The sequence below is a fragment of the Shewanella sp. 5S214 genome (assembly GCF_041439795.1).
Classification (GTDB): Bacteria; Pseudomonadota; Gammaproteobacteria; order Enterobacterales; family Shewanellaceae; genus Shewanella; species Shewanella vesiculosa.
In genome coordinates, this window is the sequence record NZ_JBGOOV010000002.1 from 101,519 (window position 1) to 159,189 (window position 57,671).

Genomic DNA, 57,671 nt, shown 5'->3' on the forward strand with positions numbered 1-57,671 from the left:
TAATGTCCATCAAAATAATATCCGGCTGATGGGTATGTGCCATTTCAATACCTTGAATCGCATCGGCAGCACTGAGAAAACGCAGATTAGGTCGACGAGAAATAATGTTCTCAACAAGCATCAAATTAGCAGGATTATCTTCAACATACAGTAAGGTTTGCAAATGCTCAGGGTCTTTATATTGTAGCGCTTTGGTGACCATTATTGCGCTGTCAGCAAGCTTAGATACCGGTTCGTCGGTTCGCTGTAGTTCAAACCAGAAGACACTCCCAACGCCAACGGTACTTTGCACGCCAATGCTCCCCCCCATCGATTCAACCAGACGCTTACTCACCACCAGGCCTATTCCTGTACCTTGTTGATTATTGGCTTCTTGACCGAGGCGGTTAAAAGGTTGAAAAAGTTGCCCGAGTTGCTCAGCTGATAATCCTTCACCTGTATCTCGAACACTGAACCGCACCATATCATCGCTGCTTTGACTGTGCTCCAATATCACGCTTCCACCCTTTCGGTTGTATTTAATTGCATTGGAAAGCAGATTAATAATCACCTGCTTTAGCCGGGTCCTATCGACGTGAAGAAAATCTTTGGTCGTAGATCGGTTAAAGATGACGTTGATGTCATGAATTTTAGCTTGTGGCTCACTCATCAACACACACTCTTGCATGACTTCGGACAGCGAAACCACTTCCACTGACATAGGCAGCTTGCCTGATTCGATTAGCGCTAGATCCAGAATTTCATTGATAAGCTCCAACAAATACCATCCGGCTTTGAGGATCTGAGTAATGCTGCGTTTCTGAGCGGGCAGTGGCGCGGGAGTACTTGATTCCATAAGCTGTGCAAAACCTAGAATAGCCCCCAGTGGGGTACGAAGTTCATGGCTCATACTGGAAAGAAAATCCGATTTGGCAAGATTGGCTTTCTCAGCCACAGCTTTAGCATTTTCCAGTTCGATGTTCTTTTCCAGCAGTTTTTGATTTAGGCGATTACGCTCAGTGACATCGCGGGCGCCATAAAAAATCCCCTGTAATTTATTGTCTCGGTGATAAAAGGTGGCCGCATTAATGGACACTACGGTTTCTTTGCCGCTCTTGTTGCGGGCGGTCAATTCATAATCTGAGATTATCTTTTCACTCAACACCCTTTTTATACCAGCCGCGGCAAACTCAGGATCGGTGAAGTAATCTTTGAATGGGGTGCCGATAAGGGAATCACGCTGGTTACCTGTAAGCTCTTCCATTTGTTTATTGACATCGGTAATGATGCCGGACGGATCAGTGGTCGTCAGCGCATCAATGTTGGATTCAATCAGGTTACGAGTATAGAAATGTTGATCTTGCAGGCGCCGACTAAGTTCTTTCTGTTCTTCTTCGATACGCTTACGCGCGGTATTATCGGTTCCTATTAACAAATAGCCTATGATAGCCTGGCGCTCATCACGCAATGCCGTGACGGACACTACTGCTGGGAAGCGGCTGCCATCTTTACGTATGTAAGTCAGCTCGTAGATATCCTCAATACCGCGCCGAGCCTTAAATACTAGCGCATCGAAACCAGGTGTAATTGCTGTGTCCAGTTCAATACTGAGCTCTTGCGCGCGCTCGATGACTTCTTTGGGGTCGGAAATATCTGCTGGGGTGATCTTGTTCATCACCTCGTCAGCGGTATAACCCAGCATTCGCTCGGCACCCACATTAAATATCTGAATAACACCATGAGCATCGGTAGCAATACTGGAAAAATTAGCACTGTTAAAAATGGCTTTCTGCAGTGCACCAGCTTTGAGCAAAGCTTCTTCTGCCTGCTTGCCAACACTGTTATCTGTGCCAATCAAAAGATAACCTATGATGATACCTTGGTCGTCGCGAAGTGCTGTAACCGATACAACAGCTGGAAAGCGACTACCATCCTTACGGATATAAGTTAATTGGTAAATGTCTTCAATACCGCGTGACGCCTTAAACACCAGCGCGTCGAAACCAGGTTCTATTGGCGTGCAGAGTTCTATAGAAAGCGCCTTGGCGCGGGCGATGATTTCCTGGGGATCGGATATCTCGGCAGGGGTAATGTTGTCCACTACTTCGATGGCTGAATAACCTAGCATCCGCTCGGCGCCAACATTAAAAATTTGGATAACCCCTTTAGCATCAGTAGCAATACAAGAGAAGTTAGCGCTATTAAAAATAGCTCGCTGCAAGGCACCCGCATTTAGCAATGCCTCTTCAGCATGTCTGCGTTCGCTGCTCTCTTCAATCACGGCTTCGAACAGATTGATACCCTCCCCTTTAATAAAGCTTGATAAGCTTGTAATCTCGTCAGCCTGGGCACGTTTTGTATCATCACCTTTCATTACTAACCTCTATAACCATCCAATGGTTTTGACGGGGTCGACATGTTGGCCCAGAGACAAAATCTGCCGCGTAGGTATCGTTATCTGGTATTTAAGACGGGAATATCGCTGCCGCCCTACTTGAGTATCGGTAGCGCTTGTCTTACAACCGCCACATATACCGCACCATAATACCGCCTATAACAGAAATACCCTCAACATATTACATTTCTTTCATATATTGAGGCCGTAGCAATATTGATAATTAAAAAAAATAAAATTAACTCATTGTTAATAATATACTAAATTAATTTTTTAACAAAAAAACACTTTCGGTACGATATTTGCAATTTAGGTTATTAGTGTTCTCGAAATCTTACTCGGACCAGTACTCAGATTTTTCAATTCGTGGATATCGCATAACAAGAAAATCTCACTGAGTTATCAGCACTCATGGCTAACAAGAATCGCAGCCGTTTTTTGCTGATGTAGAAAAGGTAAATTAACGCAATTTAATAAAATCATTAGGAAGAAGAGAATGAATAGTTCCCTAAAAAAGACTTATCTCGTATTCACCATGCTATTAGGACTTATCCTTTTAGCTGGGTGTAATGGCGATAGCAGCAACGATAACAACAATAATGGGGTGTTACTTACAGCCATTGCTGTTACCCCTGCAGACTCAAGCATGCCATTGGGCTTGAAGCAACAGTTTACAGCCATAGGCACCTATTCAGATGGCACGTCGTCTGATATCACCAACTCGGTAACGTGGTCATCTGATGACTCAGCAGTTGCCACTATTAATACCAGTGGTATAGCCATGGGAGTTATCCCTGGTTCCTCTACTATCACAGCATCCATTATCGACTCATTATCAAACGAGCAATCCGCAACGGCCACGCTAACCATCACGGATGCGACCTTAACGGCTTTGGCTATCACACCAACTAACCCCAGCGTAGCTAAGGGGTTGAGCAAACAATTTGCTGTTACGGGTACTTATTCGGATGGTACTTCGCCAGATGTGACCACTTCAGTAACGTGGGCCTCGGCGAATACGCTAGTTGCTACCATAAATGCTAGTGGCCTTGCTAGTGGCGTTGCTATTGGTTCTGCAGTTATTAGCGCATCTTTAGGATCTGATGAAATAACGACTGAGCTCAACATCACAGATGCTATTTTGAGCTCAATAGCGTTAACGCCCGTTGAACCAAGTATTGCCAAAGGCATGACCCAACAGTTTACTGCTATCGGTACTTATTCTGATGGTACATCAGTGGATATAAGTGCTTCAGCAAGCTGGTCATCTGCGGACACACTGGTTGCCACAATGAATACCGGTGGGGCTGCTAAAGGAGTGAGTATAGGTTCATCTGTTATTACGGCAGATTTTCAAGCTCAATCAGCAACCTCATTGCTGACAGTTACCGACGCCACTTTAACGTCAATCATGTTAACACCAGCCAACCCACATATACCTAAAGGTAATACCCTGCAGTTGACTGCTACTGGTATTTACTCAGATGGTATCTCGGTTGATATGACCAGCTCAGCTATTTGGTCATCTTCAGACACCCTAATTGCCACTGTGAATGCCGGTGGTATTGTCAGTGGTATTGCTTCGGGTCCTACAATTATTACCGCGACATCGGCTGCGCTGTCAGCCACCACTAACGTAACAATCACAGATACAAGTTTGACGTCAATTGCAGTAACACCAGGTAATCCCACTATAGCTAAAGATTCGAATAAACAGCTCACCGCTACCGGCACTTATTCTGATGGGTCGCTAGCAAATATTACGAACGCTGTAACTTGGTCATCAGCAGATACCTTAGTGGCTACAGTAAATAATACCGGTCTTGCAAATGGAATTAGCACTGGCTCATCACTTATCAACGCAAGCGCTGGAGGGATCTCCGGTAGTACAAACATGACCATTACTAGCGCCGTATTAAGTTCAATTGTGGTATCGCCAACCAATCCAAGCCTTGTTAAAGGTATGAACAAGCAGTTTGCGGCAACTGGAACTTATTCTGATGGATCTGTAGCAGATATTTCTACCTCGGTTACTTGGTCATCTACAGATACCTTGGTTGCTACAATTGATGTCAATGGTCTTGCCAATGGCAAGGTGGCTGGCTCATCACTTATTACCGCAACTTCAGGAGCACAATCAGACAGTACTAATTTAACCGTTACCGATGCCACCTTGAATTCAATTGATATAACACCTGTTAATCCAAGTATTGTTAAGAACTCAAGCCAAAACTTTGTTGCTATTGGTCATTATTCAGACGGTAGTACAACAGATATCACATCGACGGTAATGTGGTCTTCAGCAGATACACAGGTTGCTACATTAAATCCCAATGAACAGCTAAATAGTGGGCGTGCGACAGCTATTGAAGTAGGCTCATCAGTGATTCAAGCAACACTAATTGGCGTCTTTGCGGATACAACACTTAATGTTACTGCAGCTCTGCCCAATAACCCATTAGCACCTGAATTGGGTGAAGTGGCACGTTTTGTCATGCTTGCCTCACAAGCTATTACGACGACAAGTGGTTCTGCCATTGTCGATGGTGATTTAGGTATTCTTGACCAGGCACGTTCTTATTACGCAGGATTTACCGCAGGCGTTAATGCTGGCGAATTTGACGAATTAACCAATGGCTTGTCTTATGCTGGCGACGATAGCACACCACCTTATGTTGTACCGGTGCCTTATGCCTCTATGGTTGCATTTATTAACCAGTCCAGAACAGATCTTGGTATTGCCTATAATTTCCTCGCGGCAGATCCAAACCCAAATGCGGCAACCCAGATTTGCCCTATTGAATTGGGCAATCTGACTCTGACTCGTGGTGTGTATAAAACCGCAGCCGATGTGACCCTGCAAACAGGTACTCTCACTCTTGATGGCGAAGGAGACCCTGACTCTGTGTTCATCTTCACCATAGGCGGAAACCTAACTTCTGGTGCTCCAGGTGGCGATATTGTGCTTATTAATGGCGCACAAGCAAAGAACGTCTATTGGAGAACCGCTGGAAAGACAGTTATCGGCACTAATACCAAATTCTCTGGCAATGTTTTCGCTTGGTCAGAAGTGAATGTATTGACTGGAGCAAGCGTTACAGGTCGATTGTTTGCGGTCACTGATCAGGTAACGCTAGACGCAAATGCCATAAGCAAAGCACCATAGTGCCACTCTCTACTGACATTCACATTAACACTTAGGACCAAAAGAGGGAGACAGACAGCTTGTTTCCCTATGACCTAAAAAACACCTCACTATTGTGTTTTTTAGGTACTTATTAGTGAAAGGTTTTCGCTTATAAGCCATTTTACCGTTCACATGTTTGCTAACAATGCCCATCAATGTGTGGGCCAAACATAGCCCCTCCAAGCAGCAAAGACAAATCCATTTATCGGTTTAATAACCGACAATATGACGCAACATTCTTTGTAATGTGATCTTAAGTTTTTCAAGGATATAACAATGCATATACGAAAAAATAATTTTACCCCGCCAATATGGGCTGGCAGCATATTGTTGCTTACCTTAATCGCTGGTTGTAATAGTGACAATAATACTGACTCGGCCATTGTGCCGACTATTAATGCCAGTAACCCAAGTGATCTTGCTATCGATGTGGCGATCAATCAACAAATCACCGCAACCTTCGGCGAAGCGATGAACGAGCAGACGATTAACGATGTCAGCTTTACCTTAATGGCTCCGAATCAAGCCGCCGTGTTAGGCACAGTTTCTTATGATGAAACAAGTCATACCGCCGTATTTGCTCCAAACAGTGATTTTACCCATAACACTCTGTATCAAGCATCTATCACCACTGAAGTCACAAATACGGCAGGCATAGCGCTTGCCAGTGGTTTTAGTTGGTCATTTACGACCTCTGCATTACCCGATGTTATTGCCCCACAGGTAGTATCAAACTCCCCAGCAGATCTCGCACAGAGCTTTGCCTTAAATAGAAATGTGACTGCTGAGTTTAGTGAAGCACTTGCTCCTAATACGCTAAACGGTACTAGCTTTACCCTAAGTGACGGGACAAATCTTGTCGCTGGTGTTATTAGTGTTCAAGGCACAAGCGCAACGTTTAATCCAGACGATAATTTAGCGGCCAATACACTTTATACCGCAACTCTGACCACGGCTATTAGCGATTTAGCGATGCCGGCAAATTTATTGGCAGCTAATTTCAGCTGGAGCTTTACCACCAGTGATGTTGCCGCTATGGGGCCTGAACCAGTGAAGTTAAACACTTCGGGTGATTTTGCTATTCTGACTAAGACTGGAATCACCAATATTCCAGCGTCTGCTATTACAGGCAATATAGGTTCAAGCCCAATAACAGCTGCAGCGATGGATAACGTGTTTTGTGATGAAATCAGCGGGACTATTTATGGTGCTGATGCTGCTTATACGGGCAGCGGTGCAATTACTTGTTTTGCTGGCGCAGCAGAAGATAACACCCTAGTGGCCAACGCAGTACTTGATATGGGCACAGCCTATAACGATGCAGCTGGCAGAACCTTACCTGACTATACCGAACTAGGCGCTGGTGATATCAGTGGCATGACACTAGAGCCAGGTTTATATAAGTGGAGTTCAGGTGTGTTGATTTCGACTGACATTGCTGTTTCTGGCAGTGCCAACGACGTGTGGATTTTCCAAATAGCAGGTGACCTTACTCAAGCAGCAGCCAGTCGTATTAATTTACAAGGTGGCGCTCAAGCAAAAAATATCTTCTGGCAGGTTGGCGGAAGTGCGGGAGTCTCACTTGACACCACAGCGCATTTTGAAGGAGTTATTTTAGCTGAAAAAGGCATCAGCATAAACACAGATGCAACGATTAACGGCAGATTAATGTCACAAACAGCGGTCACTTTAGACCACAATATCGTGACTCAACCTACTGAATAACTGTCGTAATAGTCGAACACTAGCAATAGCCTAGCGCTCGCAATCCATGACGTCATGCGTCATAACATTAAAATCCGCTAAACCTGGTTTAGCGGATTTTTTATGTCATAAAGAGCTAAAAAGCATATAGGTGATGTGCGCAAGACTAATAGGATACAAGCTAGCGGGAACGGTTTATAGCACTGACTACCACGATAGAGAACTATACGCATGCTGCACTTATCCACGCCAGCTTGTAGGTTAATTCGCGCCATTAAGCGCATTACTTTAAACTAACGCCTATAGCGCGATAAGATCGATCACTGATTGAATCTACTGTACTCTACTCTACTCACGGTTAAATGATAACGTCAGGATTTGCGCTTGTATCTCATCTTGATTCGCTAATATTGAGCATCTAATCTTATGTTCCTAGCATCGGCAAAACGGCGCAAAATACGCCGTTTTTCATGGTCAAACAAGCAAAACTATTCACTGGGTCTTAACATGTGGAGCATTTTTGCCAGTTGCTCGATGCCGATCTGAGCGGGTTTGGGTAAGTTATCTAATTCAATAGATAACAATAGATTTTTAACTTGTAACCCTAACTCAGTATCCCCTTCTATACGTAATTTACGTTGAAAAAATAAGGTATCAGGATCTTCTATCCCCGCGGCCACTAATATCAATTCCGGCACATTGGCACTTAAAGTCACATCAGGCTGAGTAAACGATCGTACTTGTAATTGTTGAGCAATCCCCACCTCAAAACGTAAACCAATATCATCAACACAAATCCCCACCCACTTGTGTTTGAGAAAATCGAGTTCATCTGACTGCAATTGTTCAGCTAACACTCGATTAAGCAGTGTATTGATCGCGGCTATTTTTAATGTTTCTGGCATGACACTGAGCGAGCGGCGACTAACCTGAGGTGCGAAATGCAATACCTTTTGCGCTAAGTGTTGCGATAATTGTTGTGATAATGCCTGAGTCATCGAGAGTACCTACTTGCAAATAGAGCCAATAATCAAGTGAGTTTACTGGTAATTTATCTAACGAAACCTGTTTTAAATCAAATCATGTTAACTCAATCACATTTACACTCCTGTTCTTTGAAAAAATGAGAACACCAATATGGAACTCTTATGCCCCGCCGGTAATTTAGCGTCACTCAAAGCCGCGCTCAATGCAGGTGCTGATGCGGTTTACCTTGGACTAAAAGATGACACCAATGCGCGTTCGTTTGCAGGATTAAACTTTTCTGCCCCACAGCTAGCTCAAGCGACTCACTTAGCCCATAACCAAGGCCGAAAGGTGTTTTTAACCCTAAACACCTTCCCTAAACCCGGTGAGGAACATCGCTGGTATCAAGCAGTTGATTTAGCCGCACAATTAGAAATGGATGCGCTTATCGTTGCCGATTTATCATTACTCGATTATGCCCACCAGCATTATCCACACCTTCCGTTGCATTTATCGGTGCAAGCCAGTGCGACCAACGTCGGAGCGCTGTCATTTTACCAACAAGCTTTTAATATTGAACGGGCTGTATTACCACGAGTGCTGTCAATAAAGCAGGTTCGCGATTTAGCGAAAGTCAGCTCTGTTGATCTGGAAGTCTTTGCATTTGGCAGTTTGTGCATCATGGCGGAAGGACGTTGTCATTTATCATCATATGTTACAGGTCAATCCCCGAATACCGGTGGCTCATGCTCTCCCGCGAATCATGTTCGCTGGCAAGACAGTGGCAGTGATAAATTAACCAGACTGAATAATGTGTTAATCGATAAAGCCGATGCGAGTCAACAACTGGGCTATCCAGTGGTCTGTAAGGGTCGATATGTTGCTGAATACGATCAAGATGCAAAATATTTACTCGAATCACCCACCAGCTTAAGCACCTTAAGCTTATTACCTGAACTCGCTAAAGCGGGCATCAAATCACTCAAAATTGAAGGACGTCAGCGCAGCCCTGCTTATGTAAGTCAAGTGACCCACGTTTGGCGCAGTGCTATCGACACTTATTTGGCCAATCCCGATTCTTTTTGCGAACAACCACAATGGACGCAAGCATTGGCTAAAGTATCCGAAGGACAAATCACCACATTGGGCGCTTATCAGCGTCAATGGCAATAAGGTTACAGAATGAAAATATCTCTTGCTCCAATTAGCTACTGCTGGTCAAAACCTGACGTTGAGCTTTTCTATCAACAAGTGGCATTAAGTCATATCGATACTGTTTACTTAGGTGAAACCGTGTGCAGTCGTCGCCGCGAACTCAAGTTTAACGACTATCTTGATCTGGCGAATATGCTTAAGTCTCATGGTAAACATGTGGTGTTATCGACCATGGCACTAATAGAAGCACAATCAGAGCTCAATGAATTAAAAAAAGCGATTGAGAATGGTGACTTTAGTATTGAAGCTAATGATATGGCGGCAGTACATTATGCACAGCAAGCCAAAGTTCCTTTTGTGTGCGGACCAATGATTAATAATTACAATCGGGCCAGTCTGGATTTACTGCATAAAAAAGGCATGTTCCGCTTTGTTATGCCATGTGAGTTATCTCAACAGTGGTTAAGTCGTATCATCAATCAAGGCGATAAACCCAAGTTTGAAATTGAAGTGCTCGGCCACGGCTATATGCCGCTAGCTCTTTCAGCGCGCTGCTTTACCGCTAAGCATTACCAATTACCAAAAGATAAATGCCAAACGATTTGCCAACGCCACAGCAAAGGTTTATTGGCTCAAACTCAAGAGTCGCAGCCCTTATTACGCTTAAATGGCATTCAAACTCAATCAGCGGCGCAAATAAATCTGATTAACCAAATTCCCCAGATGATCACCATGGGAGTGGACTATTGGCGGATTTCACCCAACAAATTAACCGATATTGACTTGGGTTCTGAGCTTGCCAGCGCACTACAACAGGTAACAAACGACCCATTTAATACTGAAGAACTATTCAATCAACAATTTAATCACAAGCAGCATACTGCAATCATTCATCATCATTGCAATGGTTACTGGTTCGGATTGCCGGGCATGGACTATCGCCAAGAGAACCAAGAAACTGTGTTTCCGTCATAAAAACTCAGCCGATTGCCATTAATGCAACCACTCATAACAATGATAATATTCATGTTCATTAATGGCATACAAGCGACTTAAAAACTCATACACTCAAAGCTGAAACACTCCAGAAACAAATCATTAACCAAATGATTATATTAGTTATTTATCATGTACAACATCATTCCCGCAAAGTAAATATCTACTCATATTTAACTAATATCTATTCGATTAAGTTATCATTTTACATACAGCAAAGAAGGGGGTAACCTTGCCTACCCAAAAAACACAACTGAATGGACATTCAATCTCAGTCCATAAGAAACAGTTGGATAGCCAAGCTGGCCAACTTACAGCAAATACGTAAGGTGTATTTAACGTGACACACAAAAAACATAACATTAAAACAATTCTTACCTTTATCATTCCGTCACTGATTGGTTTGTTACTGTTTATGACGCCTATCACTGTCAATGGTTCGATTACCATCCCAATTGCAATCATTTCAAAAGCATTGCAAAACCAAATGGGCAGTTCGATTCAGCTTATTGTGACCTGCATCGTTGTATTTATGGCAATAGCCTCATTGCTCACCCAGCTTACTAATCCTAAATTTGTGCGTAAAAATATTTTTTTACGCACCTTATTAAAAGTAAATTTATTTTGGTTAGCCGTGCGGATATTAGGTGCGGTCTTTATTGTCATGGTTTATTTGCAGATGGGACCTGATGCGATTACTTCATCGGCAACGGGTGGTTTAGTCTTAAATGATTTAGTGCCAGTACTATTTTCAGTGTTTATTTTTGCAGGCATGTTATTGCCGCTATTGCTCAATTTTGGTTTATTGGAGTTTTTTGGCACGTTATTAACCAAAGTGATGCGTCCAATATTCAATTTACCCGGACGCAGTGCGATTGACTGTATGGCATCCTGGTTAGGTGACGGCAGTGTGGGCATTTTAATGACCACCAAACAATACGAAACCCGTTTCTACACGGCACGAGAAGCAGCCGTTATTGGTACCACTTTTTCAGCGGTATCGATAACTTTCAGTCTAGTGGTTATATCGCAAGTAAAACTTGAGCACTTGTTTGTACCATTTTATCTCACTGTGTGTTTGGCAGGATTTGTCGCCGCTATCATAGTGCCGAAATTACCGCCGTTATCATGGAAAAAAGATCTGTATATCGACGACACCCCACGCCATGAAGATGATGAAACAATTCCTGCTAGTCACGGTGTCTTTTCATGGGGATTTGAACAAGCAATGCAGCGAGCATCCTCTGCTGGTGGCATTAAACATGTCCTAACAGAAGGGATTAAAAACGTTGTTGATATGATTTTTGGGGTAATTCCAGTCGTTATGGCTATTGGTACCGTTGCGTTAGTGCTCGCTGAACATACACCAATTTTTAACTACTTAGGTATGCCATTTATTCCACTGTTAGAGCTACTGCATATTCCTGAAGCCACTGAAGCCTCAAAAACAATTGTGGTGGGATTTGCCGATATGTTTATTCCATCTATATTGGCCAGCTCTATTGAGTCTGACTTAACCCGTTTTGTCATTGCGGCATTATCTGTCACTCAGCTTATTTATATGAGTGAAGTGGGTGCTCTTTTGATTGGTAGTAAAATTCCGGTGAACTTTTTTGAGTTGTTCGTTATCTTTATCCTACGGACATTAGTAACGCTTCCTATTATTGCATTAATGGGCCATTTACTGATTTAGTAGGCGCAACTAAACATAACATCTTAATATCAACTCAGGAGCGCATTGCGCTCCTTTTTTATACAAAATATTCTCTGCGTAACCGAGATAAATCGAGTATGCTTAACAAATAAGCATTGGCTATGTACCATAGCCATATTGATGACTAAGGGTGAACCATGGACAACAGACGTAAATTTTCTCGTATTTTATTTGCAGCCAGTGCGCATCTTGCGCAAACAGAACAAACTTGGCGCACTAAAATTTTAGATTTAAGTCTCAATGGCGCTCTAGTAGAACTGCCAGCAGGTTATACTGGTCAGCTACATACCATTTTAACCTTAGCGTTTGTGTTAGCCGATTCTGATATTGAACTGCACATGGAGGCGGAAATTGTTCATAAGACCCCAGAACATCTTGGCTTAAAATGCACTCATATTGATGTTGACAGCATTACTCATCTGCGCCGTATTATCGAACTCAATATGGGCGATGCAGAATTATTAGATCGTGAGCTTACCTCGTTAATCACACCAGTTCCTTAAGCTTGCAGATAAACCATGAGATGTAAAAAAGGTAAGCCAATGACTTACCTTTTTTATACCAATAGCCCGCTGTATTACTCGAAAATTAATTAATCAGCTCAAGTAACTCGTGGATAGTTTTAACTGGGATGATTTTTGCGCCGAGCCCTTCCATGGTTTTATGATAATTACGAAATGGAATAAAAATCTCCGTAAAACCATGCTGCGCAGCTTCTCTCACTCTGGGCACTCCGCTATCAATTGGGCGCACATCACCATTCAAGCTCAACTCACCCATAATACAAGTGGTTCTTGGCACCACAAAGTCATTTAAACTGCTCAATAATGCTGTCACAAGCGCTAAATCGATACAGGTTTCTGACTCATCAATTTTTAACCCACCAACGATATTAAAAAATGTGTCGTGGAATATTTTGGTTTTAGTATGTTTACGCAAAATACCGGTTAACATTTTAATCCGATTCATGTTTAACCCCACACATACACGCTGGGGAAATTCTGATTCAGTTTCAGTTGTTAAACATTGGATTTCTAATAGTAAATTACGGTTACCTTTACGAATACAGGTAATAGTCGAGCCAGGTGACTCTGTAGTAGAACCCGATAAGAATATCTCACTGGGATTATCTACGCTCACCATACCGCGTTCGCTCATACGGAATATGCCCACGGTATCAACATCACCAAAACGGTTTTTATTGGCGCGCAAAGTGCGAATTTGACCATCATTAGTGTCGATATGTAACAGTGAATCCACGATATGCACTAAGGTTTGCGGTCCAGCAATTTCGTTATTTTTATTCACATGAGCAATAATGAACATGGTGACATTATTTTTTTTACAATATTGCGTAAATGCCTGCGCCGCCGTTTTAACTTGTGAAGGCGATCCAGGGCTGCCATTGGCGGCATCAGTGACGACCGCTTGAATAGAGTCAATCACCGCAAACTTGATTTGCTTGGCTTCTAATTCCTCAATAATAGCTTCTACACTGGTTTCAGACAGCAAAAACAAGTTATCTTCGTTGTAATGAAGCTTTAAACGATTAACTCGGTTTTTAAACTGCGATAATGACTCTTCTGCAGTACAGTATAATGATGCCATCGACTGTGACATTCGGGCCACTAGATCAGATAACAAGGTCGTTTTACCTGCGCCAGGATCACCGGAAATAATATTCACCGAGCCCGTGGTTAAACCACCGCTAAGCACTCGGTCTAATTCACCGATCTCAGTAAGTCTTTTTTCAGCATCCTGTGACTCAACTTCACTGAGTTTTTTTGAACCACCACCAGCAGCACCGGCGTATCCCAATACCGAAGTACGAGAAGTAGTGTTTTTTGTGGCAGATAATTTCATTTCCACTAAAGAGTTCCACGCACCACAACGACACTGTCCCTGCCAACGAGGATAATCTAGGCCGCAATCGTCACAAACAAATGCCATTTTTGGAGCTTTTGCCATGTTAATTCCCATGTTGCAAATCAATTAATACAATAAGATTGATACTATTAGGTCTGAGGACCAATCGATAATCACTGTGAACATATCATTCTCTATTAGTCATACCAGCTGCTCATCAATACAACTATAACGGCTTAAACCACTCATAAGACAATAATAACAATCAGCTTTACAGAGTTCTTTACGATTAACACCTTGCCCACACGCCATGTACACAAACGCTAAGCCATTATGAATAAGCTTCAAGAACACCACGATACCGTTAAGACACTATGTTCATCTGAACGGTAAAATAATTAGCCCTAAAATCATTTCAGCATAACTCTCGAACAAGGTTCAAATCTATATTACTATAAAGATCAGCACTTTCTTGCCGATAAAATTATTAGCCAGACTCACAATAAACAATTAAAACGACAAAATAATGAGTTTAGATAACCACAGTGCATTAATCGAACAACTAAAACCTCTGTTCATGGAACCTGATTTTCAAGACGTTTTTGAGCAGTTAACTGCTGACGAATCAAATTCCACCCGTTTTCTTCTGAAAATGGAGCTCAACCGTATCTCATCATTGTGTAACAGAATTATAGATTTACGAGATAAAACAGAACTCCCTTGCAAAGAAGTCGTTATCGCTAATCAAAAGCACTTCCTTGACCAACCCGCTAAAGAGGCTTTAGAGCAAGCACTGCCTTTATACCGCAATCAATATACTCTAGGGGTATACGAACAGGTTATTAAAGCCCATAAGCTGCGACGCATAAAATTAAGAGAAAATATTCCTGCTGAGGCTATTGGCGAAGACAATCCATTTTTAATCCCTGGGGTCGTACTCGGAAGTTACTTTAATCGCTGCGAAGAACGAATGAATTATAGCATTCGAATTCTGGTTTCTCAGCAAGGAATACCCGAAGTTAATGGTATGACACTAGATTTATCTGTCGGCGGTGCGCGGATTAAGTTGCCATTAAAACACCAACTGGATCAAGACAAACCAGTTAAAATTAAACTGCTTGAAGTCAGTGATGAGTTTTATGTAGAAGAGCTACAGCATGGCATTGAATATCAAATAGTTGATGTTCAAAATAAAGACAATACAGCGATTTTTAGACTGAAAAGACTTGGTGGTGGAGAAGCATTAGATAACTTGCTATCACAGCTGATCCGCAGCTATAAATTCCGCTATAAAGTGGATGTCAACGATGTCATTGTTACGGCTACGGGTTTAGGTTATGAGCGTCATTACTTACCATTACTAACCCATTTACCATTATATATCTCCATTGTTGACGGAAAACCACTGATAGCATATGAATTGCTCGGCAGAGGTAATCAACCGATCCAACATTATTTTCTAGATGAAAATCAAATTAGCCAGCTACCGAGTTTCATTAATACTCGCCGCTTGACCCAATTAATTAAACATCCAGACAATAATGAACATTGTTACTTATTCAGTTTTACTCATAGCGCCCATGGGAAAGTGCATTTTTACTCTGCTACATTAGCAGAGCTCAGAGCAACTAAAAATCTTAATCTATTTTTAGGTTTTGCCTCTACCAAAGCGAGCTGGCGAGTGTTTAGAATTGTCATGCAGCCTATCGATCATAGTAAGAATTATAAAAACTCTACATTACCGGGTGATGATGCTCGATATGGCGCACTTACCGAACAACAATTAGCTCAATTTAGCCATACGTTACAATTAATTGACTTAACAAATAAAGAAGCAAATGAAGACTATCAAAGTTGGTTTGATAAATCCGATGTAAATGGTTTAAAGATATTTTCGCAAGCAAAAACAAAACAACACAGCATTAAAAAAGTATCAATGCCATTTAGTGAACGACGGCATGAAGCTCGGTTCGCCTTTAAAACCTCAATCACAATTCAGCAAGGCGATAAAAAAGCCACCGGTATTACTCACGATATTTCGAGTCGAGGTTTACAACTCACATTTGAAACTTCGACGGATTTTAATGAACCTGGTGCGGTAACATTATCGTTTCCACGTCTACAAGCGGCAGCAGGCAAAGCCAATTTAACCCATTTACCTTATCAGTTAATCCGCAGCAGAATGGGTGGAAAGACTTTGCATTTAAGCGCTTTAATAGGCCATACACCCCATGATGGCGTGGAGTTTTTAAGTAAATTAATTGCCCACAACAAACAGAAGTTTGAGCAACTATCCGATCATGAAGGTCAGCAAAAAGAGCTGGCTGATGGCATGAAAAACCTGTTCATGCGCCAGTTACCCGGTGTACCATATTTTATCGAAAAAACAGTAAAATCAGCACAAATGGCTTACATAGGTATTGGTACAACGACGGATGAAATTAGCCACTTATTTGCCCAAGATAGTGACAAAGTACTGCAGTACAATTTAATGCCGCTGCTGGAAAATAACCTACTGAAACAAAAGATTATTGACCCTATCAAATTAATGAAACCGAATCAGGATATGGTTTTCTTTGAAGTGTTTATGCAACTGACTCGCCACGCTAGAGGAACAGTACAGATCCAATGTAAACTTAAATCTGAAATCGGTGATCGTGAGCAGCAAATTCATTTTATCACCCAAAGTAAAAAAGCTGGGCGCTTTGTGGCATTAAGAGTGTACTTAGGGGCAACAGATAAGCCTGATATGAGCTATATTCGACGCGAGCTAGAGTTTATCCACATTCATGCTAACCACAGAGCAAAGCACCTAGAAGAGCAATTATGGAGAGTGATTGGTTCAGGTGAACTATTAGATATTACTGCTGAAGTTGAACTCCGTTTTCCTAGCTTAATGCCTGCAGCCTAGGTAATACTCAAGCAAGGATAAAATAACCGCTAGCGTTACAGTGTCAAATACCACTGCTTAATTTGCACAAAGTGATCTTGCTCTGCATGTCGATCCGTCAACATTCCTGCATGATCATAATCCAATAAATTACCCTTTTCTTTGGCGAGCAAGGTGTACTTTATCTGGCTAAAACCACATTCATCAATCATATCTCGTACATCTGACGGATTGCCTAATACACGATCATTTTTCCCCGCAATAAACCACGCTGGTGGCCAAACGGCTTTTTCAGCAGCTTGAGCATAATGAAAACTATCATCATGATCAATCCACTCTCCCCTAACCCAATCGATGGTTTGTAATAAGGACGCACTGCTCTCGTTATCCATACCAACGCGGAGTCGACTGGCATTAAAATATCCCTGCTTAGCTATGCATAATGGCGCAAAGCGATTCCAAAAAAAATCGACCATCAACCATTTCTTAAGTGATTTCACCTTGATGGTCCGTTTAGACCCAAAGGTTAGTAACGAAGCTACACTTGATTGCAAATGAGTATACCGAGCCAAACTGCTGGCCATTAATACTCCCCCCCATGAATGAGCACACCAATGAACTTTATTAACTAAAGGATGACGTTGCAGAATAAATTGTTGCACTAAAGGTAATTGCTCACGGATAACCTCACCTTGGCCCAAGGTGAAATCACGATTAATTCTAGGCTCACTCAAGCCTCGACCCGCGGTATCCATTACATAAACATCAAAGCCAGCAGCTGCCAAAAAACAGCCTAACCCACGACCTTTTTCACTGTAAAATACTTTCCCGTTAGACATAGCCCCATGCAACATCAAGATAGGGATACCTAATGCCGTCGGCGACGGAGGGCGAATATGACGCAAATGCAATTGGCCATCACGATATGGAATGAATAATGAGTCTTGGAGGATATCTATTGTCAAAATAAGCAGTTATGTTAGTAATATTGATTATAAAACTAACATTACTGCAGTGAAACACAACTAGAATAGAGTAATAATTCTATATTTAGTCGGTAAGCGCCAATCGTTAAAGCTGTAAACAAAAAACCAATGCTCGTAAGTCGATATTTTGTATTGATGCATCTGCGGCTTCAATTAACTTAGGCTTTGCATGAAATGCTATCCCCAAGTCTGCCGCCTGAATCATTGGGATATCATTAGCACCATCACCAATAGCCACTCGCTGGCCTGATGCGATAGCCCATTGTTGTGCACATTGACTCACCACTTTAGCTTTATATTGCGCATCAACAACATCACCAGTGACTTCACCGGTTAGCTTACCATTAACAATAACCAGCTCATTGGCAAAGGCAGCATCAAGATTAAGTAACTGCTTTAAGTGGCCAACAAAAGGTGTAAAACCACCGGAAGCAACCACCAGTTTCCATTGATGCGCTTTTAACTCGGCTAGCATGGTTTCAAGACCGGGCATTAAAGGCAAGGTATCACATAACTGCTGAATAATCGCCGCATCAGCCCCGGCAAGCTTGCTCACTCGCAGCCTTAAAGACTGCTCAAAATCTAACTCTCCACGCATTGCACTTGCGGTTACTTTTGCCACTTCGTCGCCAACACCAGCCATGGCAGCCAGCTCGTCAATACACTCAATTTCAATGGCTGTGGAGTCCATATCCATGACGAGCAATCCAGGTTGATTTAGACGTGCTAGCGGTTGTTGAATAAGCACAATTTCAGCTGGAATGTTATGTGGAAATGATGCTATCCATTGCTCATCTACGGTCTGAGTTGCTAGTTCAAAGCCAAATAAATCATTCTGTCTCACAAGCTTAGCGACATGAGCATCGGTTGATATTGAAGAGAGCCATGACTCAATCTCACTTGAGCATTCGCCATTAAAAATAACTCGGCAACGGTAAGGTAAATGAGCTTGCAAGCTCAATAAATATTCTGACTCTTGATAGCGATATAACACACTGCCTAGATGTTGGTATGTATCACAAGTATCTGAAAATAAAAAGTTTAATAAAGCATTATCACATTTTTCCAGCATCAATACGGCCTCTTAGAATGTTACGACTATCTACTGACAAATTTTTCGATTAGTATAGCTTTTTGATAATTCTCTGTAATTGGATTGGTACTGAGTGCTTGTTAGACAAATAATGCATCCAAAACAGCCCCCAATTAAATAGAAAAAACCCTGAGGATTAAAGTGATTTTTGTTAAAGGTCTTAAGAAAAGACAAAAAATCAGCAGGATTGTGCAAATTATCGTGGCAATAGTGCTGATCTTCGGCCTAATCTATTTGTGGCAATCGAGTTTACGTAATGGTCAAAAATTACTAAATTCGCAGACAAAAGTAATGGCAAGACTATTAGCACAACAAGCTGCTAATGGTGCAGCTCCTGCAATGTATTTGCAAAATGATGAGCAGCTTCAATGGCTTGCCTCTGCGCTAGCTGCTGACCCTAAAGTTATGTCGGTCAATATCTATAATTCTCAAGGCGTCAGATTGGCTTTCGCCCAGAGCGTCTCTTATGAAAAACTAGAAGCTGATTCAGAAATATTAAAAGGCTTATTAAAACCATATCCTCCGTTAATTGAAAATGTCATCCAGGATGAAAACAATTTAGGCTATGTTGAAGTACGTTTGAATCTTGATATCTTTTTTGACGAAATCAAAATATTGCATGAGCAAAACATGCAATTACAACAGATGATGTTGATTGTTGCTGGTTTTATTGGTTTGCTATTATCGCGAGCATTATCATTTAAGCGTGCCGATTTTGATCGACGTAAGACCCAAGCTAAGTTGCGTAAAAAGCCTAAGAAGATCGCCTTGGTAAACGCTGACGAGCCTAAAAGTGGCCCACAAGAACCTAAAACGTAGAGAATAAAATTACAGACATAAAAAATGGGCACTCTAATAAGTGCCCATTTTCATTTATAACCTTTGATTATAGCGTTAATGCTGCATCTAAGGTCATAATAATCATGTCGCTGAATGTGGTTTGACGTTCATCAGATGTGGTTTTTTCACCAGTACGGATGTGGTCAGATACAGTAACAACACACAAGGCTTTAGCACCTAATTCATGTGCAACACCATATAAACCAGCGGCTTCCATTTCGACACCTAGAATGCCCATTTTTTCCATAACATCAAACATTTGAGGATCTGGAGTATAAAATAGGTCGGCAGAGAAAACGTTACCAACACGGATTTTAGTGCCGTGCGCTTTAGCTGAATCAACAACTGCACTGAGTAAGCTGTAATCTGCAATGGCAGCAAAATCGTTATCTTTGAAACGTAAACGGTTCACTTTAGAATCAGTACATGCACCCATACCGATAATCACATCGCGTACTTTTACGTCAGTGCTGATTGCACCACAAGTACCTACACGGATTAAGTTCTTAACCCCGTAGTCTTTGATAAGTTCGTGCGCATAGATTGAACAAGATGGGATACCCATACCTGAACCCATAACAGAAATACGCTTACCTTTATATGTACCGGTAAAACCGAGCATATTACGCACATCAGTCACTTGCTCAACATTTTCTAAAAATGTTTCAGCTATGTATTTTGCACGCAATGGATCGCCAGGAAAAAGTACCGTTTCAGCAAAAGCACCTTCTACAGCATTAATATGTGGTGTAGCCATGTTTATAACCCCTATGTTTCTATTTTATTTTGTGTTGCTTAATCTTGTTTGTAGTTTAGCAAAACCATTAACCTTTATATAGAACCGTCGTTTGAAAATGTGACTAATTAATAAAAGATTTACCATAATCCATCGGTTCTAGCTTGAAATAACTCGCAATAGATTGACCGATATCGGCAAAAGATTGACGACGACCTAGTGAACCGGCAGATAAACCGGCGCCATAGGCAAGAACAGGAACACGCTCACGAGTATGCTCAGTGCCAACCCAAGTAGGATCACAACCATGATCAGCGGTGAACACAACTAAATCTTCAGGTTGTAGAATAGCCAAGAGTTCAGGTAAACGTGAATCAAAGTATTCAAGAGCTTTAGCATAACCAGCGGTATCGCGACGGTGACCATAATGAGAGTCAAAATCAACAAAGTTAGTAAACACTATAGTGTTATCACCAGCACGTTTAATTTGTGCTAAGGTTTCATCGAATAACTCTTCAAGTCCGGTCGCTTTAAATTGCTGCGTAATACCACTATGAGCATAGATATCAGAAATCTTACCAATACTAACCACTTCACCACCGGCATCTTTCAGCTTATCTAATACGGTCGGTGCTGGAGGTAATACGGCATAATCATGACGATTACCGGTACGGGCAAAATCAGCAGCACTAGTACCAATAAATGGACGGGCGATCACACGGCCAATATTATAAGGTTCTAACTCTTCACGGGCTATTTTGCACAAGTTGTATAAATTTTCTAAGCCAAAACTTTCTTCATGACACGCTATTTGGAATACAGAGTCTGCAGAGGTGTAGAAAATAGGCTTGCCTGTTTTCATGTGCTCTAGGCCTAACTCTTCAAGAATTTGAGTCCCCGAGGCGTGGCAATTGCCTAAGAACCCATCTAAACCAGCACGTTGAAGAATTTTATCAGTGAGTTCTTTAGGAAATGAGTTGGTTAAATCACTAAAATAACCCCACTCATAAAGAACAGGAACCCCTGCCATTTCCCAGTGACCGCTTGGCGTGTCTTTGCCCGAGCTTAATTCGTCAGCATGGCCATAAGCACCGATGATTTCGACGTTATCAGCAAATCCAGCAGCAAATTTACCAGTACTTTCAAAACCAGCATGGCCTAGGCCAAAGCGAGCAAGATTAGGTAACTTCAATGGACCTTGACGGCCGATATCCGCTTTGCCATCAGCACAAGCTTGCGCGATGTGACCAAAGGTATCAGAGCCAAGATCACCAAACTTATCGGCATCAGTTGCAGCACCGACACCAAAAGAGTCGAGCATTAAAATAAAAGTACGTTTCATTATGTGTTTCCTTATAAATCTGAAGCGCGAATATAACGATATATTTCAGGCGTCTTCTGTGGCGCACTGTCGCCAATAATAATGGCTTGTTGGACAGCTGCGGCAGCTTCGGCGAAAGCATCTTCAGATTGAGCATGGATCATCGCTAACGGTACATCTTTGTTAACTTCCTGACCCAATGCACATACTTGAGTTAATCCAACACTGTAATCGAGTGCATCACCGGGTTTGCGACGTCCACCACCTAAGGTGACGACGGCTAAACCAAGTTCTCGGGTATCCATTTGGTATGCAAAACCTGATGTATTGGCATACACAGGGCGAATGATTTTCGCATGAGGTAGATACTTATCATATGCCTCAACAAAATCGGTTGGGCCACCTAAACCAGATACCATTTTAGCAAAAGCTTCAGCTGCTTTACCATTATCTAATACAGCATTTAGCTTATTACGCGCTTCCGCTTCATTCTGTGCAATACCACCCAAAATGAGCATTTCGGCACATAATCCCATGGTGACAGCATATAAACGAGGATTACGATATTGACCCGTTAAAAAGTTTATCGCTTCACGCACCTCAACAGCATTACCAGCACATGATGCCAAAACTTGGTTCATGTCAGTTAACAATGCCGTTGTTTTGGTACCAGCGCCATTAGCAACGGCAGTAATGCTGCGGGCTAATTCTTCAGATGCTTCATAGGTAGGCATAAATGCCCCGCTGCCCACTTTGACATCCATTGCGAGAGCGTCTAGTCCTGCGGCTAATTTTTTAGACAAAATAGATGCGGTAATAAGTGAGATTGACTCAACCGTTGCGGTATTATCGCGAATTGAATAAAAACGTTTATCGGCAGGGACTAGATCACCAGTTTGACCAATAATGGCTACACCAGCGTCTTTAACGACTTTGCGGAATAATTCACTTGAAGGTTCAGTTTGATAACCAGGAATAGCATCAAATTTATCTAACGTTCCACCAGTATGGCCTAAGCCACGGCCAGAAATCATTGGTACATAACCACCACATGCCGCAGCCATAGGGCCAAGCATTAGGCTGATGACATCGCCTACACCACCAGTGCTGTGCTTATCAATAATAGGGCCATTGAGGCCGAGTGAATCCCAATTTAATACAGTGCCGGAATCACGCATTGCAATCGTTAAGGCAATTCGCTCATCCATATTCATATCTTTGAAATACACAGCCATACCAAATGCGGCAATTTGCCCTTCAGAAACAGTGTTATGAGTGATGCCATCTACAAAAAATTGAATCTCGGCAGTGCTTAATGCATCACCATTACGTTTTTTACGGATAATCTCTTGAGCAAGAAACATATAGAGTCCCCATGAGGCAATCCAACACCTTTAGGATCGCCATTAATATCAAGAATGTCATTCAATGATGACGCTTTGCATAACGATGATTCATTATGCAAAGTGGCTGTTAATACATTATGCCAATTAGTAACCTGAAGTCGGTTTCGGTGCTTCAGTTAGCTCTAATGTATGCAGCAAGCTATTTAATAAGCTAGAAGCACCAAAGCGGAAAGTCTGTGGACTAACCCAATCAGCACCCAAAATACGTTCAGCCAGATCTAAAAACTCTGCTGTTTGAGCCGCATCACGCACGCCGCCAGCAGGCTTAAAACCAACTTGACGATCTTTTTCGCTAATCACGGTCAACATAATTTCAGCCGCTTCAAGAGTGGCATTAACCGCCACTTTACCGGTTGATGTTTTAATAAAGTTAGCGCCAGCATCAATTGATAATTCAGAAGCTTTACGAATAAGAGCAGGATCTTTTAACTCACCAGATTCGATAATGACTTTCAACAATACATCATCACCACACTCTTCTTTACACGCTTTAACCAGTTCAAAGCCAACAGTCTCATTACCTTCCATTAATGCACGGTATGGAAATACAACATCAACCTCATCGGCACCATAAGCAACGGCAGCACGAGTTTCTAATACAGCGATAGCGATATCATCATTACCGTGTGGGAAGTTAGTCACAGTCGCAATCTTAATGTCTTCACAATCAAGCTCATTAAGGGTTTTACGTGCAATAGGAATAAAGCGAGGATAAATACAAATCGCAGCTGTATTACCAGCAGCAGACTTCGCTTTATGGCATAAGTCGATCACTTTTTGATCGGTATCATCGTCATTTAATGTGGTTAAATCCATTAATGAAATACCGCGTAACGCTGCTTTTTTTAAATCAGTCATAATTGCTCTCCGAAACGAAAAATCAAAGTCGATAATTTTTTTCAGGCAACACTATAGAATGGGCATATGATTATTATTATGGCCGGGCCTTCAGTGTTGCCAGTAAATCTAGATAATATTTACTAACCTAAGTATTCAATCTGATAACGAGTACCACGACTTGAATCCTTGAAGACCGGAAAAGAAAAAACAAAGACATTTGTTTCAACAATTCCGCGAAAAATCCATTTTAGCGCGTAAAGATACAACTTTGTAGAGTACAAACCTTTATATAAAAATATTGTTAACTTAATAGTTTTAAATAAAAATTCGCGGCTGTCTTATAGTGGAAAAGTTAGAGCCGCAAATGCGACTCTAACATGCACTATACCTATCTTAGAACTTGTAAGTTGCTGTTAGGTAATGTGACCAACCTGTAGATTCTAGGCCAACGATTCCGCCTTCATCTTCAAGTAGGTATACGTCTTTGAAGCCTTTTAAGCCATAACCAAGAGCGTAACGATCTGAGTGCCAGTATAGACCAAAGAAGATGTTACCACCGCTTGAAGTCTTAGGAACGAACATGTCGTCAACTGCGTCTGCACCAAATTGATAATCAACATAACCTTGGAATGACAAGAAGCTCTTGTTATCAAAGAAGTAGAAAGGTTTGAACCAGTTAGCTGAGAACTGATATCCGTTCCACTCTTTAGCATTCATGTCGTAGAAACCGTAAAGGTTCATACCAGTTTTGCCTAACCAAGGTACATTTACGTCAGCACCAACACCCCAGAATGTAGAGTTAACGCCTTCGCCGTTAAGACCATCCCAGTTAAACAAAGTAGAGAAATATACTTCTTGGATTGGGCCAAAAGATAAATCTTTACCTGTAATAGCATCGATAGAGAAACGTGGAGCAAACTTCATAAACAATTTGCTAGTGCCAGAACCTGGGTTCTTGTCACCGTTGTCAGACGTTTCATTAGCTAAGTTAAATACATCAACATAACCGTATAAATCTACAACACCAGAACGACCACCAAACTCCATTTCTAGGTAGTTATGTTGATCACCTGAAGCTGGGTTATCTGGCTTTTCACCGATAGAGTACATAGCGTTAAACTGCATCCACTTGTAATCAGTACCGTGAAGATCGCTGCGGTCTGCAGCAAAAGCATTACCAGAAATAGCAGCAACTGTTGCACCGGCTAAAGCTAACATTTTTACATTTTTCATCATCAACCCCATGTATATTATTAAACTATCTTCGTGGATAGCACTTCTTTTTTAATCATTCGCATTTTACCGTTACTGATATTAATCTCAATATTTAATCGATAAAAAACGAATACAAAATTCTTTTTTGTGAACAATGTCGCGACTATTTGTCTACACTCTATTCACAATTTGACATTTTAATTTTGACTAAAGGATTTAATACATCCTCTTTCGCAATCAATAAAACGGCATAACTTCGTATTGGGAAACGGTGGATTAACACAAAATCAATAACAACTTTATTATAAACTGGGTCTCTAATATGGATTAAGCTAAAGACCCAGTTATTGGGGTATTCCCCCTGGACTTACTCTTAGATAGCTAAGAATAAACCGGCTAATGTCGCGCTCATTAAGTTAGCTAATGAACCAGCGATAACAGCACGGATACCTAATTTAGCAAGGTCATGGCGACGTGAAGGAGCCATAGCACCTAAACCACCAAGTAAAATTGCAATTGAAGATAAGTTAGCGAAACCACATAGGGCGAAAGAGATAATCGCTTTAGTGCGGTCAGACATCATGACACCAGTTTCTGCTACAACTTTGAAACCTTCTGCTGAAGCATCAAGTAGATACGGAGCAAAATTTAAGTAAGCAACAAATTCGTTAACTACAATCTTTTGACCGATGAAAGAACCAGCAACAAGCGCTTCATTCCAAGGTACACCGATTAAGAATGCTAAAGGCATAAAGATATAACCAAGGATGAGTTCAAGAGTAATACCCTCTAAACCGAACCAACCCGTTACACCACCGATGATACCGTTGATCATGGCGATTAAACCAACGAATGCGATCAACATAGCACCAACGTTTAATGCTAAATGCATACCTGATGCAGCACCTGAAGCAGCAGCATCTAACACGTTTGCTGGCTTATCAGGATCATCTGGTAAATCGTCCATTTCGTTGATAGCAGCTTCTGTTTCTGGGTGCATCAATTTAGCCATTAACAGACCACCAGGAGCTGCCATGAATGATGCAGCAACTAAATATGCAATTGGAACACCCATTTGCGCGTAACCAGCTAATACAGAACCTGCAATAGAAGCTAGACCGCCCACCATGATGGCGAATAATTCAGATTGTGTCATTGTCGCAATAAACGGACGCACAACTAATGGTGCTTCAGTTTGACCAACGAAAATGTTCGCTGTTGCTGACATTGATTCAGTGCGGCTAGTACCGAGTGCTTTTTGTAAAGCGCCACCGATAATACGGATAACCCACTGCATAATGCCTAAATAGTAAAGCACTGCAATTAGAGAAGAGAAGAAAATAATGACAGGTAATACGTTGATGGCAAAAATAAAACCAACTTTAAAGTTAGCTAAATCACCAAATAAGAAGCTAGTACCGGCTTGTGCATAACTAATCACACTTGATACCGCATCTGAAACACCTTTCAGAATATCTTTACCGACTGGAACATATAAAACAAAACCTGCGAAGAATGCTTGAATAGCTAAAGCACCACCAACAGTACGAACATTAATTGCTTTTCTATTATTTGATAGTGCAAAACCTATCAATAGTAAGGTGACCACCCCTACTAAACTCATTATTATATCCATTAATCATCACCCTTTTGTTAACAGTTTTTTTGAATGTTGTTAACTCACCTAATTTCCGCTGACGATTATAACTGAGCGTGAAACGAAAAGCGTCGTTTTGATCAAGTTTTTAAACTTTAATTTCAAACCCTTACGACATTAAAAACAATTAATAATGTTGTGTTCATAAAAAAACAATTAAAGCTCAAACAGTTGCAAAGCATTTTTATTCAACTGTTCTAATATACAGACAGTGGTTTTTTTCTTTAAAAATGCGATTTCGGACACAATTCGAGGCAATATAAGGGGAGTATTTCGTGATTTAGGTTGATCAAACGGAGGCATGCTAGGTGAATCTGTTTCTAATAAAAAGTGTTCTAAGGGTAAATTAACCACTGTTTCACGGAGCTTTTTCGCACTAGGATTGAGTATTAAAGCACCAACACCTAATTTAAAACCGAGCGAAACATAGCGTTTGGCTATATCACTGTTGCCATAAAAACCATGCACCACACCACCCTTTATCAATTTAAAACGCGCTAACATTGTCAATAATTGTTGATGCGCTTTCACGGCATGTAAAATGACAGGCAATTGATAATTTTGTGCCAGTAATAATTGTTTTTCAAGTAACAACAATTGGTTATCTGACCAGTGATGCAATTTATCTAGGCCACACTCTCCAATCGCCACCAAACGCTTATTATTGCTATATTGCTGTAACATTGTATCAAGCTTCATTATCGCTGCATCAATGTCGTCTGGGACAAACCAAGGATGAATTCCAAGCGAAAAATAACAATCAAATTTATCTGCAATATGAATTTGTTGCTGCCACTTTTCTGCTGATACTCCCGGTAAAATAACCGAAGTAATACCACTTTCATGCATAGCATCAAATAATTGTGTTCTATCATTATCAAACTCTACCATGTCGAGATGTGCATGGGTATCAATCATAAGATCACGCTCTGCTATTACTGATATTAATTACGGATATCATGTTAAGTGACAATAGACTCATATACTGACATACCACGCCCATGATCGCTCATCCTTGGTGCACAACTGAATTTATTTTTCTGTGTCAACGTCATCTCAGCGTTTCATAAGATGCAATTTTGCCAAGATGTTACCAATAAAAGCTTAAAAACAGCTTTGCTCAGTCAAATATCTACTTAAAAATAGTAATAAAAAAGGCGGCAAAGCCACCTTTTATTAACATACCCGAAACATTTACTATAACAATTAATGCTCTCGAGTTTTGGCAAACTCAATATCAGGATAACGTTCCATTGATAGGTTTAAATTCACCATAGTAGGCGCAATATAGGTAAGATTATCACCACCATCCAGGGCTAAATTCTGACTACACTTACGACGAAACTCTTCTAGTTTACGCTCATCTTTGCAATACACCCAGCGAGCAGTACTCACACTGATACCTTCGTAAATGGCTTCGACGTTGTATTCACTTTTTAAGCGTCCAACAACCACTTCAAACTGCAGCACACCAACTGCTCCAACAATTAAATCGTTAGAGTCTAGAGGTCTAAAGACCTGTACAGCGCCTTCTTCAGATAATTGCACTAGTCCTTTGAGGAGCTGCTTTTGTTTCAGTGGATCTTTTAAACGAATACGGCGGAACATTTCTGGAGCAAAGTTAGGTACACCAGTAAAGCGAAACTTTTCGCCTTGGGTAAAGGTATCACCAATACGCATGGTGCCGTGATTATGTAATCCAATAATATCACCAGGATATGCCGCTTCAGCACGGGCACGATCCCCTGCCATAAAGGTTAATGCATCACTGACATTAACATCTTTACCAATGCGAACATGGTGCATTTTCATGCCTTGCTCATACCGACCCGAGCAAACACGCATAAAAGCAACACGGTCACGGTGTTTAGGGTCCATGTTGGCTTGAATTTTGAAGATAAATCCTGAGAACTTTTCTTCATCAGGCGTCACGTTGCGTGCATCACTTTCACGCGGTAACGGCTTAGGTGCCCACTCGACGATACCGTCTAGAATATGATCGACACCAAAGTTACCTAAGGCTGTACCAAAGTAAACAGGGGTCAGCTCACCTTTAAGAAAGGCTTGTTGATCAAATTCATGTGAAGCACCAGCAACCAGCTCCATTTCATCACGAATTTCAGACGCATAAGAGCCCAGTACTTTATCAAGCTCAGGATTGTGTAATCCTTTAATAATACGTTCTTCTTGAATGGTATGACCCATACCACTTTGGTATAAAATAACTTCATCACGTAAAATGTGATATACACCTTTGAACTCTTTACCTGAGCCAATCGGCCAAGTAATAGGGGCACAAGCTATCTTTAAAATCGCTTCAACTTCATCCATTAACTCTATAGGATCGCGAATATCACGGTCACATTTATTCATGAACGTCACAATAGGCGTATCGCGTAAACGGGTCACTTCCATTAATTTAATGGTTCGATCTTCAACACCTTTAGCGGAGTCAATCACCATTAAACACGAGTCGACCGCAGTCAGGGTACGATAAGTATCTTCAGAAAAGTCTTCGTGACCAGGTGTATCAAGTAAATTGATTAGTGCGCCACCGTAAGGAAACTGCATAACAGAGGTGGTAATAGAAATACCACGATCTTTTTCCATTTCCATCCAGTCAGATTTAGCATGTTGACCAGACTTTTTGCCTTTTACCGTGCCAGCCTTTTGTAAGGCATTTCCGAATAAAAGTACTTTTTCGGTGATGGTGGTTTTACCCGCATCGGGGTGCGAAATGATGGCGAAGGTACGACGCTTGTCGACCTCAACTTTATTGCCTGACATGTTAACCTTGCACTAGCCGCTAAAAAAGGCGCAAATTATAGCGCCTATCGGCAGAATTGGCTAGGCAAAGTGTTTTTTAGCTTTTCGAGGATAATTCGGAAGACTGTAGGATTATATTTTTCATTTTAGCTAATTCAATTCTGGCATAACGATGTTCAACAAAATCATAAATGTTGGTCGCTAAGGTTAACCGATAAAAATTAGCAGCTTGCTGATATTGGCCATTTGCAGCAGCATGCTTAGCTAAGTAAAAATACGCTTCACATAAACGCTCTGCATATTCTTTTGGTTGAGACAAGCCCACTTTCGCCGCTGAAAATACTTGCTCTTGACTCATTTTACCTAAGTAAAAATCAACCAACACACTTGACCATTGTTGATTATTTAATTGTTTTCGTTGCGTCGCTAAATCGATTAACGCGTTATTTTTATCGACCTCTGAAGCCATCAAATAGAGCCAAAGTACACGATAACCATCAGTAGGGTCTCGATCATAAAACGCTTGCATGTCACTCACAGCTAATTGGTAACGCTCGCCATAATATAACGCGATGCCACGATTTAAGAAGGCATAATCATAGTTTGGTGACAGTTCCAGTACCCCATCAAATGCTTCATAGGCACTGTCAAACTCACCTTCTTGAGTATAATAAATACCCAAGAAATTATATGCATCCGCTAAATCGGGTTGCAACTTTAATGCTTGATGGAAATCAATTCGACCCAGTAAACGCAGTCCTACACTGTCATATATAACGCCGCGATCATAATGAAAACGTGCACGCTGTTCGTCAGTTAATTCCATGGTAGCCAAAATTTCATTTAGCTTTGCCAGCGTCACTTCTAACTTATAGTCTGGCATGACAGGAGCAACAATCATCTGCCCTGCAGTATCATCATTTGAACCTAACGTTGCAGCACAACCTGACAACATCATACTTGCACCAACAACAACGGCAACGATTGTGGTGCGTAGCTTACATTCCATCCGCTTTACCTTATCAGGTTCTATTAATATTCAACATCATAGCAATCTGGCAATCTAAGAGCCATGCGCATTAACGATTATTTTTCGATAGATAAAAAAAGGAGACCAAATGGTCTCCTTTTTTGTCGTTAAACTTTAAAAAATTACTCAGCAGTTTCTTTTGCTTGAGCTTCTTTAATTGACAGTCTTACGCGACCTTGACGATCCACTTCCATTACCTTAACAGCAACTTCTTGGTTCATCTCTAGGTGATCAGATACGTTAGCAACACGCTCATCACTGATTTGTGAAATATGCACTAAACCATCTTTGCCAGGTAGAATGTTAACAAATGCACCGAAATCTACGATACGGATAACTTTACCGTTATAGATACGACCCACTTCAACTTCGGCAGTGATTTCTTCAATACGACGAATCGCTTCTTTGGTAGCTTCGCCATTTGAAGAGGCAATTTTCACAGTACCATTGTCATCAAGTTCAATAGTTGTGCCAGTCTCTTCAGTTAGAGCACGAATTACTGCGCCGCCTTTACCAATCACATCACGGATCTTCTCTGGGTTGATCTTGATTGTGGTGATACGTGGAGCGTGAGCAGAAATATCGTCACGATGTGAACCAATAGCTTGATCCATTACGTTTAGAATATGAACACGTGCGCCATAAGCTTGTTGCAGTGCAATATCCATGATCTCTTTAGTGATACCTTCGATTTTGATATCCATCTGCAATGCAGTAATACCATCACGAGTACCGGCTACTTTAAAGTCCATATCACCTAAGTGATCTTCATCACCTAAGATGTCAGAAAGTACAACAAAATCGTCGCCTTCTTTAACAAGACCCATCGCAATACCAGCAACAGATGATTTAATCGGTACACCGGCATCCATTAATGCTAATGAAGTACCACATACAGAAGCCATTGAGCTTGAACCGTTAGATTCAGTAATTTCAGATACAACACGAATGCTGTATGGGAATTCTTCAGCAGAAGGCATAACGGCATTCATACCGCGCCATGCTAACTTACCATGGCCAATTTCGCGACGCTTAGGTGAGCCAACCATACCTGTTTCACCAACAGAATACGGAGGGAAGTTATAATGAAGCATAAAGCGATTAGTACGCTCACCCATGATGCTATCAATCTTTTGTGCATCACGTTCAGTACCTAGAGTACAGGTAACTAAAGCTTGAGTTTCACCACGAGTAAACAATGAACTACCGTGAGTACGTGGAAGTACACCGGCTAAAACACTCAATGCGCGAATCATATCTGGTTCACGACCATCGATACGTGGCTTGCCACTGATAATACGTCCGCGAACAACATTTTTCTCTAGACTGCCAAGTAGATTGTCTACTTCGCGAGTATCAACATCTGGGTTTTCAGCCACTAATGCCGCTTTGGCAGCCGCTTTAACGATGCCAACTTGTACATAACGATCTTGCTTAACTTCAATTTGATAAGCTTCTGTCATGCCAGCTTCTGCAAGCTCTTTGATTTTAGCAACTAACACTTGATCTTGAACTGGTGCAGTCCAATCCCATGTTGGCTTGCCAGCTTCTGCTTTGAACTCAGCAATAGCATCAACAACGACTTGTTGTTGGTCATGACCATAAGTCACCGCACCTAGCATAATCTCTTCTGCAAGCGCTTTCGCTTCAGATTCAACCATCAATACAGCAGCTTTAGTACCCGCAACGACTAAGTTTAATGAGCTTGTTGCAAGCTGATCAACCGTTGGGTTAAGGACATATTCATCGTTGATATAACCAACACGCGCCGCACCTAGTGGACCGCTGAAAGGAATACCAGAAATAGCTAATGCCGCAGAGGTACCGATCATTGAAACAATGTCTGGCTCAATTTGTGGGTCAACAGACACCACAGTGATGATAACTTGAACTTCGTTTTTAAAACCGTTAGGGAATAAAGGACGAATAGGACGGTCAATAAGGCGTGCAATCAGAGTTTCATCTTCTGAAGGACGACCTTCACGCTTGAAGAAACCACCAGGGATTTTACCTGCAGCATAGGTTTTTTCTTGATAGTTAACAGTTAGCGGGAAGAAGTCACGGCTTAAATCCGCTACTTTTTTACCAACTACAGTAACTAATACTGTGGTATCGCCCATGCTTGCTAAAACTGCAGCATCTGCTTGACGTGCAATAACACCTGTTTCTAAGGTGACTGTATGTTGACCATACTCAAAACTCTTTACAATTGGATTCACGTGACCCATTCCTTAATTTAATGACCTTTAATTACGCGCACAAGTATACTTCAATTACACCGAATAGTTAAATAGACGCGCGATACAGAATGAGAAAATGTTTTAAATAATCATTTTCCTAGATGAGATCACAGCATTAACAAACGATTTTGACAGTGATGAGCGAGTTTACGCCGATTAAATGACATGAGGTTCACTATTTGGCTTGATTATTAATGACAACAGAGATGAATTTAACTAAAGTCGTAGTAATAAGTATTATTATTTTTTGTGAAAGTTAACTAATTAATTCGCCCTATTGGCGATTTATTTTATATAGAGTATAAATTATTGTAGTTTTAGGCTGTTAAACTGCAAATTTTACGTGATAAGTCACTTATATGACATGGAATAATACATGACGGCTCGTTTTAAGTCTCTCACATGGAAACAAACTAACTTAGTAGTTTTTACTGCTTTGTTTTTTGCAGTTGCTATTTTTATCATCGAAATAGCACTAGTCGTTGTTACCGCTAAACAACAGCTTACCGCGGCACAACAAGAGCTGCTCAATTCCGTCGAACAAACCACTACCAACGCGGTATGGTCGTTAGATGATAAACTTGCTAGTCAAACCCTAGAAGGCATTATAAAAGTCGATAATGTTGGCTCTGCAGTCATCGAGCTCGATGATGGTTCATTGTTTGTGTCTGAGGTAAATGAAACCGGAGAGTCCTCAAAAGCTTATGTTTCCTTAAGTAATCGTCTGTTTGGGGACCTAAAAGAAATCGCCCGTCCACTGTATCGCCCTTTCTATTTTGAAGGAAACAAACAGCAACAGCTTATTGGTACTCTAACGATTTTTTACGATACCCAAAAGCTGACCACGAAACTGTTTAATCAATTACAACTTGGACTTATCGCAACATTAGCTCGAGCATTATTACTCACATTAGTATTGACCGTAGTGTTTCATCGTTTTCTCACTCAACCGATTGCTCGGATTAGCGAAGCAATTGACAAAATTGATCCTGATTATCCTGACGAAAACCTGTTACCTATGTCAAAAGCTCATAAAGATGATGAGTTAGGACTGGTGACCAGTAAGTTTAATCAAATATTATTGCAGTTCAGTCAAACTCAAAATAAGCTGCGCAAAATGGCAACCCGAGATCCATTGACGGGCTTACCAAACAGGACCTTATTATTAGAGACATTGAATGTCACCATTCAACGCTCTCGAGTCCACAAACGAAATTTTGCTCTACTCTTCATTGACTTGGATCGCTTTAAAAATATTAATGACTCCTTGGGTCATGCCATAGGTGATCAGTTCCTGGCACGTATTGCGCGTATATTAGAACGAGTGGTGGGTGACAGAGGCAGCGTGGCTCGTCTTGGCGGTGATGAATTTGTTATCTTAGCCGATGAGATCCAAACACCTTCACAAGCGGCAGACTTTGTTGATAAATTACTCGCTCAATTAAATACCCCAATCCAGCTTAATGAGCATGCAATTCATCCCGCGGCATCGATAGGCATCTCTATATATCCCGAAGACGGTATCACTGCGGAAGACCTAATTCGTCATGCAGATATCGCCATGTACAGCGCTAAAGCGGCTGGCTCTAATCAGTGGTCGTTTTTCAAGCAACAAATGACTGAACGTGCGGCAATAAGACTTCGCACAGAAGCCTCATTACACGACGCATTGAAAAACAACGAATTCTTATTATATTTTCAACCTAAATTTGATTTAAAAACCAACAAAGTCGTCGGATGTGAAGCCCTTATCCGTTGGCAAAAAGACGGTCAATTGATAAGCCCGATGTCATTTATCCCTGTGGCCGAAGAAACCGGAATTATTATCCCAATTGGCCGTTGGGTTATCGAGCAAAGCTGCAAAGTGATCCGAGAATGGCAACGTAAATACAATTATGAGATCCCTATTGCGGTGAACGTGGCATCGCAGCAATTCGCTGATGCCAGTTTAGTACCCGACATCAAGCAACTGGCAATTCGATACCAGATACGTCCTGAATTACTGGAAATTGAAATTACTGAAACATCGCTGATGAATGATGTTGAACAAGCAGTGACTAAATTAGAACAGCTTAAATCTGCCGGTTTTGGCATTGCGGTCGATGACTTTGGCACAGGATACTCGTCATTATCCTATCTACGTCACTTGCCAATAACAACAATGAAGATTGATCGTGCCTTTGTAAGTGATCTTCCTGAAGATAGTGCAATCGCATCGACTATTTTAATGTTGGGTCGTCAACTTGATTTGACAATTGTTGCTGAAGGTATTGAAAATATTCAACAACTTGAATGGCTAAAAGAAAATCAATGTGAGATTGGTCAAGGCTTTTACTTTAGCCAACCACTGCCGTTAGCCGAGTTTGAAGAGAAATATATTATCAGTAATACAGCTAAAGTCATTCATGCTTAAACACTCTGTATAAGCCACAGTAAACCTATCTCGTCAGCGGCTTACCCATAAGCGGCAAAGTATCATTTAGCGGCTAATAATCCTGTTAAAGGCCCCCTTTTCCCTTATTAAGTGAAATCAACTAAGTTAGTAGGGCAAAGGGCTACTTGCGAGGTATTTGTTACCCTAGTTTAAGGTGATTACAACCCACAATTCTTTTTTCTTTCAGTTCTTAATAATTTCAAGACTTAAAGCTGAGTAAAATATCCTAAAGACAAAACATAGATGAAGTTGCTCTGGAGTGATCAAAGTGCGGTTAAGTGCCCATTAACTCTTGTTGAATGTAGTCATGATCTACGGCCATTATTTATCCCAGCCTTAAAGGCTATTTCGGTAGATATGACAATATCGATACAGATGTGATCAATCAAAGTATGACTAAAAAAACAACCACAAATGATTATAGGAACTGGTCAGTGAAAGGATGGGCTAAAAACAAGCATTTTTAGGCAATAAAAAAGGAAGCTATTAACCTCCTTTTTTATGGTTTAATCAGCCTACTAAAGTAAGCCGAGTGTCGAATTAACGACGTAAACCTAACTTCTGGATCATAGCAGTGTAACGTGCTACGTCAGTACGCTTTAAGTAAGCAGAAAGCTTACGGCGTGCACTAACCATACGTAATAAACCACGACGAGAGTGGTGATCATGGATGTGCTCTTTAAAGTGACTTTGCAGGTGGTTAATTTGAGCAGTTAACAAAGCTACTTGAACTTCAGTTGAACCTGTATCGTTTTCGCCGCGACCAAAATCAGCTAAAATTTTTGCTTTTGCTTCAGCACTTAGTGACATGTGTATCTCCAAAAAAAGTAAATGTATCTCAAGCCGATCACTAACTCAGCCAGAGCGAGGGCAGCATTTTAACCAGATTGATGGTTAACCGCAATATAAATTCGATTATTTATCAGTAAAAGCAAACAACAACTCCGACTGATTACTCTGCAGGAGCATTATCATGGATCACAATCAAACGCTTTGGTGCTAATAAGCCATCATCATTCATGATGCCCATACCAACAAACCGACGTTCATCACCAATAGTGATACGCACTAATTCATCAGGCTTAAGTCCAGCAGCCTGAATAGCCTGGCCTTGCATGACGTAATATAGCATCGCCTCTGGCAAGTTAATTTCAGGGAAATTAGCGACCGCGGTGTCCATTGGTAATAATAATGGGTCCATCAGAGTTTGAGGCGCAACGTCATCTCTATGAGCTTGCTCAAGTAGCGCTTCTAATTGCGCTAAGGTGACCATTTTTTCATACGGATATTCGGCAACTTGAGTACGACGCAGCATAATAACATGTGCACCACATCCCAACATTTCACCTAAATCATCAATAATGGTCCGTATGTAAGTCCCTTTAGAACAATGAATATCTAGGGTTAACTCATCACCTTCAAGCTTGATAAAATTAAGCTCAAAAACAGTGATTGGTCGAGATTCACGAGGTACTTCAATGCCTTCACGTGCATACTTATACAAAGGCTGGCCTTGGTATTTTAATGCCGAATACATTGATGGTACTTGTTGTGTTGTGCCACGAAAAAAGGCCAGTTTCTCATCGAGTTGTGCTTGAGTAAAATTAACAGGACGCGTCTGAACGACTTCGCCATCTGAATCACTCGTATCAGTGCGCTCACCCAATTTAGCCGTCACCAGATAACGTTTATCCGAGTCTAATAAATGCTGAGAGAACTTAGTCGCTTCTCCAAGACAAATAGGCAACATTCCTGTTGCTAGCGGATCCAAAGCACCAGTGTGGCCCGCTTTATTGGCATTAAAAAAGCGCTTAACTCTTTGCAGAGCAAAGTTAGAGCTCATGCCAGTATCTTTATCGAGTAATACTATTCCGTCGATGAAGCGACCTTTAGGGCGACGAGCCATTAATCTTGCTCCTTTTCACCGTCAACAGACTCACTGTTATCAGAGACTTCAGGAGTAAATTGCTGTTGCTTGGCTTTATCTTTATTGATGACTTGAGTTACTAGGTTAGACATGCGCATGCCTTCTACCAGTGAGCTATCATAAATAAAGCGTAATTCAGGCATAACGCGTAATTTCATACGCCCAGCAACCAAAGTACGAACATAAGGTGCAGCAACAGTGAGTGCATCAATTTTTTGTTGAACAAGTTCAGTGTCTTCTTCAAAGAAGGTCACAAACACTTTTGCATAACTTAAATCACGTGAAACGTCGACATCGTTTACGGTAATGAAACCAATGCGAGGATCTTTCATATCGCGTTGCAACACCATAGCAAGTTCTTGCTGGAGCTGTTGCGCAATGCGACGTGTACGACTAAATTCTTTTGCCATGATGATATGCCATATCGTTAGGTCTACAATCAAAAAGGGCGGCTAAAGCCGCCCTTCCATTGGTACTTATAAGGTGCGAGCAATTTCGACTGTTTCGAACACTTCAATTTGATCGCCCACTCGGACGTCATTGTAGTTCTTAACACCGATACCACATTCCATGCCATTACGCACTTCAGGAGCATCATCTTTAAAGCGACGTAAAGACTCAAGTTCACCTTCGAAGATAACTACGTTGTCACGTAATACACGAATTGGTGCGCTACGTTTAACGATACCTTCGGTAACCATACAACCTGCAATAGCGCCGATTTTAGGAGACTTAAATACATCACGAACTTCTGCAAGGCCGATAATTTCTTGTCTAAACTCAGGTGCTAACATACCTGTCATTGCAGCACGAACTTCATCAATTAGATTGTAGATGATGCTGTAATAACGTAAATCGACACTTTCTGAATCTATGGTTTTGCGAGCCTGTGCATCAGCACGGACGTTGAAACCAACAAGAATCGCATTTGAAGCAGCGGCTAATGTTGCGTCGGTTTCGGTTAATGCACCAACACCGCGAGCAATAATGTTCACTTTAACTTCAGCTGTTGACAGTTTAGCTAAAGATTCGCAAATCGCTTCAAGAGAACCTTGAACATCAGCTTTAAGTACGATGTTAAGCTCTTGTACTTCGCCTTCTTCCATGTTGGCAAACATGTTTTCTAGTTTAGACTTCTGCTGACGCGCTAACTTAACATCACGGAATTTACCTTGACGATATAAAGCGACTTCACGAGCTTTACGTTCATCACGTACAACAGTGGCTTCATCACCCGCAGAAGGCACACCAGAAAGACCTAAGATCTCAACCGGAATAGAAGGACCCGCTTCAGTAATTGAATGACCATTTTCGTCTTTCATCGCACGGATTTTACCGTACTCTAAACCACATAAAACGATATCACCTTGGCGTAACGTACCTTCTTGAACCAAGATAGTTGCCACAGGGCCACGACCTTTATCAAGTTGTGATTCAATAACAACACCTGCAGCCATACCATCACGTACTGCTTTAAGTTCTAATACTTCAGATTGAAGTAAGATACCTTCTAACAATTCGTCAACGCCCATACCAGTTTTGGCTGATACGTGAACGAACATGTTATCTCCGCCCCAATCATCTGACATGATGCCATGTTGAGACAGCTCACTCTTAACACGCTCTGGATCAGCATCTGGCTTATCCATTTTGTTAACAGCTACGATTAACGGTACGTTACCCGCTTTAGCGTGTTGAATCGCTTCAATCGTTTGTGGCATTACGCCATCATCGGCAGCAACAACCAAAATAACAATATCAGTCGCCTTAGCACCACGAGCACGCATTGACGTAAACGCCGCGTGACCAGGAGTATCAAGGAAAGTGATCATGCCGTTTTCAGTTTCAACGTGGTATGCACCAATATGCTGAGTAATACCACCGGCTTCGCCAGCAGCAACTTTCGCACGACGGATATAATCAAGTAATGACGTCTTACCATGGTCAACGTGACCCATGATAGTCACAACAGGAGCACGAGACTCTAGTTGGATGTTGTCATCGCGATCTTTTAGTACTTGATGCTCAAGTTCGTTTTCACGAATCAGCACAACCTTATGACCTAACTCTTCAGCAACCATTTGAGCGGTTTCTTGGTCAAGTACTTGGTTAATCGTCACCATAGAGCCCATTTTCATCATTTGCTTGATGATAACAGTGGCTTTGATTGCCATTAAATGCGCTAATTCAGATACAGTTACGGTTTCACCGATACGTACATCACGACTCACTGCTGCAGCGGGTTTATTAAAACCGTGCGCCATAGATTCTGGTGCTGTGCTGCGGTTACGCATGTGTTTTTCACGACCGTCACGCGCATCTTTTCCGCCACGTTTTTTGTTGGCATTTTTGTTGCGAGCACGACGACCACGTTTTTCATCATCGGCATCAGAACTGTCTTCAGCTGCACGAGCAACTTTGGATGTGGTGATATGATGATCACCGTTCTTTTCTGCATCTAAACGTTGACGTTCTTCTTCAGCCCAACGCTTTGAGTTTACTTCAGCAAGTAGACGTGCTGTTTCAGCTGCTTTGGCGGCTTCATCTTTTTGCTTCTGAGTTAACACAGCTTCTTGAGTCGCTTTTAAACGCTCGGCTTCAGCTTTTGCTGCTGCAGTTTCTGGGTCAGCAACTTTAGTTACTTTAGGTTCAGACTTTACTTTTTCTGATTTCAATTTGGCTTCTGCTTCCGCTTTTTTCTTTGCTTCAGCATTAGCTTTCGCTTCTGCCGCTGCTTTTGCTTCAGCTTCCACTCTTACTTGAGCTTCAGCATCTGCTTTGGCTTTTGCTTGAGCTTCTAATTCAGCTTGTTTGGCTAATTCTGCATCATCACGCTTAACAAAAGTACGTTTCTTACGTACTTCTACTTTAACGTCTTTCGACTGACCGCCAGTGCTTGCAACACTTAACGTAGACACGGTTTTACGTTGCAATGTCATTTTAGTCGGTACTGAATCTGCACCATGCTGTTTTTTTAGAAAATCAAGAAGCTGTTGCTTCTCTTTTTCTGAAACAGTATCGAGTTGTTTTTTGCTTATACCAGCATCTGAGAATTGTTCGATTAATCGATCAACTGATTTTCCCACTTCCGCTGCTAATTTTTCTACACTTGTATCTGCCATCAATTAAATCCCCCTGTTGATCGACTTATGCTTCTTCGCCAAACCAACAGATATTGCGGGCAGCCATGATGAGCTCACCTGCTTTTTCTTCTGTTAATTCTTCAATATCAATTAAATCGTCAATACCTTGCTCGGCCAAGTCTTCTAAAGTCACTACGCCTTTGCTCGCTAGAACATAAGCTAAATGTCTTTCTAATCCTTCCAATGCTAATAAATCATCACTTGGCTCTGCACCATCTAACGCTTCTTCAGACGCTAATGCTCTTGTAGAGATAGCGGCCTTTGCACGTTCACGTAATGCTTCAACGATTCCTTCGTCGAAACCTTCTATTGCTAATAGCTCAGATTCTGGAACATAAGCGATCTCTTCTAACGAAGTGAATCCCTCATCAGCCAATACGGCTGCAAAATCTTGATCTACATCTAGATAAGCCACAAACAAATCAATCACCTTAGCGCTTTCGGCTTGGTGTTTTTTGTTCATGTCTTCAACTGTCATTACGTTCAGTTCCCAACCAGTCAGTTGAGTCGCTAAACGTACGTTCTGGCCGTTACGACCAATAGCCTGTGCCAAACTGTCTGCTTCAACAGCAATATCCATCGAATGATTGTCTTCGTCGACAATGATAGAGGCAACATCAGCTGGCGCCATGGCATTGATCACATATTGCGCTGGATTATCATCCCACAACACGATATCAACACGCTCGCCGCCTAACTCGTTTGATACGGCTTGCACTCGAGCACCACGCATACCAACACAAGCACCAATTGGATCGATACGACGGTCATTTGATTTAACGGCTATTTTAGCACGAGCACCTGGATCACGAGCAGCACCCATCACTTCAATCAATTCGTCGTAAATTTCTGGCACTTCAACCCGAAATAGCTCAATCAGCATTTCTGGCTTGCTGCGTGTTAAAAATAACTGCGCACCGCGAGCTTCTGGACGAACTGAGTACAATAATGCACGCACACGGTCACCAGGACGGAAAGATTCACGGCTGATTAAATCTTCTTTAAATAATACGCCATCAGCATTATTACCTAAATCAACAACCACGCTTTCACGGGTGCTTTTCTTAACAACACCAGTAACAATCTCACCTTCACGTTCAATAAATTGTTCAACAATTTGTGCACGTTCAGCTTCACGTACTTTTTGCACGATAACTTGTTTAGCAGTTTGTGTAGTAATACGGTCAAACGCGACAGAGTCGATTTGATCTTCGATATACTCACCTACTTGAATCTCTGGCTCTTCATAACGAGCGGCTTCGAAGGTAATTTCGCTATATGGGTTTTCCAAAGCCTCGCCATGATCGTCAACAACCATCCAACGACGGAAAGTATCGTAATGACCGGTTTTACGATCAATCGCAACGCGAACTTCAATATCGCCTTCGTATTTTTTCTTTGTTGCGGTAGCCAGTGCAATTTCTAGCGCTTCGAAAATCTTTTCGCGCGGAAGGCCTTTCTCATTGGAAACCGCTTCTGCGACTAGCAGGATCTCTTTATTCATTTGGTCTTGCCTCGTCCTTCACCTGAAACTATCAAAACTTAGCGATAATGCTGCCTTTACGGATATTATCCAAAGCAACAATCAAGTCTTTACCATCAACGGTTATGGTGAGCATTTGCCCATCAACACTATTGATGACGCCTTTTAAATTACGACTACCCGCAACAGGCATAGTCAGTTGTATTTTTGCATCCTCACCTTTATAGGCAGCATATTGCTCGGCGGTAAATAACGGTCTATCTACGCCAGGTGAAGATACTTCTAATGTGTATTCTGTAGAAATAGGGTCTTCAACATCCATAACTGCGCTAACTTGACGACTGGCTGCTGCACAATCTTCAATATTGATGCCATTCTCGTGATCAATAAAAACACGTAAAATTGAATGACGACCAGCTTGAATATATTCAATGCCCCATAGTTTAAAGCCTAATGCTTCAACAGGTACTGTTAACATTTCAACAAGCTTGGATTCTATTGTTGCCAAAAATGACCCCCAAAAAAACAAAAAAAGGGCTAATAGCCCCATTGCAACCCGCATAAAATACGGATATTTAAAAGTTCATATAACAAAAAACCCCGTAATCACGAGGTTATTTTATTATAAAACCTGTAAATTGTAATTTATTTTCTAACGAAATTAAATTACAAGGAGCTGGTTGCGGGGGCCGGACTTGAACCGACGACCTTCGGGTTATGAGCCCGACGAGCTACCAACTGCTCCACCCCGCGTCAACTGTATGCAAGTATATTGATTTACACTATATCTTGCAATAACTAATCAAACGCTATCTATCATTTGTTAGTTAAATTTGGTGCCGAGAGCGGGACTTGAACCCGCACGTCCGTTAAGACACAGCCACCTCAAGGCTGCGCGTCTACCAATTCCACCACCTCGGCGTTACCTGGTTTACTAGTCAGGAATTTTCGTTTCTGACTTTTCGGTTTGCACCGGAGCTTCATCAATGATTTGCTCTGCTGCTGGACCTAAATCTTTCCACTGATCATTTTGCTCTGTGTGATTAGCACTTAAATTACCAATCACTAAACTCAATGCAAAAAAGCCAATGGCTAATACTGCAGTACTGCGAGTCAGGAAATTACCTGAACCACTTGAGCCAAATAATGTGCCTGAAGCACCGGCTCCGAAAGATGCGCCCATATCGGCACCCTTTCCTTGTTGGATTAATATTAAGCCGATAAGACCTAACGCTACCACCAAGTATACAACTATAAGAACTTCGTACATATAATTACGCGCTCATTGCTATGGTACATAAACTTAAAAACTCACTTGAGTTCAAACTTGCACCGCCAATCAGACCACCATCAACATCAGGCTGGGCAAATATATCTGCCGCATTGCTTGGGGTGACGCTACCACCGTAAAGAATTCTGATATTCTCACCAATAAAGGGAGAAACTTCCGAGAGGCGACTGCGAATAAACGCATGTACTTCTTGTGCCTGCTCTGGTGTAGCACTTTTACCTGTCCCTACTGCCCATAAAGGTTCGTAAGCGATAATTGCGTTATCAAAAGCCATGGTACCGTTTTTTTCAATTACTATATCAAGCTCTTCAGCAATCACCTCAAAGGTACGTCTTGCTTCACGAGCTGGTCCTGATTCACCTACACACAAAATCGGTGTCAGACCGTGTTTCTGAGCAGCAGCAAACTTCTCTGCCACAATATTACTCGTCTCTCCGTACATACGGCGACGTTCGGAATGGCCGATAATCACATACCGACATCCAGAATCTTTTAGCATCTGCCCGGATATTTCGCCTGTGTATGCACCAAAATCATGTTGACTCAGATTTTGTGCACCCATTCTAACAAGCGCACCATCTAAGGTTTGCTTATTGGCTTCAAGCAGCTGCCGAACACTTTCAAGATAAATTGAAGGCGGGCATAAAACCACTTCAGCGGAATCATTTTGGAGCTTGGTAGCAAACTTCTTGAAAAGCTCTTGGGCCAATGCCGAATTACCATTCATTTTCCAGTTACCAGCGACCATAGGACGTCTGAGTGCCATTCACTGTCTCCTCTGAAAGCGGCGTGAATAATAGCGAACCACTTATCAAGTTACAAGAGCTAAAAGGGGAATATTTCATATAAACTGTCGAAGCGTCTACTTTTTGAGCGAGCAACGGCTTATCTTAATATTCAAATAATTAACATGCTGCCTTTACCGCGTCAGCAATACGATTTGCATGCGCAAGCACTTGGGGATGATCATCTCCCTCGACCATGACTCTAATTAACGGTTCAGTACCCGACTTACGTAATAAGACACGTCCACGAGCACCCAATTGTTGTTCAACATCCGCTTTAGCTAACTTAACCGCCTCGCTATCGAGTGGATTAGAGCTGCCTTCAAAACGCACATTAACCAACACTTGCGGTAACATCTTCATCGATTCAGTTAATTGTTCAAGTGAAGCATTTTGACGTCGCATTGCCGCCAGTACTAAAATACCTGCAATGATACCATCACCAGTAGTACCATGATCAAGATTAAGAATATGGCCAGAGTTTTCACCGCCTATTCGCCACTTATTCTTCTTCAGCATCTCCATGACATAGCGGTCACCGACCTTAGAACGAACAAAAGGAATATCAAGTGCTTGCAGCGCTAAGTCCAAACCTAAATTAGACATTACGGTGCCAACAACTCCGCCGTTTAAAATACCACGTTTTTGGGCATCTACCGCTAAAATATATAAAATCTGATCACCATCAACCACTGCGCCATGACGATTAACCATCATAATGCGATCGCCATCACCATCTAATGCAATACCTAAATCAGCTTTTTCAACTAAAACGGTTTCACAGATTTTGGCCATTGCTGTTGCGCCGACTTTATCATTGATATTGAGACCGTCAGGTTTATCTCCAATAGCAATAACATCTGCACCTAATTCACGAAAAACATTAGGAGCGATATGGTAAGTGGCGCCATGAGCACAATCGACGACTATTTTTAATCCTTTAAGTGTTTGATCAGCGGGAAAATTACCTTTGCAGTACTCGATATAGCGCCCTGCTGCATCATCAATACGCCGAGCCTTGCCCAGTAGATGCGACTCCACACAGACTAGCGGTTTTTCAAGTTCTGCTTCTATTTCTAGCTCGATGGCATCATCCAGTTTACTGCCATCGGTAGAGAAAAACTTGATACCGTTATCATAATAAGGATTGTGTGATGCACTAATCACGACACCCGCCTCGGCGCGAAAGGTACGAGTTAAATAAGCCACTGCTGGAGTTGGCATAGGGCCTAGCAGCAAAACGTTAAGTCCCGCGGCTGATAAGCCTGCCTCTAAAGCTGATTCAAACAGGTAACCTGAAATACGAGTATCCTTACCAATAATCACTTTTTGGGTGCCATTTCGAGACAATACTCGTCCAGCCGCCCAACCGAGCTTCAATGCCAATTCAGGAGTCATTTTACCCGCCCCTACTTTGCCGCGAATACCATCGGTTCCAAAAAATTTTCTTTGCTTCACAGATCCCTACTTAAGTGTTTTCACTTTACTGATAACATTATTATGTGATGCAACTATAGATTAGCCATGGTTTCTGACATCACTTTAAGCACATCGACTGTTTCTGGTACATCATGAACTCGAATAATTTGTGCACCTTGCTGAGCTGCAATTAATGCACCAGCAAGGCTTCCGGCAAGGCGTTGGTCTATATCACGCGCTAACAGGTCGCCGATCATGCTTTTTCGCGACAGACCTATCAATAAAGGCAAATGAAATTCATGTAACTTTGGTAATGCCGCTAATAGACGGTAATTATGCGCTAAAGTTTTGCCAAAACCAAAACCTGGATCGAGAATTAAACGCTCGCGCTCAATTCCAGCCGCTTCACAGTAAGCGATACGTAATTCAAAAAAAGCCGCCACTTCATCAATCACATCCTCATACTCAGGTTGATCTTGCATAGTTTGCGGCTCACCTTGCATGTGCATTAAGCAAATTGGCACATCTAGCGTTGCAGCCATGGCTAAAGCACCTGGTACTTGTAACGCGCGCACATCGTTGATTAAATTAGCTCCGGCATTAACAGCTTGTTCCATCACTTCAGGCTTGCTGGTATCGATTGAAATCCATACATTGTGTGTTTTTGCTGTGTATTCGATGATAGGGATCACTCGGGCAAGTTCTTGCTCAATCGTCACTTCTGCAGCACCAGGTCGGGTTGACTCACCACCCACATCAATAATTAATGCACCTTGCTCTACCATATTATCAACATGACGACAGGCTTGTTCAAAACCAATATATTCACCGCCATCGGAAAATGAATCAGGCGTCACATTCACTATCCCCATCACTACAGGGCTTGATAAGTCTAGAGTTTTATTAGCATGAGTTAATTGAAACACGGGTATTTTCCTAGATAAGATTAAAAACAAGAAAACCCCTTTCGGGGTTTTCTTTATTTGCTAAATTGTTTATTTAGCGGGTGATTCATCCGCGTCATTGGTATCGGCTTTATTATCGACTTTAACGTCGGTTTTAGCCTCATCCACTGGCGTTTCGGCTTCAGATTTAGGCGTGTTATTGCCACTATCTTTGTCGTCTGATGATTCATCTTTTTGCCATTCAGCTGGCATGCGCACTTCGCGGCGATTCATTAGATCATCGATTTGCAACGAGTCAATAGTTTCATATTTCATCAATGCGTCTTTCATCGCATGTAAAATATCCATATTGTCTGTCAACATCGTTTGCGCACGTTGATAGTTTTTATCGATAAACATCTTAATTTCAGAGTCAATCAATGTTGCTGTATCACCTGACATTGCCTTTGCTTTACCCATACTGCGACCTAAGAAAACTTCGTTTTCTTCTTCTGCGTAAAGTAACGGACCTAGCTTGTCAGAGAACCCCCATTGCGTAACCATATTACGAGCTATCGATGTGGCGTACTTAATATCTTGCGAAGCCCCTGTAGACACTTTTTCACTTCCGTAAATAAGTTCTTCAGCTAAACGTCCACCATAGGCAACTGAAATTTGTGATTCCAATTTACGACGGCTTTGGCTAACGGCATCAGCTTCAGGTAAAAAGAAGGTCACACCTAATGCACGGCCACGCGGAATAATAGTCACTTTATGCACTGGGTCATGTTCTGGTACCAAGCAACCAATAATGGCATGTCCAGCTTCATGATAAGCGGTCATTTCTTTGTCAGATTCAGACATCACCATAGAACGGCGCTCTGCACCCATCATGATTTTATCTTTAGCACGCTCAAACTCTTCCATACCAACAACACGACGATTACCGCGAGCAGCGAATAACGCCGCTTCGTTGACAAGGTTTGCTAAGTCAGCACCAGAGAAGCCTGGCGTACCACGCGCAATGACACTGGCTTTAACATCATCTGATAAAGGTACTTTACGCATATGTACTTTAAGAATTTGTTCACGACCACGAACATCAGGCAAGCCAACGACAACTTGACGGTCAAATCGACCTGGACGCAATAACGCTGAATCAAGTACGTCTGGACGGTTAGTTGCTGCAATAACAATAACGCCTTCATTACCTTCAAAGCCGTCCATTTCAACCAAAAGCTGGTTTAATGTTTGCTCACGCTCATCGTGCCCACCACCTACACCGGCACCACGTTGGCGGCCTACGGCATCGATTTCATCAATAAAAATGATACAAGGAGCAGATTTTTTAGCTTGTTCGAACATGTCACGTACACGGGATGCACCAACACCGACAAACATTTCCACAAAGTCAGAACCCGAAATGGTAAAGAACGGCACCTTAGATTCACCGGCAATCGCCTTGGCTAATAAGGTTTTACCTGTACCAGGTTGTCCGACCATCAGCACGCCCGTAGGAATACGACCGCCTAATTTTTGGAACTTGGTTGGGTCTCGTAAATAATCAACAAGTTCTTTGACTTCTTCTTTTGCTTCATCACAACCTGCAACGTCAGCAAAAGTGGTTTTGATTTGGTCTTCGCTCATCAGTTTGGCTTTACTTTTACCAAACGACATTGCGCCCTTGCCGCCACCGCCTTGCATTTGTCGCATGAAAAATATCCATACGCCAATTAGCAGTAACATTGGGAACCATGAAATAAAGATTTGGGTTAGGAAACCTGACTCTTCAGCTTCTTGGCCTTTCATGGTGATGCCTTTACGATCAAGATCATTAATTAAATCTTGGTCATATATAGGCATGATTGTGGTGAACTTCTCGCCGGTACGTTTAGTTCCTTCAATCGTCCGTTGGTCGCTTTTTATTTCAACCGTGTTAATTTGACCATTTCGAACATTGTCCAAAAAGGCGGAATAATCCATCTTCTGCGAATTCGAAGAAGAGGGGGAATAACCCTGAAACACTGACATCAGTACAACAGCGATGACAACCCAGAGTATTAAATTTTTTGCCATGTCACTCAAATTACTAGACCTCTTAACAGTCCTGCGATTATTAACGTTAGACTACTACAACTTGTAACCAGTCGCCACTAGATAGACTTCCCGAGAGCGCGCTCTAGAGGAGTCTGGTTTTCGGGTTTTTACTACTTTGAATGCCTGCTTGACCGTTTTAATATAATCGTCAAAACCCTCCCCCTGAAAGACTTTAACAGCAAAACAGCCATTAGGCGTCAACACTTGATGACACATATCTAGCGCTAATTCAACTAAATACATAGCTCTTGGTTGATCAACAGCACCCGAACCACTCATGTTCGGAGCCATATCTGATAGTACCACATCCACTTTATCTTGACCTACACGCTCAAGCAATGCTTCGAGTACTTTGTTTTCTCTAAAATCACCTTGAAGGAAATCAACACCAACAATTGGGTCCATAGGTAAAATATCACAAGCAATGACTTTACCTCTGTCACCAACGAGTTTAACCGCAACTTGCGACCAACCACCTGGTGCTGCACCTAAATCAACAACTGTCATACCTTGTTTTATCAAGTTATCTTTTTGTTGTATCTCCTCTAACTTGAATGCTGCTCGTGAACGTAAGCCACGTTTTTGGGCCAGTTTCACATAGTGATCATCAAAGTGTTCTTGCATCCAGCGAGTTGAGCTCGCCGTACGTTTTTTTGTTGTCATTTAAATTCCGCAACGATTCAGAGTTACATAAGCTCTATATAAGGGTAGAATACCCGTTTTTCAACAGTAACTCAGCAAAAGTTGGCACAAATGAACTTAACAACCAAACAAAAACAGCATTTAAAAGGTCTGGCTCACAGTCTAAAACCAGTGGTGCTGCTTGGTGGCAATGGCCTAACTGAAGGTGTTCTGGCTGAAATTGATAGCGCTCTTACACATCATGAATTGATTAAAGTAAAAGTAGCCTCTGCTGACAGAGAGCTCAAAAATGCCATCGTTGACGCCATTATACGTGAAACCCAGTCTGCGAAAGTGCAACTAATCGGTCATGTTTTAGTCATTTTCCGTCATTCGGTCGAAATGAAGATTGCTTTGCCTAAAGCCAAATAGTTTCACATTCTTTTATTAAAAGCCGCTGAATTCAGCGGCTTTTTTATGGGAGATGAATTATCGTTAATCAGGGGTGATCAGGTAATGGAACCTCTTGATAATGCTGCGCCTTTAAGCCTAAAAACTCAGGCAAAGTTGCGCCAATTGAAATTGATGACCAAGTGCCGGTTAAAATACCAATAAACATCGCGATAGAAAAACCTTCCAATGGCTCCCCTCCCATAATCCACAATGCTACCACGGTTAATAAGGTGGTCCCCGATGTAATCATAGTTCTAGAGAAAGTTGTTTTAACCGCTAAATTATTAATATCTGAAGTTTTCCATTGTAACTTAGCCACTAGCTGTTCGCGGATCCTATCAGCAATAATAATCGAGTCATTGAGTGAATACCCCAAAATAGCTAAAATTGCTGCCAGAATAGTTAAATTAAATTCCATTTGGCTTAACGCAAAAAAAGCCAGCACAAACACCACATCATGTACTAAAGCCAATAACGCACCTGAAGCTAAACGCCATTCAAAACGAAAACTTAAATACCCCATAATACATAGCATAGCGATTAGCAGAGCTATGCTGCCTTGCTCAACTAACTCTTGGCCTACTTGAGGCCCAACGATGCTGCTGTTTAGCACTGTAATATCGGTATTTAATGGCGCTAAGACTTGTCGGAGATCTGAACGAAGCTGCTCGTCGGGTATGTTGGCATAACGTAATACCCACCGTCCCGGTTCGCTGGCGGAAATAACACTCACGTCTTGTTGGTAGGCGGCGGTCATTAGTGGCTGTATTTCACTGGCCGTAATACGATGGTCAAGTTGAATTTCAGTGACAACTCCGCCAGTAAAATCTAAGCCCCAATTAAACCCCTTTACACCAATTACGCTTAGGGACACCAGCATCAACACAATAGAAAATATGCTTGAGATATAGCGCCATTTGGTGAGGTATTTTAGTTTACCTGTTTCTAGTGAGTTATTTATACTTGTTGAGTTCATAGTATTACACCTTAATTGCGCGGCGAGTGTCGCGGCCATAAACTAAATTGATTAATGCTCTCGAGGCAAAAATGCCGGTAAACATGCTGGTTAATAGCCCTAAGCCTAAGGTCAATGCAAAGCCTTGAATAGGGCCATTACCAATAGAGAACAGCACAACGGCGGTGATCATAGTGGTAAAATTAGCATCAAATATGGTTGAGAATGCACTATCAAATCCCACATCTATAGCGCTGGCAAAGCTGCGACCTTCAGCTAACTTTTCTTTTATTCGCTCAAAAATAAGCACATTAGTATCAACCGCCATACCAACAGTAAGCACTAACCCCGCAATACCTGGTAAGGTTAATACTGCCCCTGGAATAAGGGCTAGTAAGCCAAATAACATCGTCATGTTGGCAATTAACGCCACATTAGCAATCCAGCCTAAACGGCGATACCAACAGGCCATAAACAATAATGTTACTGACATACCTAATGCTAACGCTGCAAATCCGTTGACAATGTTTTCAGCACCTAAGCTTGGTCCTATTGTGCGTTCTTCTACAATCGTCACCGGTGCTGTCATGGAACCTGCTCTTAGCAATAACGCAAGCTGCTGTGCCTCTTGATGGCTGCCTGAACCGGTAATTTCAAACCGATTACCCAGTTGACTTTGTATGGTGGCAACACTAATGATTTGCGTTGTTTGTCGAGCTTTACCCGCCTCATCTCGGCTATATTCACTGTATGCGGTCGCCATAGGTTTACCTATGTTGTCGCGCGAGAAATCAGACATTAACTTACCGCCTGCAGCGTCGAGACTAATGTTGACTTTCGCCATGCCAAAATCACCAGTAGTCGCTCTAGCATCAATAATATGATCGCCTCCCAGTACTGGCTTTCTCGATACGTACACGGGTTTATCATGTTGGTCGTTAATGACCACAGCGTTTACAGAACCCGTTGGTAGTAAAGGATAAAATGCTAAACTGGCCGTTGCACCAATAACGTTTTTAGCGGTGGCAGGATCTTGTACTCCAGGTAACTCAATACGGATCCGATGATCACCTTGGCGTTGAACGAGCGCTTCGGTTATCCCCAGTTCCTCTATCCGGCTACGCATAATTTGCAAGTTTTGCTGCACAGTCACATTGGTCAATTTAAGTTGTTCATGTTGAGACAAACTAACAGTGAGTATTTGTTGGTGACCACTTACTTGCCATAATGGATACTGCTGTGCAATAAATTGTCTTAGCTGGGCTCGAGACGGTTCATCAGCAATCTCAATACTCAATGTAGCGCCATCACCAGAACGAACCATAACGTTACTGATATGCTGATCAGTAGCAAATTGCTTCACGGCATCACCAAGCATAATCGCCTGGTTTTGAAACACTAAATCAAGATCTACATCCAATAAAAATTGTACTCCACCGCGTAAATCTAAACCCAGCTTTATCGGTTTAACACCTAGGTTTAATAGCCAGTGAGGTGCAACAGGCGCTAAGGCTAATGTCACTTGAGCTTGATGCTCAAACTGCTCAGCTAAAGCCTTTTTAGCTTGGGCCTGCATATCAGGGTTATCTAGCACCACCAGTAAACTATCTTGTTGTTGCTCAATACGTTTACTCTTTATGCCTACCTGGTGTAGCGCATAATCAACTTGTTCTGCTGTTATAGATTGGCTTGGCTTTACACCAAGTTGTACAGCAGGATCTTCGCCATACCAAGATGGTAATGCGCTCATAAATAAGATGATTAATGTGGTAATTAATAACCAGTATTTCCATTGAGAATAATGATTTAGCTGTTTCGTTTTTGATTTCATAACTCTTGATCTCACTAGATCGAGGCTATTTAAGCCACGATAAAAATGCATAGCGAGTGATGAGGCGCAATTGACCTAACCCATCGACCCACAGTAAAACTCATTAGCAAAGCTAATGGCGTTTATCATCAAGGCAGAATATGGCTAACAGGTATGGGAATGGACGAAAAGTAAATTAGACTCTTTCCAGGCGGAAAGTCTTGAAGGAGCTGAAGCTGTGGATAAAACCCAGTCCAATTGCGGACTAAAGTTAATTTGATACCCTATGGTTAAACTTGGAACAGGTGGAGAGATAAATTCGTAAGCCAATAAATAATTGGGCTTTAACTCATCAGACTCGTGTTGAACAATACTGATATATCGCGACGAATAAGTGGGCACATAATGAATGTCTTTAGAATTAGATTCTGCAGAGATAGAGTTGGTTGAAGAGATATTACCAACATAGCCCAGCAGTGAACTATTACCATCGATGAGGGTGTGATTTAACGCGGTAATACTATTTGCATCATGACGGTCAATTGAGCGATCAATGCCTTTGACTGAAGACAGGATAATATCAACGTTAGCTGAACTCATTGGTTGATCACAGATACGATCATCTGAGTGTGTGTCGATATTATAAGAACAAGAATGTGCCGTAGTCGTGGTAAATGGCAACGATGCTAAAACCAACACACGGCTATTGATGAGGAAGATTGAACACAACCCCACAATTACCAGCATTAGTAGTATACGAGCCCACGGAAACGTCATAATGACCTTATTTAATCAAGCAATTCAGATACACAATCTGCATATTCTATTTTTACATCATCACAAAATGATTTTTAAACCTATATTTTAAACGTAATATTGCAAAGTATATTAGACTTCATACGGTAAAATGTAACAGCATTGTAAACTAAATGGATGATATCCATTGCACCTTTAATGTGCAAATGAATTTTTTTACATGTTTTATCGTCATCAGCACATAGGTACTGTATTTCATGACAATAAAAAAGCACTAAACAGTATGCTATTTAGTGCTCGCTAAAGTGATGTGTTATTAATGTCGGTATTAAGTTGTGCAAAAAATTTAATGCTTAATATTTGGTCATCAGCTTTAATATAATAGATAAAACATACTGTTAAATATTAGTTATGCTCAATAACAATCCACACTTAAAGATATTTAACGGCAATGACTTCATAGTCAGTCAAACCACCTGGAGTGGTAATCGAGACTTCATCGCCTTCACTTTTGCCAATTAACCCACGTGCAATCGGTGAATTAACAGAAATTAAATTTTGCTTAATATCAGCTTCATCATCACCAACAATGCGATAAGTCACTTCAGCATCAGTATCGATATTTAAAATAGTCACTGTCGTACCAAAAATCACTCGGCCAGTATTTTCTAATTTGGTAACATCAATGATTTGAGCGTTAGACAACTTACCTTCAATGTCACGAATACGCGCTTCACAAATACCCTGATCTTCACGGGCAGCGTGATATTCAGCATTTTCTTTTAAATCACCTAATTCACGAGCAGAAGCAATTGCTTCGGTAATTTTTGGGCGGCGATCGAACTTTAAAAATTCAACTTCTTTACGTAATTGATCTGCGCCAACTACCGTCATTGGGACCTTACTCATAATGTCTTTGTCTCCTTTAAAAACAAAAGCATCCCGTGCTGACGAAAGTCAACACAGTAAAAATTCAGTTGGAAGTACGCAATCGACTTAGCGTACGTATCTAGGATGCATCTTTTCGATGATGTCTGACAGCTTACCTAAGCTTTTACAGACTTGCTAGTCATCCATCATCAAAATGTCATAAAAAAGGTCGCCAAAAGGCGACCTTAGTCATTCCTTCGCAATAAAAACTAACTTTTTATGCGTTTGTGCAGTTCTTGCAAAGATGTCACCTTGATACGATCATCTGCTGAATGCGCCAAACAGGTCGCAAAGGCAGCATTTAATGTCGTCGTGTAATTCACTTTGTAGCGCAATGCTCCACGACGGATCTGGCGAGAATCTTCAATTGCTTGACGACCTTCAGTAGTGTTAACAATGTAGGTATATTCACCATTTTTAATACGATCAAGAATGTGTGGACGACCTTCATGTACTTTGTTAACTAAGCGAGGATTAATCCCTGCTTCACCTAAAATAATCGCAGTGCCGTGAGTGGCATCAATTTCATAGCCTAACTCAATCAGCTTAGAGGCTAAGTCAGCAACACGTTTTTTATCACTGTTACGAACAGAGAGTAACGCACGCCCAGACTTAGGCACTTCAGATGTGGCACCAAGCTGTGCTTTAGCATAGGCTTCAGCAAATGTATCACCCACGCCCATCACTTCACCCGTTGAGCGCATTTCTGGGCCTAAGAGTGGATCAACGCCTGGGAATTTATTAAACGGCAATACAACTTCTTTTACCGAGAAATAAGGTGGGATCACTTCTTTGGTAAAGTTTTGTGAAATTAAGCTTTGACCAGCCATCACACGTGCAGCAATTTTAGCTAAAGGAACGCCTGTTGCTTTAGATACAAATGGCACGGTACGGGCAGCGCGCGGGTTAACTTCAATCATGTAGATTTCGTTATCTTTTACCGCAAATTGCACGTTCATTAAGCCGATTACGCCTAACTCAAAAGCCAGTTTTGACACTTGCTCGCGCATTCTCGCCTGAACATCAGCACTTAAGGTGTAAGGTGGTAATGAACAACCTGAGTCACCAGAGTGAACGCCTGCTTGTTCAATATGCTCCATAATAGCGCCAACAACCACGGTTTCGCCGTCACATACTGCATCAATATCGACTTCAATCGCATCATCTAAGAAGTGATCGAGTAATACAGGCGATGCATTAGACACTTTAACGGCTTCATTGAAGTAACGCAGTAAATCTTGCTTGTCGTAGACGATTTCCATCGCACGACCGCCCAATACATAAGATGGACGCACCACTAACGGATAACCAATTTTTTCAGCTTCAATCACCGCACTTTCAACAGTCGTTACAGTGGCATTTTCTGGCTGCTTCATGTTTAAACGTTGAATTGCTTGTTGGAAACGTTCGCGGTCTTCTGCACGGTCAATCGCATCAGGGCTAGTACCAATAATTGGCACACCTGCGGCTTCTAACTCGCGCGCGAGTTTAAGCGGAGTTTGACCACCGTATTGAACAATAACGCCTTTTGGCTTTTCGATACGCACGATTTCGAGCACGTCTTCCAAGGTGACAGGTTCAAAGTATAGGCGATCAGAGGTATCGTAGTCGGTTGATACGGTTTCAGGGTTACAGTTAACCATGATGGTTTCATAACCGTCTTCACGTAAGGCTAATGCAGCATGCACACAACAGTAATCAAACTCAATACCTTGACCAATACGGTTTGGACCACCGCCCAGAATCATGATCTTTTCACGGTTCGATGGGTTAGCTTCACATTCTTCTTCGTACGTTGAATACATGTACGCGGTATCGGTTGAGAATTCAGCAGCACAAGTATCGACTCGCTTATAAACTGGGTAAATTTCATGTCGATAACGTAGTTTACGAATCTCGTTTTCATTGACACCTAACACAGCAGCTAAACGCGCATCAGAGAACCCTTTACGCTTTAATTGACGTAAATAGTTTTGCTCTAAACCTGACATACCAAGCTCAGCCACTTTGGCTTCATGGGTAATCAAATCTTCAATTTGAACCAAGAACCAATGGTCGACATTCGTCAACGTGAAGATTTCGTCACGGCTTAAACCGGCACGAAATGCATCAGCTATGTACCAAATGCGGTCACAACCTGGCTCTTTAAGTTCATGACGAATACGTTGCATGGCTTCTGGTGATTGTAAATCCACCACAGAATCAAAACCGTTACGACCCACTTCAAGTCCGCGTAACGCTTTTTGCAATGACTCTTGGAAAGTACGGCCGATTGCCATGACTTCACCAACAGACTTCATTTGAGTGGTTAAACGGTCGTTTGCACCGGCAAACTTTTCAAAGTTAAAGCGCGGTATTTTAGTCACAACATAGTCGATAGCAGGTTCAAACGATGCTGGTGTTTTACCGCCAGTAATGTCGTTGCTTAGCTCGTCTAAAGTGTAACCCACAGCTAATTTAGCCGCGATTTTAGCAATCGGGAAACCGGTTGCTTTAGAGGCCAATGCTGATGAGCGAGATACCCGTGGATTCATCTCAATAATGACCATGCGGCCAGTATTAGGACAAATACCAAATTGTACGTTTGAGCCACCAGTTTCAACACCAATTTCACGCAGTACCGCTATCGAAGCGTTACGCATTAATTGATATTCTTTGTCGGTTAGCGTTTGTGCTGGAGCGACAGTGATTGAATCACCGGTGTGAACCCCCATCGCATCGAAGTTTTCGATAGTACAGACGATAATACAGTTATCGTTGCGGTCACGAACCACTTCCATTTCATATTCTTTCCAACCAATTAATGATTCATCGATCAATAATTCGTTAGTTGGCGACAAATCTAAGCCTTGAGAACAAATCTCTTCAAACTCTTCTTTGTTGTAGGCAATACCACCGCCGCTGCCACCCATGGTGAAAGACGGACGAATAATACAGGGGAAGCCCACCATATCTAATACGCCATAAGCTTCATCCATGTTATGAGCAATACCCGCACGCGGGCAGTCTAAACCAATGGATTTCATCGCTTTGTCGAAACGACTACGGTCTTCAGCTTTATCAATCGCATCTGCTGTCGCACCAATCATTTCAACATTAAACTCTTTTAGTACGCCTTTTGCCTCAAGCTGAAGTGCGCAGTTCAGTGCGGTTTGTCCACCCATAGTCGGGAGAATGGCATCTGGACGCTCTTTGGCAATAATGTTGCGTACGACTTCCCAATGAATTGGCTCGACATAGGTTGCATCGGCCATTTCTGGGTCGGTCATAATCGTTGCTGGATTAGAGTTGACCAGAATAACGCGATAGCCTTCTTCACGAAGTGCTTTACAAGCTTGCGCACCTGAATAATCAAACTCACACGCCTGACCAATAACAATTGGACCGGCACCTAGGATAAGAATACTTTTTATATCTGTACGTTTTGGCATTGCTTCTGTCTTCTCCCAGATAACTACTTGGCGTGCTGACGGTATTGTTCTATAAGCTCGATGAAATGATCGAACAGAGGCGCGGCATCGGTTGGCCCAGGGCTCGCTTCAGGGTGACCCTGGAAGCTAAATGCGGGTTTATCCGTTAGATGAATGCCTTGTAATGATCCATCAAATAACGATTTATGCGTCACCTTGATATTAGCAGGTAGCGTGGTTTCATCAGCAGCAAAACCGTGGTTTTGACTGGTGATCATCACGTTGCCTTTT

At 41.8% G+C, this 57,671-nt stretch carries 43 protein-coding genes and 2 tRNA genes (2 of these 45 running past the window's edge); 10 read left to right on the plus strand and 35 right to left on the minus strand.

From position 1 onward, the window contains the following. Positions 1-2,353, minus strand: partial view of a PAS domain S-box protein gene (locus ACED29_RS01770; RefSeq protein WP_371696842.1) — the 5' portion only. It extends 245 nt beyond the left edge of the window; the window shows 2,353 of its 2,598 coding nt (coding positions 1-2,353); it begins with the start codon at positions 2,351-2,353; the stop codon falls past the left edge of the window. A gap of 517 nt (positions 2,354-2,870) precedes the next feature. On the opposite strand from ACED29_RS01770, the gene ACED29_RS01775 reads away from it, so the two are divergent. Beyond that, entirely contained in the window at positions 2,871-5,540 is a 2,670-nt protein-coding gene (locus ACED29_RS01775) for an Ig-like domain-containing protein (RefSeq protein ID WP_371696844.1), read from the plus strand. 297 nt (positions 5,541-5,837) lie between these two features. Next, positions 5,838-7,286 (plus strand): ice-binding family protein, encoded by a 1,449-nt coding sequence (locus tag ACED29_RS01780; protein ID WP_182754883.1) that lies wholly within the window; start codon positions 5,838-5,840, stop codon positions 7,284-7,286. A 467-nt stretch (positions 7,287-7,753) separates the two neighbouring features. Here the strand turns inward: ACED29_RS01780 and ACED29_RS01785 are convergent, their stop codons facing one another. After that, a complete protein-coding gene (locus ACED29_RS01785; protein ID WP_371696846.1) occupies positions 7,754-8,263 on the minus strand; it encodes an SCP2 domain-containing protein in 510 nt (169 codons plus the stop codon). Between the two features lie 139 nt (positions 8,264-8,402). Here ACED29_RS01785 and ACED29_RS01790 point away from each other — a divergent pair, with 139 nt between their 5' ends. The 4 genes from ACED29_RS01790 to ACED29_RS01805 all read left to right on the plus strand — a co-directional run bounded on the left by ACED29_RS01790 (position 8,403) and on the right by ACED29_RS01805 (position 12,599). Beyond that, positions 8,403-9,404 carry a peptidase U32 family protein gene (locus ACED29_RS01790; protein WP_371696847.1) on the plus strand — a complete coding sequence of 334 codons (1,002 nt, stop codon included), beginning with the start codon at positions 8,403-8,405 and terminating at the stop codon, positions 9,402-9,404. Positions 9,405-9,413: 9 nt separating this feature from the next. Continuing rightward, positions 9,414-10,361: a U32 family peptidase gene (locus ACED29_RS01795; protein WP_182754887.1), complete on the plus strand. Its 948-nt coding sequence runs from the start codon at positions 9,414-9,416 to the stop codon at positions 10,359-10,361. 436 nt (positions 10,362-10,797) lie between these two features. Then, positions 10,798-12,075 (plus strand): YjiH family protein, encoded by a 1,278-nt coding sequence (locus tag ACED29_RS01800; protein ID WP_259395217.1) that lies wholly within the window; start codon positions 10,798-10,800, stop codon positions 12,073-12,075. A gap of 158 nt (positions 12,076-12,233) precedes the next feature. Then, entirely contained in the window at positions 12,234-12,599 is a 366-nt protein-coding gene (locus ACED29_RS01805) for a PilZ domain-containing protein (RefSeq protein WP_124017616.1), read from the plus strand. A gap of 85 nt (positions 12,600-12,684) precedes the next feature. Here ACED29_RS01805 and radA read toward each other — a convergent pair whose 3' ends face one another. After that, positions 12,685-14,064, minus strand: coding sequence for a DNA repair protein RadA (radA, locus tag ACED29_RS01810; RefSeq protein WP_124017617.1), 1,380 nt, complete (start codon positions 14,062-14,064; stop codon positions 12,685-12,687). Positions 14,065-14,488: 424 nt separating this feature from the next. Here radA and ACED29_RS01815 point away from each other — a divergent pair, with 424 nt between their 5' ends. After that, positions 14,489-16,873, plus strand: coding sequence for a PilZ domain-containing protein (locus ACED29_RS01815; RefSeq protein WP_371696849.1), 2,385 nt, complete (start codon positions 14,489-14,491; stop codon positions 16,871-16,873). 35 nt (positions 16,874-16,908) lie between these two features. On the opposite strand, the gene ACED29_RS01820 is transcribed toward ACED29_RS01815, so the two are convergent. Then, on the minus strand, positions 16,909-17,817 hold the full coding sequence (locus ACED29_RS01820) for an alpha/beta hydrolase (RefSeq protein ID WP_182697869.1): 909 nt from the start codon (positions 17,815-17,817) through the stop codon (positions 16,909-16,911). Between the two features lie 106 nt (positions 17,818-17,923). Beyond that, a complete protein-coding gene (gene serB, locus ACED29_RS01825) occupies positions 17,924-18,910 on the minus strand; it encodes a phosphoserine phosphatase SerB (RefSeq protein ID WP_371696852.1) in 987 nt (328 codons plus the stop codon). A 162-nt stretch (positions 18,911-19,072) separates the two neighbouring features. Between serB and ACED29_RS01830 the strand changes: the two genes are divergently transcribed. Next, on the plus strand, positions 19,073-19,750 hold the full coding sequence (locus ACED29_RS01830) for an AhpA/YtjB family protein (protein ID WP_124017621.1): 678 nt from the start codon (positions 19,073-19,075) through the stop codon (positions 19,748-19,750). A 67-nt stretch (positions 19,751-19,817) separates the two neighbouring features. Here the strand turns inward: ACED29_RS01830 and deoD are convergent, their stop codons facing one another. The 10 genes from deoD to pnp all read right to left on the minus strand — a co-directional run bounded on the left by deoD (position 19,818) and on the right by pnp (position 32,961). Beyond that, a complete protein-coding gene (gene deoD / locus ACED29_RS01835) occupies positions 19,818-20,528 on the minus strand; it encodes a purine-nucleoside phosphorylase (protein WP_059746461.1) in 711 nt (236 codons plus the stop codon). A 103-nt stretch (positions 20,529-20,631) separates the two neighbouring features. Continuing rightward, positions 20,632-21,849, minus strand: a complete 1,218-nt coding sequence (locus ACED29_RS01840) for a phosphopentomutase (protein WP_124017622.1) — start codon at positions 21,847-21,849, stop codon at positions 20,632-20,634. Positions 21,850-21,860: 11 nt separating this feature from the next. Then, positions 21,861-23,192, minus strand: coding sequence for a thymidine phosphorylase (gene deoA, locus ACED29_RS01845; RefSeq protein WP_124017623.1), 1,332 nt, complete (start codon positions 23,190-23,192; stop codon positions 21,861-21,863). A 126-nt stretch (positions 23,193-23,318) separates the two neighbouring features. Continuing rightward, on the minus strand, positions 23,319-24,092 hold the full coding sequence (gene deoC / locus ACED29_RS01850; protein ID WP_124017624.1) for a deoxyribose-phosphate aldolase: 774 nt from the start codon (positions 24,090-24,092) through the stop codon (positions 23,319-23,321). Positions 24,093-24,467: 375 nt separating this feature from the next. Then, complete coding sequence (locus ACED29_RS01855) at positions 24,468-25,307, minus strand: outer membrane protein OmpK (RefSeq protein ID WP_124017625.1); 840 nt, start codon at positions 25,305-25,307, stop codon at positions 24,468-24,470. A 355-nt stretch (positions 25,308-25,662) separates the two neighbouring features. Beyond that, positions 25,663-26,925 (minus strand): NupC/NupG family nucleoside CNT transporter, encoded by a 1,263-nt coding sequence (locus ACED29_RS01860; protein ID WP_182697867.1) that lies wholly within the window; start codon positions 26,923-26,925, stop codon positions 25,663-25,665. A gap of 177 nt (positions 26,926-27,102) precedes the next feature. After that, positions 27,103-27,864: a TatD family hydrolase gene (locus tag ACED29_RS01865; protein ID WP_371696853.1), complete on the minus strand. Its 762-nt coding sequence runs from the start codon at positions 27,862-27,864 to the stop codon at positions 27,103-27,105. A 288-nt stretch (positions 27,865-28,152) separates the two neighbouring features. Further along, the gene (gene prfC, locus ACED29_RS01870; protein ID WP_124017628.1) at positions 28,153-29,733 is read right to left on the minus strand and encodes a peptide chain release factor 3; all 1,581 of its coding nucleotides are present in this window, start codon (positions 29,731-29,733) and stop codon (positions 28,153-28,155) included. A gap of 76 nt (positions 29,734-29,809) precedes the next feature. Then, on the minus strand, positions 29,810-30,721 hold the full coding sequence (nlpI, locus tag ACED29_RS01875; RefSeq protein ID WP_182697864.1) for a lipoprotein NlpI: 912 nt from the start codon (positions 30,719-30,721) through the stop codon (positions 29,810-29,812). A 143-nt stretch (positions 30,722-30,864) separates the two neighbouring features. Further along, the gene (gene pnp, locus ACED29_RS01880; protein WP_124017630.1) at positions 30,865-32,961 is read right to left on the minus strand and encodes a polyribonucleotide nucleotidyltransferase; all 2,097 of its coding nucleotides are present in this window, start codon (positions 32,959-32,961) and stop codon (positions 30,865-30,867) included. Positions 32,962-33,358: 397 nt separating this feature from the next. Here pnp and ACED29_RS01885 point away from each other — a divergent pair, with 397 nt between their 5' ends. After that, positions 33,359-35,395, plus strand: a complete 2,037-nt coding sequence (locus ACED29_RS01885; protein ID WP_124017631.1) for a bifunctional diguanylate cyclase/phosphodiesterase — start codon at positions 33,359-33,361, stop codon at positions 35,393-35,395. A gap of 561 nt (positions 35,396-35,956) precedes the next feature. Here ACED29_RS01885 and rpsO read toward each other — a convergent pair. The 14 genes from rpsO to rlmE form a co-directional block, all read right to left on the minus strand. After that, complete coding sequence (rpsO, locus tag ACED29_RS01890; RefSeq protein ID WP_124017632.1) at positions 35,957-36,226, minus strand: 30S ribosomal protein S15; 270 nt, start codon at positions 36,224-36,226, stop codon at positions 35,957-35,959. Positions 36,227-36,368: 142 nt separating this feature from the next. Continuing rightward, on the minus strand, positions 36,369-37,322 hold the full coding sequence (gene truB / locus ACED29_RS01895) for a tRNA pseudouridine(55) synthase TruB (protein ID WP_124017633.1): 954 nt from the start codon (positions 37,320-37,322) through the stop codon (positions 36,369-36,371). Then, a complete protein-coding gene (gene rbfA, locus ACED29_RS01900) occupies positions 37,322-37,753 on the minus strand; it encodes a 30S ribosome-binding factor RbfA (protein WP_124017634.1) in 432 nt (143 codons plus the stop codon). The genes truB and rbfA overlap by 1 nt, the downstream gene beginning before the upstream one ends. Before the next feature lie 66 nt (positions 37,754-37,819). Next, entirely contained in the window at positions 37,820-40,465 is a 2,646-nt protein-coding gene (gene infB, locus ACED29_RS01905; protein ID WP_124017635.1) for a translation initiation factor IF-2, read from the minus strand. Between the two features lie 25 nt (positions 40,466-40,490). Then, positions 40,491-41,990 (minus strand): transcription termination factor NusA, encoded by a 1,500-nt coding sequence (gene nusA / locus ACED29_RS01910; RefSeq protein ID WP_124017636.1) that lies wholly within the window; start codon positions 41,988-41,990, stop codon positions 40,491-40,493. 31 nt (positions 41,991-42,021) lie between these two features. Continuing rightward, positions 42,022-42,477 (minus strand): ribosome maturation factor RimP, encoded by a 456-nt coding sequence (gene rimP, locus ACED29_RS01915; protein ID WP_124017637.1) that lies wholly within the window; start codon positions 42,475-42,477, stop codon positions 42,022-42,024. Positions 42,478-42,646: 169 nt separating this feature from the next. Next, positions 42,647-42,722 (minus strand) — tRNA-Met (locus ACED29_RS01920). An 81-nt stretch (positions 42,723-42,803) separates the two neighbouring features. Further along, positions 42,804-42,890, minus strand: a tRNA-Leu gene (locus ACED29_RS01925). A gap of 13 nt (positions 42,891-42,903) precedes the next feature. Then, entirely contained in the window at positions 42,904-43,239 is a 336-nt protein-coding gene (gene secG, locus ACED29_RS01930) for a preprotein translocase subunit SecG (protein ID WP_124017638.1), read from the minus strand. A 4-nt stretch (positions 43,240-43,243) separates the two neighbouring features. Then, the gene (tpiA, locus tag ACED29_RS01935) at positions 43,244-44,026 is read right to left on the minus strand and encodes a triose-phosphate isomerase (RefSeq protein WP_124017639.1); all 783 of its coding nucleotides are present in this window, start codon (positions 44,024-44,026) and stop codon (positions 43,244-43,246) included. Between the two features lie 139 nt (positions 44,027-44,165). Then, complete coding sequence (gene glmM, locus ACED29_RS01940; RefSeq protein WP_182697862.1) at positions 44,166-45,503, minus strand: phosphoglucosamine mutase; 1,338 nt, start codon at positions 45,501-45,503, stop codon at positions 44,166-44,168. A 53-nt stretch (positions 45,504-45,556) separates the two neighbouring features. Next, positions 45,557-46,336: a dihydropteroate synthase gene (folP, locus tag ACED29_RS01945; RefSeq protein ID WP_220487603.1), complete on the minus strand. Its 780-nt coding sequence runs from the start codon at positions 46,334-46,336 to the stop codon at positions 45,557-45,559. A 123-nt stretch (positions 46,337-46,459) separates the two neighbouring features. After that, positions 46,460-48,433: an ATP-dependent zinc metalloprotease FtsH gene (gene ftsH / locus ACED29_RS01950; RefSeq protein ID WP_182722046.1), complete on the minus strand. Its 1,974-nt coding sequence runs from the start codon at positions 48,431-48,433 to the stop codon at positions 46,460-46,462. A 45-nt stretch (positions 48,434-48,478) separates the two neighbouring features. After that, complete coding sequence (rlmE, locus tag ACED29_RS01955) at positions 48,479-49,108, minus strand: 23S rRNA (uridine(2552)-2'-O)-methyltransferase RlmE (RefSeq protein WP_182722047.1); 630 nt, start codon at positions 49,106-49,108, stop codon at positions 48,479-48,481. 90 nt (positions 49,109-49,198) lie between these two features. On the opposite strand from rlmE, the gene yhbY reads away from it, so the two are divergent. Beyond that, complete coding sequence (gene yhbY, locus ACED29_RS01960; RefSeq protein ID WP_182697858.1) at positions 49,199-49,498, plus strand: ribosome assembly RNA-binding protein YhbY; 300 nt, start codon at positions 49,199-49,201, stop codon at positions 49,496-49,498. Between the two features lie 67 nt (positions 49,499-49,565). Here the strand turns inward: yhbY and secF are convergent, their stop codons facing one another. From secF to carA, 6 genes are all read right to left on the minus strand, one after another. Continuing rightward, positions 49,566-50,495 carry a protein translocase subunit SecF gene (secF, locus tag ACED29_RS01965; protein WP_371696856.1) on the minus strand — a complete coding sequence of 310 codons (930 nt, stop codon included), beginning with the start codon at positions 50,493-50,495 and terminating at the stop codon, positions 49,566-49,568. Positions 50,496-50,499: 4 nt separating this feature from the next. Further along, positions 50,500-52,305 (minus strand): protein translocase subunit SecD, encoded by a 1,806-nt coding sequence (gene secD, locus ACED29_RS01970; RefSeq protein ID WP_347689511.1) that lies wholly within the window; start codon positions 52,303-52,305, stop codon positions 50,500-50,502. A 144-nt stretch (positions 52,306-52,449) separates the two neighbouring features. Beyond that, positions 52,450-53,061 (minus strand): hypothetical protein, encoded by a 612-nt coding sequence (locus tag ACED29_RS01975; RefSeq protein ID WP_182754909.1) that lies wholly within the window; start codon positions 53,059-53,061, stop codon positions 52,450-52,452. Between the two features lie 411 nt (positions 53,062-53,472). Next, positions 53,473-53,949 carry a transcription elongation factor GreA gene (gene greA, locus ACED29_RS01980; RefSeq protein ID WP_124017648.1) on the minus strand — a complete coding sequence of 159 codons (477 nt, stop codon included), beginning with the start codon at positions 53,947-53,949 and terminating at the stop codon, positions 53,473-53,475. A 230-nt stretch (positions 53,950-54,179) separates the two neighbouring features. Continuing rightward, the gene (gene carB, locus ACED29_RS01985; protein ID WP_182697854.1) at positions 54,180-57,401 is read right to left on the minus strand and encodes a carbamoyl-phosphate synthase large subunit; all 3,222 of its coding nucleotides are present in this window, start codon (positions 57,399-57,401) and stop codon (positions 54,180-54,182) included. Between the two features lie 23 nt (positions 57,402-57,424). After that, a protein-coding gene (gene carA / locus ACED29_RS01990) for a glutamine-hydrolyzing carbamoyl-phosphate synthase small subunit (protein WP_124017650.1) crosses the window boundary here: on the minus strand, positions 57,425-57,671 show its 3' portion. Its footprint extends 911 nt past the window's final position; only the last 247 of its 1,158 coding nucleotides appear in the window; the start codon falls outside the window, past its right edge — the gene reads right to left on this strand; the stop codon is at positions 57,425-57,427.

Bases quoted from the DNA above. Each gene is read 5' to 3' on its own strand.
- ACED29_RS01775 (WP_371696844.1), top strand. From the start codon at position 2,871: ATGAATAGTTCCCTAAAAAAGACTTATCTCGTATTCACCATGCTATTA.
- ACED29_RS01780 (WP_182754883.1), top strand. From the start codon at position 5,838: ATGCATATACGAAAAAATAATTTTACCCCGCCAATATGGGCTGGCAGC.
- ACED29_RS01785 (WP_371696846.1), bottom strand. From the start codon at position 8,263: ATGACTCAGGCATTATCACAACAATTATCGCAACACTTAGCGCAAAAG.
- ACED29_RS01790 (WP_371696847.1), top strand. From the start codon at position 8,403: ATGGAACTCTTATGCCCCGCCGGTAATTTAGCGTCACTCAAAGCCGCG.
- ACED29_RS01795 (WP_182754887.1), top strand. From the start codon at position 9,414: ATGAAAATATCTCTTGCTCCAATTAGCTACTGCTGGTCAAAACCTGAC.
- ACED29_RS01800 (WP_259395217.1), top strand. From the start codon at position 10,798: ATGACGCCTATCACTGTCAATGGTTCGATTACCATCCCAATTGCAATC.
- ACED29_RS01805 (WP_124017616.1), top strand. From the start codon at position 12,234: ATGGACAACAGACGTAAATTTTCTCGTATTTTATTTGCAGCCAGTGCG.
- radA (WP_124017617.1), bottom strand. From the start codon at position 14,064: ATGGCAAAAGCTCCAAAAATGGCATTTGTTTGTGACGATTGCGGCCTA.
- ACED29_RS01815 (WP_371696849.1), top strand. From the start codon at position 14,489: ATGAGTTTAGATAACCACAGTGCATTAATCGAACAACTAAAACCTCTG.
- serB (WP_371696852.1), bottom strand. From the start codon at position 18,910: ATGCTGGAAAAATGTGATAATGCTTTATTAAACTTTTTATTTTCAGAT.
- deoD (WP_059746461.1), bottom strand. From the start codon at position 20,528: ATGGCTACACCACATATTAATGCTGTAGAAGGTGCTTTTGCTGAAACG.
- ACED29_RS01840 (WP_124017622.1), bottom strand. From the start codon at position 21,849: ATGAAACGTACTTTTATTTTAATGCTCGACTCTTTTGGTGTCGGTGCT.
- deoA (WP_124017623.1), bottom strand. From the start codon at position 23,192: ATGTTTCTTGCTCAAGAGATTATCCGTAAAAAACGTAATGGTGATGCA.
- deoC (WP_124017624.1), bottom strand. From the start codon at position 24,092: ATGACTGATTTAAAAAAAGCAGCGTTACGCGGTATTTCATTAATGGAT.
- ACED29_RS01855 (WP_124017625.1), bottom strand. From the start codon at position 25,307: ATGAAAAATGTAAAAATGTTAGCTTTAGCCGGTGCAACAGTTGCTGCT.
- ACED29_RS01860 (WP_182697867.1), bottom strand. From the start codon at position 26,925: ATGGATATAATAATGAGTTTAGTAGGGGTGGTCACCTTACTATTGATA.
- ACED29_RS01865 (WP_371696853.1), bottom strand. From the start codon at position 27,864: ATGATTGATACCCATGCACATCTCGACATGGTAGAGTTTGATAATGAT.
- prfC (WP_124017628.1), bottom strand. From the start codon at position 29,733: ATGTCAGGCAATAAAGTTGAGGTCGACAAGCGTCGTACCTTCGCCATC.
- nlpI (WP_182697864.1), bottom strand. From the start codon at position 30,721: ATGGAATGTAAGCTACGCACCACAATCGTTGCCGTTGTTGTTGGTGCA.
- ACED29_RS01885 (WP_124017631.1), top strand. From the start codon at position 33,359: ATGACGGCTCGTTTTAAGTCTCTCACATGGAAACAAACTAACTTAGTA.
- rpsO (WP_124017632.1), bottom strand. From the start codon at position 36,226: ATGTCACTAAGTGCTGAAGCAAAAGCAAAAATTTTAGCTGATTTTGGT.
- truB (WP_124017633.1), bottom strand. From the start codon at position 37,322: ATGGCTCGTCGCCCTAAAGGTCGCTTCATCGACGGAATAGTATTACTC.
- rbfA (WP_124017634.1), bottom strand. From the start codon at position 37,753: ATGGCAAAAGAATTTAGTCGTACACGTCGCATTGCGCAACAGCTCCAG.
- infB (WP_124017635.1), bottom strand. From the start codon at position 40,465: ATGGCAGATACAAGTGTAGAAAAATTAGCAGCGGAAGTGGGAAAATCA.
- nusA (WP_124017636.1), bottom strand. From the start codon at position 41,990: ATGAATAAAGAGATCCTGCTAGTCGCAGAAGCGGTTTCCAATGAGAAA.
- secG (WP_124017638.1), bottom strand. From the start codon at position 43,239: ATGTACGAAGTTCTTATAGTTGTATACTTGGTGGTAGCGTTAGGTCTT.
- tpiA (WP_124017639.1), bottom strand. From the start codon at position 44,026: ATGGCACTCAGACGTCCTATGGTCGCTGGTAACTGGAAAATGAATGGT.
- folP (WP_220487603.1), bottom strand. From the start codon at position 46,336: ATGGGGATAGTGAATGTGACGCCTGATTCATTTTCCGATGGCGGTGAA.
- rlmE (WP_182722047.1), bottom strand. From the start codon at position 49,108: ATGACAACAAAAAAACGTACGGCGAGCTCAACTCGCTGGATGCAAGAA.
- yhbY (WP_182697858.1), top strand. From the start codon at position 49,199: ATGAACTTAACAACCAAACAAAAACAGCATTTAAAAGGTCTGGCTCAC.
- secF (WP_371696856.1), bottom strand. From the start codon at position 50,495: ATGAACTCAACAAGTATAAATAACTCACTAGAAACAGGTAAACTAAAA.
- secD (WP_347689511.1), bottom strand. From the start codon at position 52,305: ATGAAATCAAAAACGAAACAGCTAAATCATTATTCTCAATGGAAATAC.
- ACED29_RS01975 (WP_182754909.1), bottom strand. From the start codon at position 53,061: ATGACGTTTCCGTGGGCTCGTATACTACTAATGCTGGTAATTGTGGGG.
- greA (WP_124017648.1), bottom strand. From the start codon at position 53,949: ATGAGTAAGGTCCCAATGACGGTAGTTGGCGCAGATCAATTACGTAAA.
- carB (WP_182697854.1), bottom strand. From the start codon at position 57,401: ATGCCAAAACGTACAGATATAAAAAGTATTCTTATCCTAGGTGCCGGT.